We start from the raw sequence: 56253 nt of genomic DNA, 5'->3' as shown, positions 1-56253 counted from the left end.
GTCGTCCATCCCCCGATGGGCAAGTGGGTCATCGGCGTCGGCGAGAAGCTGATCGGCTTCGAGCCGTTCGGCTGGCGCTTCATGGTGGCGCTGCTCGGCACGCTGTCGGTCCTGATGCTGTGCCGGATCGGCCGCCGCCTCTTCCGTTCCACGTTCCTGGGCTGTCTGGCGGGTCTGCTGCTCGCCGTCGACGGACTGCACTTCGTGATGAGCCGCACGGCGCTCCTCGACCAGGTGCTGATGTTCTTCGTCCTGGCGTCCTTCGGCTGTCTCGTCCTGGACCGCGACCGGACCAGGAAGCGGCTCGCGGGCGCGCTCCCGGAGGACGAGGAGGGCGTGCTGCGGCCGGACGCGGAGATCGCGGAGACGCTGCGGCTGGGGTGGCGGCCGTGGCGGATCGCGGCCGGTGTGATGCTGGGCCTCGCGGCGGCGACCAAGTGGAACGGTCTGTACGTCATGGTGGGCTTCGGGCTGATGACGGTGCTGTGGGACGTCGGCGGGCGCCGGACGGCCGGCGCGGTCCGCCCGTACCTCGCGGTGATCAAGAAGGACCTGGTCCCGGCGTTCGTGTCGGTGGTGCCGGTCGCGATCGTCACCTACCTGGTGACGTGGACCGGCTGGATCGTCAGCGACAAGGGCTACTTCCGGAGCTGGGCCGCCGACCAGGACAAGCTGGACGGCGGCGGGTTCTGGGGCTGGCTTCCGCAGTGGCTGCGCAGCCTGTGGCACTACGAGTCCGAGGTGTACAGCTTCCACGTGGGCCTCACCTCGCCCCACACGTACGAGTCGAACCCGTGGTCCTGGATCGTCCTCGGCCGCCCGGTCTCCTACTTCTACGAGTCGCCCGCGCCCGGCACCGGCGGCTGCCCGGCCTCGGCGAAGGAGAAGTGCGCGGCGGAGGTCCTGGCCCTCGGCACCCCGCTCCTGTGGTGGGCCGCCTGCTTCGCGATCCTGTACATCCTGTGGCGCTGGGCCTTCCGCCGCGACTGGCGCGCGGGCGCGATCGCCTGCGGCATCGCGGCCGGCTGGGTCCCCTGGTTCCTCTACCAGGAACGCACCATCTTCCTTTTCTACGCGGTGGTCTTCGTCCCGTTCCTGTGTCTGGCGGTGGCGATGATGCTGGGCGCGATCATCGGGCCCGCAGGCTCCTCGGAAAGGCGCCGCACATTCGGCGCGGTGGCGGCCGGCTGCATCGTGCTTCTCATCGTGTGGAATTTCATCTATTTCTGGCCGATCTACACGGGTACGCCGATTCCCCTCGACCAATGGCGAAACCGGATGTGGCTCGACACCTGGGTGTGACGGCGGGTGCGACGCCCTCGTGACATGTGGTGTGACAGAGAAGCCATAAGTTGCTCGACACACGCATGTGACGGCTGCTTCACTCGTGGGTCCACCTGGGGAGGGGAACCGCAGTCATGCGCAGTGGGGCCAAGGTCGCGATAGTCGGAAGCGTGTTCGTCGTCGTGGCGGGCGGGGTCGGATACGGGGGCTACAACCTCTGGAACGGCGTGATGGGCGGCGAGAAGTCGCCGGAGTCCAGAACCGCCGCCGCGCCGAGAACCGGGCCCGTCACGGGCGACGAGATCACCACCACCGCTCGGGACTTCCTGGCCGCCTGGGCCGCCGGGGAGCCGGAGAAGGCCGGGCAGCTGACGAACGACCCGGTGACGGCCGGCCCGGCCGTGGCGGCCTACCGGGAGGGCGCGAGCGTCTCGAAGGCCGAGATCACACCGGGGACGCCCGTCGGGGCGACGGTCCCCTTCACCGTGAAGGCCACGATCACGTACGAGGGCGTGTCGAAGCCCTGGTCGTACGCCTCCGAACTCACCGTCGTCCGGGGGCAGACCACCGGTCGGCCGCTGGTGAAGTGGGCGCCGTCCGTGCTTCACCCGAAGCTGCGCACCGCCGAAGCCACCCTGCGCACGGGCGTCGCGAAGACGGCCTCCGTAAAGGCCGTCGACCGGAACGGCAAGGAGCTGACGGCGGAGAAGTACCCCTCCCTCGCGCCGGTCCTCGACGAGCTGCGCAAGCGGTACGGCTCCGAGGTCGGCGGCTCCACCGGCGTCGAGACCTGGATCGACTCGGGCAGCGAGGCGGTCGCCGACACCACCCTCCTCGTCCTGTCGAAGGGGAAGCCGGGGACGCTGAAGACCACGATCGACGCGGGCGTGCAGGCGGCCGCCGAGAAGGCGGTGAAGGCGTACGGCTCGGCTTCGGTGGTCGCGATCCAGCCGACGACGGGTGCCGTACGGGCGGTCGCCAACAGCCCGGCGGGCGGCTTCAACGCGGCGTTCGAGGGCCAGAAGATGCCCGGTTCCACGATGAAGATCGTCACGGCGGCCCTGCTCCTGGAGAAGGGCCTGGTCAAGGCGGACCAGGCCGCCGAGTGCCCGCAGAGTGCCATGTACTACGGCCGGACCATCAGGAACCTGAAGGACTTCTCGCTCAACGGCGCGACCTTCGGTGAGAGCTTCGCCCGCTCCTGCAACACCGCCTTCATCAAGAAGATCGACGACGTGGAGAAGACCGAGGGCGACGACTTCGGTCTGGCCCGGGAGGCCAAGGAGGTCTTCGGCATCGGCCTCGAATGGAAGACCGGCATCAGGTCGGTCGACGGCTCCGTCCCCGAGGCGACGGGCGCCGGGGCGGCCGAGCAGTACATCGGCCAGGGCACGATACAGATGAACCCGCTGAACATCGCCTCGATCACCGCGACGGCGAAGGACGGACGGTTCCGGCAGCCGTACCTGGTCGCGGCGGACCTGGACGACCGGCCCTTCGCCCAGGCCGAGCGGCAGCTGCCGGCGTCGGCGGCCCGGCAGCTGCGCGACATGATGCGCACCACGGCCACGGCGAGCTACGGCACGGCGGTCGGCCCGATGGCCTCGGTGCGCGGCGACAAGGGTGCCAAGACCGGTTCGGCGGAGGTCGACGGCCAGAAGACGTCGGACAGCTGGTTCACGGCGTTCGCGGACGACCTCGCGGCGGCGGCCCTCGTCGAGGAGGCCGGCCACGGCAGCGACGCGGCCGGCCCGATCGTGGCGCAGGTGCTGAACGCGGACTGAGGGTCCGTAACCGGGTCGCGTGGCCCGTACACCCACCGCTAGCGTGCGGGCCATGACGACTGACGAGACCGCCTCCCACGCCCACCCCCGATTCGCCGCCGCACTCGATGAATTGGGCCTCGACGTCGAGATCCGCCGCTTCCCGGACGAGACCCGCACGGCCCAGCAGGCCGCCGACGCCATCGGCTGCCAGGTGTCGGAGATCGCGAAGTCGCTGATCTTCGCCGCCGACGGGGTGCCGGTCCTCGTGCTGATGGACGGCGCCTCGCGGGTGGACGTCGAGCGGGTACGGGTGGAGCTGGGCGCCGAGAGGGTGACCCGGGCGGACGCGAAGGTGGTCCGGGAGACGACGGGGTACGCGATCGGCGGCGTCCCGCCGTTCGGCCACATCACGCCGACACGGGTCCTCGCCGACCGGGGCCTCCTCGACCACGCGCTGGTGTGGGCGGCGGCGGGCACCCCGCACACGGTGTTCGCGCTCGACCCGAAGTCGCTGGTGGCACACGCCGGCGGGACCCTGGTGGACGTCCGCGAGCCCTCGGCGTGACCCCGCTCGTCACCCTGGCCGTCCTGGTCGCCGCCGTCACGCACGCGAGCTGGAACGCGCTGGCGCACCACATCAGGGACCAGCTGCTCTCGTTCACGCTGATATCCGGCGGCGGCGCCCTCATCGGCCTGGTGATGGCCCTCTTCGTGCCGTTGCCTGCGGCGGGGGCGTGGCCGTACCTGGTGGCGTCGGCGCTGCTGCACGTGGGCTACATGGTGCTGCTCATGCGCTCGTTCTCGCTGGGCGACTTCGGGCAGATGTACCCGATCGCGCGCGGTACGGCCCCGCTGGCCGTGACGGCGCTCGCGGCGGTGTTCGTGGACGAGATACCGGACGGCCGGCAGCTGCTGGGGGTCGCGGTGGCGTGCGCGGGCCTGACGGGCCTGGCGCTGTGGGGCATCCGGGGCGAGGGGGCGCGCCCCCACTGGCCTGCGCTGCTCGCGGCGGGCGCGACGGGCCTGTCGATCGCCCTGTACACGGTGGTGGACGGTGTCGGCGTCCGCGCCTCGGGCACGCCGCTGGGCTACATCGCGTGGCTGATGGTCCTGGAGGGCCTGGCGATCCCGGCGTACGCCCTCTGGACCCGCCGGGCGGCCCTGCTCCCCCAGCTCCGCCCGTACGCGGGGCGGGGCCTGCTGGGCGCGGCGCTGTCGGTGACCGCGTACGGCCTGGTGCTCTGGGCCCAGACGAAGGCGCCGCTGGCACCGGTCGCGGCGCTGCGCGAGTCCTCGATCATCGTCGGCGCGGCCATCGGGGCCCTCTTCTTCAAGGAACGCTTCGGCGGCCCGAGGATCGCGGCGGCGGGCCTGATGGTGGCCGGGATCGGGCTGATGCTGCACGCCGGGTGAGACGGGGCGGGCGGGTTACGGGTGGGTGGGGGGCGACGGGCGGGGGCGGGCGACGGGCGGGGCGATGTCAGCCACCGACGCCGGCGCCCACGCCCGCACCCGCGCCGGGGGCCGGGCCGTCCCAGGACGCGCGGAAGAAGTCCGTACGGATGCGGCGGAAGCCGGTGTGGCCGGTGGCCTGGGCGTGGGAGAGACACCAGACGGCGGGCCCTCGTCCGTCGTCCGCCGCGCCGGAGCCGTCGAGGCAGGTGGTGCACTCGGCCTCGGTGATGGTCCCGCTGCCCGTCCGGTCGGGACGTAACGCCCAGAGCCTGGGCCGCCGCGCGGTCCGGTGGTACGCCCCCGCAGCGCTCACCTCGACCCACCGCCCACGGCGGGCAGGGCCGGTACGGCCGGCCGGGCCTGTGCGACCCGCAGAGCCGGTGCGGCCGGGCGGTGCCCCGGCGGGGGCGGTAACGGCCGGGGGACCGGGCCGGCAAGGCGGACGCCAGGGTTGCTCACGTCGACGCTCCTTCGAAGCGGTGGCCACGCCCCGGCCCGTTCGCGCGGTGGCGGGGGGCTTGCTGTTTCTCGTACGGACCAGCAAGATCAACTCACCGTTACGGTCGAGGTACGGCACGTGATCGCCGTCACAGCATGCCCACGCGCATCGGAGGAATGCAAGGCTTGCGAACTCCCCCTCGGCGTTCCGCGAGTTGAGCGCCGGCGCGGTGACCGCGCACACTCGCGGGTACCCGCCCGGCAGAGAAGGGACCGCATCATGCCGGCCAAGCGACCGCACCCGCCGACCGTCCAACTCCGGCGTCTCGCTGCGGAGTTGAGGAAGCTGCGCGCCGAGGCCGGGCTCACGCGCGAGGACGTCACGGAGCGGACCGGGATCAACGAGGCGACGCTCTACCGGATCGAGAGATCCCGGGCCCGACCCCAAAGGCGCACACTCGTCGGCCTGTTGGACACCTATCAGGCCGACGAGGCCCGGCGCACCGACCTGCTGGCCCTGCGGAGCGGGTCGAACGCTCAGGGCTGGCGGCAGCCGTACCACGCGGAACTGCCCGAGGAGTACACCGCGTACATCGGCTTCGAGGCCGAGGCACGGACGGTCCGCAACTACGAGTCGCTGTTCGTTCCCGGGCTCGCCCAGACGGAGCAGTACGCCACGGAGGTCGTCCGGGGTGTCCTCCCGGTGGCCAGCCGGAAGGAGGTCGCGCAGCGCGTCCAGGCGCGCATGGAGCGCCAGGCCGTCCTCACCGGGGAACACCCGCTGCACCTCCGGGCGATCGTGGACGAGGCGGCCCTGCGGCGGGCGGTCGGGGGTCGTGACGTCATGCGCGGCCAGGCACGGCATCTGCTCGAACTGATGGCGGAGCCGCATGTCACGTTCCAGGTGATCCCCTTCGAGCGGGGTGCGCACGCCGGTATGACCGGCAGCTTCGTCCACATGGACTTCCCCGACGCGGACGATCCCGAACTGGTCTATCTGGACACGCCGGCCGGCGATCTGTTCCTCGAGTCGGAGCCGGAGGTCCGGCGCTACAAGTCGTTGTTCGAGCACCTCCAGGCGGTGGCCCTCGGGCCGGACGACAGCGCCGGGCTGCTGGCCAGGGTTGCGGAAGAGTAGGACCGAGAGAGGGTGTTCGCAGTGCAGCACGACCAGCGCGACCAACACGACCAGCTAGACCAACCCGACCAGCACGACCCGGCCGAGCCGGTGTGGCGAAGCAGCAGCTACAGCAGCGGGAACGGCCAATGTGTGGAGGTCATGGACGACCCCCACGGCACTGTCCCCGTCCCCGTCCCCGTCCGCATCCGCATCCGCATCCGCATCCGCGACAGCAAGACGGCCCCCGCCGGCCCCCGCCTCGCCTTCGGGGACGGGGCCTGGACATCGTTCGTGGACGCGGTCAGAACCGAGCGGCTGTAGCGGGGTCCGCCCCCTCGGCCCCTCGCCCCCTCGCTCCCTCAGTCCCCCAGCACCTCCGCGAAGTGGGTGTTGACCGCCAGCAGGCCGCCGTCCACCCGCAGGACCGTGCCCGTGATCCAGGACGCGTCCGCCGAGGCCAGGAAGGCGACCGCCGCCGCCACGTCCTCCGGGGTGCCCACCCGCGACAGGGGGTAGACCCGGTCGGCCAGGGTCCTCAGCTCGCGGTCCTTGCCCGACCACGCCGTCGTCGCGATCGTTCCGGGGTTGATCTGGTTCACCCGCACCCCGCGCCCCGCCGCGTCGCCCGCGAGCGTGCGGGTCAGCGACGCCAGGCCCGCCTTCGCCGCGCTGTAGGCGTGGTTGCCGAAGTCCGTCTCGGCGTTGACCGATCCGATGTTCACGATCGCCCCGCGCCCGCCGGCCGCCGCCAGATGCGGCAGTGCCGCCCGGGAGCAGCGGACCGCGCCCATGAAGGTGACGTCGTGCTGGACGGTGAACACCGCGTCCGGCTCGTCCTCGAAGCGGTCCCGGTCGGGCGCCACCGGGCCGAGGGCGTTGTTGACCAGGACGTCCAGGCCGCCGAAGACCTCCACCGCGTACGCCGTCGCCTCGTCCACCGAGGTCTGGTCGCCCACGTCGCAGTGCCGGTACTCCGCTCCCGGAATCCCCGCCGCCGTCTTCCGCGCCGCCGCCTCGTCCACGTCCGTGACCAGGACCCTCGCCCCCTCCGCCGCGAGCCGTCGCGCCGTCGCCGCGCCGATGCCGCGCGCCGCGCCGGTGATCAGTACCGCGTATCCGTCGAAGCGTTCCGTGAGGTCCATACATCCGATCTCAGCACCCGGGGCCGGGCCGCGCCAGCCCTCCGTAACATGCCGTTCATCAATTCCCCCCGCCTGTATACGCGAAGAAAGCGCGGCTACGGCAATTCGGCCAGAGCCGAAAGACTTTGACACACCCCAGGCGCTAATACCACGATCTACTTCGCCGCCGACCAGGCTTTCGACCACGCTTTCATCAGGGGGAAAACCATGTCCACGTATCAGTCGGGTGTCGAAGAAATCGCCGAGTCCCTTTCCTCCCGGAGCTACGACCTGATATCCGGCGAGAAGGTGAAGAATCTTCTCCGCCGGCGGTCCGAGACCGCCGTCGACGACCTGGAGGCGTTCCGCGAGAGCTGGTCGCGGATGCCGCTCGACAGCTACATGGCGGACGGCGGACGCTACCGCCGCCGTCGGCACGCCACCCTGAGCGCGCCCCGCGCGAGCGCCGACTACCGCGTCGAGGCGCACCAGCCGCACTACCAGGGGCTCGACTACAACACCCTCAACGGCGGTGTGGCCCGGCACTACGAGCCGTTCGAGGAGCAGATCCTGCGCGGCCGCACCATGGACAGCCTGCTCACCCTCGGCTGCGACATATTCGGTCGCCTCGCCCCGTACTCGGGCTGGCACATCGAGGCCCACCAGTTCCGCATCGAGGTCAACGGCGAGGAGGTGGGCCTGCCCACGCCGGAGGGCGTGCACCGCGACGGTGTCACGTTCGTCCTGATGGCGATGGTCGGCCGCTCCAACGCCACCGGCGGCGAGAGCACCGTCTTCAACCTGGACAAGCAGCCGGTCGAGAAGTTCTCCCTGGCCGACCCGCTCGACGTGGCCCTCGTCAACGACGAGCGCGTCTACCACGGCGTCTCGCCGATCGAGCAGATCGACCCCGCCGCCCCGGCCTCGCGCGACGTGCTGGTCATCACCTACCGTCACAAGCCCTGATGTCAGGTGCGGGTGGGAGGGGACGGGGTCCGCGAGGACGCGAACCCTCCCACCCGCTCACCCCTTGAGTGAGTACGTGAGCGAGAAGGCGGGAAGTCGGGAACATGGGTCAGCTCATCGCCGTGGCGGTCATCACCATTCTGGCTGTGATCAGCCCCGGCGCGGATTTCGCGATGACCGTCCGCAACAGTTATCTGTACGGAAGGACCGCCGGCGTTCTCGCGGCCGTCGGAATTGCACTAGGCGTTCTCGTCCACGTCACGTACACGATGCTGGGCGTGGGACTTCTGGTCTCCCGGACCCCGATGCTTTTCACGGCGATGAAACTCGTCGGCGCCGCGTATCTGGTGTACATCGGCTACAAGACGTTCGTCACCAAGGCCCAGGTGGACATCGACCTTTCGGAGGACGGCGGCCTTTCGAAGGCCGGCGCGCTGCGCACCGGCTTTCTCACGAACGCGCTCAACCCCAAGACGATGCTGTTCGTGCTGAGCACGTACACCCAGGTCGTCAGCGCCGACACCCCCGTCTTCCAGCAGGTCGGCTACGGGCTCTTCATGTCCTTCGCCCACCTGGTCTGGTTCGCCCTCGCCGCGGTCCTCTTCTCCAACCAGGCCCTGCGGTCCCGGCTGTTGCAGCGGCAGACCGTGCTCAACAAGGTCATCGGGGCCGTCCTGGTCGGCCTGGGAATGCTGCTCGCGCTGACACCCTCCATGGCCTGACCCGCCCGGTCCCGCCCGGTCCCGCCCGGTGGTGGTCAGTCCGTCGAGACCCGCTCCACGCGCGGCTCCGCGATCGCCTTGTAGTCCTCCGACGACAGGGCGATCGAGCGGTCGAGCCGCGCGGCGTTGAAGTAGAACTCCTGGTGCGTCAGCAGGTCGGGGTCCACGAGCAGTTCGAGTCGCTCGTCGAAGGCGAACGGCAGGATCGTGCCGCTCGGCGACCCCGCGAGGTCCTCCGCGATCTCCGGGGACGCGAAGGAGACGTACGTGCCGCCGTACAGCGCCTTCACCGCGTTCAGGTCGATCCGCCGGTCACCGGGGACGACGACCAGCGCGAAGCGCTTCTCCTTCTTGCCGATCTTCACCATGGCGATGATGCACTTGGCCGCCTCGGCGACCGTGTGTCCCCGCAGTGCGCTGACCGCCTCGGTGGCTCCCTCGGGGGCGTGCTCGATCACCCGGTAGGCGGCACCACGCTCGTCCAGCAGGGCGAGCAGCTTCTCGTAGGTCTCGTTTCCGGCGTCGGCGGTCATGGGGTTCCTCCTTGTTGCGGGGTGTTTCAAGTGGTTTCGTACGACGGCGCGTTGACCCTACGCCTGTTGTCCAGGTGCCTGAGCAGCGCGACACCCGAGGCGTCCAGCTCGTACAGCACCCGTACGCCCGCCCGGCGCCGCCGCACCACGCCCGCGGCCACCAGGGAGGTGAGGTGTTCGGAGACGGTGCTCGGCGCGAGTCCGAGCGTCACCGCCAGGTCCGAGGTGGTGGTCGGGGCGACGAGACCGCGGACGACGCCGGCCCGGCTGCGGCCGAGCAGGATCTCCAGCCGGTCGCCGCGGGCGGGTTCGTCGGCCCCCTCGTCGGCCCGCCTGCCCGCCCGTCGTCCGGGCCGGATCTCGCAGGCCAGGACGGCGGCCCCCTCGGCCTGGTACGACACGGCCGTCACCCCGTTCGGGGCGAAGCCCAGGAGGGACGCCCCCCGGCCGAACACCAGGGGTACGAGGACGATGCGGGAGACGTCGGTCTTCGCCGCGATCCTGCCCGGCGGTCCGGCGTGCAGCCGCAGGACGTCGCCGCGCCGCGAGATGGCCCCGTTCAGGGTGCCGAGGAGGCGGTCCGGGCCCTGGGTGGCGAGCACGCGGGCGCGGAGCAGGATGTCGTCGTCCGTGACGGTCCGCAGGGACGCCTCGTACGGGGCGAGGGCGGCGCGTACGTAGCGCGGGAGGAAGGCGCACAGGTCGGCGATCCGCGCCGCGGGATCCGCGTACAGCGGGCGCACCTCGGCGGGGACGCCCTGCGGGAACCACCGCTCCAGCTCCTCGCGCACCCGGGCCGGGTCGACCTCGCGGAGTGACGCGATCTCGTCCGCCAGGTCCGGCTGCCGGGCCGAGGACGGGACGGGGAGGAGGAACGACGGCAGGGTGCCGCCGCCGGCCCGGAAGAGGTGGACGAGCCATCCCGGCAGGGTCACGTCGGCCCGTAACAGCGAACGGCGGGCCGCCCGGCCCCAGTTGGTGTACGGCCAGGGTACGAGCCCCCGGTAGGCCGACAGCAGCCCGATGCTGCCGAACGTCTCCCACAGCCGGCTGTCGGCGATGCGAAGGGATCCGGCGTGGGTCCCGTGTTCGGACGTCGTCAGCGAAATCTCGATCACATGCGCCCCCGTGCGCCTGGTCCACCGGACGGTGGAGCGGGCACACGCTAGCGCCCGGGCGATCGCCGATCCGCGCCCCGGAAGCGCAGAATGTCAGGTCGTGCGCGGAGGAATGTCAGGTCGGGGAGTCCGCCGGCCTCGCGGTCGCCGAAGGAGCGGTTCACACCGCCCCGTTCACCACCGCCCCGACCGCCCTCACCAGCGACTGCGCGCGCGGATCCGCCGTCACCGTCTTGCGCATGCCGTTCGTCACGTACCCGAAGGCGATGCCGGCGTCGGGGTCGGCGAAGCCGAGCGAGCCGCCGCGCCCCGGGTGGCCGTACGAGGACGGGCCGAGGAGCGGGGACGCCGGGCCGTGCAGCATGTGGCCGAGGCCGAAGCGGGTGCCGACGAGCAGCACCTTGTCCGCGCCCGCCGACTCCTCGGTCCGGGCGAGCGTGACGGTGTCGGGGGTGAAGAGGCGCCCGGCGCCGTCCACGGGGCCGAGGGTGGCCGCGTAGAAGCGGGAGAGGGCGCGGGCCGTCGCCACCCCGGCGGAGCCGGGCAGTTCGGCGGCCCGGTAGACCGGGTCGTTCTCGTCGGGCTTGGGGTCGATGACCCCGAAGGCGCGCCGGGTCAGCGAGTTCGGGTCCTGGTACGCCTCGGTGACGGAGCGCTTGGGGCGGAGCTTGAGGGCGCCGCTGCCGGGCGGTTCGATCTCCTCGACGGGGCCGAGGCGGCCGACCCGGTGGGCCTCCGCGTCGGGGAGCCCGATCCACAGGTCGAGTCCGAGGGGGTCGGTGATCTCCTCGGCGACCCAGCGGCCGATGGTGCGGCCGGTGACCCGGTGGACCAGGCCGGAGAGCAGCCAGCTGAAGGTGTGGGCGTGGTAGCCGTGGGCCGTGCCGGGCTCCCAGACGGGGGCCTGGGCGGATATCGCGGCGGTCGCCGTCGGGAGGTCGACGGCCTCGGCGAGGGTGAGCGGCCGGTCCAGGACGGGGACTCCGGCCCGGTGCGCGAGGAGCTGCCGTACGGTCACGCCGTCCTTGCCCGCCGCCTTGAACTCGGGCCAGTACGCGGCGACCGGGGCGTCCAGGTCGAGCAGCCCGCGCTGGTGCAGGAGCAGGGGCACGGCCGCGGCCACGCCCTTGGTGGCCGAGCGGACGACCTGCGCGGTGTCCTCCGTCCAGGGGTCCTGCCCGTCGACGTCCTTCGTCCCCGCCCACAGGTCGACGACCTTCTCGCCGTCGCGGTGGACGGCGACGGCCGCCCCGCGCTCGCCGCGCTGCTCGAAGTTGCGCAGGAACGCGTCCCTGACCGGCTCCCAGCCCGCCGCCACCGTGCCCTGGACGTCCACCTGTGCCACTCTCCCTTTCGTACGACCGGCTCCCATGGTGCAACGCGAGGGGAGAAGGCCGGATTCCGGGGTCGGGCCACCGAGCGCGACAGTCAGGCCACCGAGCTCGGCACGAAGCCGAACGGCAGCTCCAGGCGGTGCCGAGCCATCAGCTCCTCGTCGGCGAGGATGTCGCCGGTCCGCCCGTCGGCGGCGATGACGCCCTCGCTGAGGATCACCGCGCGCGGGCAGAGCTCCAGGGCGTACGGCAGGTCGTGGGTGACCATGAGGACGGTGACGTCGAGCGAGCGGAGGATGTCGGCGAGCTCACGGCGGGAGGCCGGGTCGAGGTTGGACGACGGCTCGTCGAGGACGAGGATCTCCGGCTCCATGGCGAGGACGGTCGCGACGGCGACCCGGCGGCGCTGCCCGAACGACAGATGGTGCGGCGGCCGGTCCGCGTACTCCGCCATCCCGACCTGGTCGAGGGCCTTCCGTACGACGGCCTCCAGCGCGGCGCCACGGAGGCCCGCCGCCGCCGGGCCGAAGGCCACGTCCTCCCGCACGGTCGGCATGAACAGCTGGTCGTCGGGGTCCTGGAAGACGATGCCGACCTTGCGCCGGATCTCGGCGAGGTGCTTCCTGCCGACGGGCAGCCCGGCGACGGTGACCGTGCCCGCGCCGCCCGTGAGGATGCCGTTGAGGTGGAGGACCAGGGTGGTCTTGCCGGCGCCGTTGGGGCCGAGGAGGGCGACCCGCTCGCCGCGCCCGACGGTCAGGTCGACGCCGAAGAGGGCCTGGTGGCCGTCGGGGTAGGCGTACGCGAGGCCGCGCACTTCCAGCGAAGGGTTCATAGCGTCCATCCGAGGAGGCAGATCAGGAGTGCGGTGAGCGGCAGCGCGGCGGCGTACGTCCACTGGGCGCGGGTCGCGGTCACCTCGTCGATGACCGGCATCGTGCCCGTGTAGCCACGGCTGACCATGGCGAGGTGGACCCGCTCCCCGCGCTCGTACGAGCGGATGAAGAGCGCGCCGGCCGATTTGGCGAGGACGCCCCAGTGGCGGACGCCCCGCGCCTCGAAGCCGCGCGAGCGGCGGGCGACGGACATCCGGCGCATCTCGTCGGTGATCACGTCGCCGTACCGGATCATGAACGAGGCGATCTGGACGAGCAGCGGGGGCAGCTTCAGCCGCTGGAGGCCGAGGAGAAGCTCGCGCAGTTCGGTGGTGGAGGCGAGGAGGACGGAGGTGGCGACGCCGAGGGTGCCCTTGGCGAGGACGTTCCAGGCGCCCCACAGGCCGGGGACGCTGAGCGACACCCCGAGGACGGTCGTCTGCTCGCCGGGGACGACGAAGGGCATGAGCAGCGCGAACGCGACGAAGGGCACCTCGATGAGCAGCCGCTTCAGCAGGAAGCCGGCCGGGACGCGGGCCGTCGCCGCCACGACCGCGAGGAGCACGGCGTAGAGGGCGAAGGCCCAGACGGCCTCGCGGGGCGTCGAGACGACGACCACGACGAAGCCGAGGACCGCGGCCAGCTTGGTGTGCGGGGGCAGCTCGTGGACCGGCGAGTGCGCGTGCCGGTAGAGCTTGTGTACGTGCCCCGCTCCCATGTCAGCCCTCCAGGGCGGCGGACCTGCGGCGGCGGACGACCCAGAAGGCTCCGGTGCCGACGGCGAGGGTCGCGCCCACGCCGATGGTGCCGGCCAGGCCGCCGGAGAGCCGGGCGGTCTCGATGCCCTTGACGCCGTAGTCGGCGAGCGGGGAGTCGGCGGCGGCGTGGTCCTCGACCTTGGCGTCGAAGCCCTTGTCGGCGGCGACCTTCTCCAGGCCGTCGGGGCTGGCGGAGGCGTAGAAGGAGACGAAGCCGGCGAGGACGAGGGCGGTGACGAGACCGCCGATCCACAGCTTCTTCGGCGACCCGGCGGGGGCGGCGGCGGGCGCGGCGGCGGGCGCCGCGTCGACCAGCTCGCCGCCGACGCGGAGCTTGAGCGGGGCGGTCAGGCCGCGGGCGCCGTAGACCAGGTCGGGGCGGACGGCGATGACCGCGCCGACGGTCAGCATGGTGATGACGGCCTCGCCGATGCCGATGAGGGTGTGCACGCCGACCATGGCCGTGAGGACCTTGCCCACCGGTACGGCGGTGGTGCCGCCGATCGCGTAGAGCAGGGTGAAGGCGGCGGCCGACGCCGGTACGGAGACGAGCGCGGCGACGAAGGAGGCCGCGGTCACCGAGGCGCGGGTGCGGGGCAGCAGCAGGACGAGGCCGCGGAAGAGCGCGTACGCGACGACGACCGTGACGACACCCATGACCGTGATGTTCACGCCGAGCGCGGTGATGCCGCCGTCGGCGAAGAGGATGCCCTGCATGAGCAGGACGACGGCTATGCACAGGACACCGGTCCACGGCCCGACGAGGATCGCCGCGAGCGCACCGCCGAGGAGATGTCCGCTGGTTCCGGCGGCGACCGGGAAGTTCAGCATCTGGACGGCGAAGATGAAGGCCGCGACCAGCCCGGCGAGCGGAGCGGTGCGCTCGTCCAGTTCCCGCCGCGCCCCGCGCAGGCTCACGGCGACGGCGCCGGCGGCGACGACACCGGCGGCGACCGATACGGGGGCGTTGATGAATCCGTCAGGTACATGCACGCCCTGAATGATGAGCGCTCCTGCAAAGCACTTGCAAGAGCGCACAGGTCACAGAACAGCGGCGCATGGTTCGTGCGTACGCCGGGAAGGAGTGGGACATTAGTCGATAAGAGGACAAAACTGTGAGGAGCCCCCGATGGCCGCCGCAGACGACCGCGAAGCCGACCACGAAGCCGCCCACACAACCGACCGGGGCGCGGACCGTGCGGTCGAGGATCACGCCAGGGGACGCATCATCAGCGACGCCCCGCTCTCCCGGCCCGTCCCCGTCGATCTCCGCTACGACCCCGGCTTCTCCCCCGCGACCGTCCGCTTCGTCTTCCCCGGCGACATCGAGTGGTCCTTCCCCCGCGTCCTCCTGGAGACGGGCCTGCGCGCCCCGACCCGCCGCGGCGACATCGGCGTCTGGCCCTGCGGCCGCGTCCAGACGGTCGTCGAGCTGCACAAGGACGACGGGGTGGTGACGGTCGTCCAGTTCGACACGACGGCGCTGACCCGGTTCCTGAAACACACGTACGCCGCCGGCGCGTCGATGACGACGAGCTGACGGCGTACGTACGGGGGCCCGGCGGGCCGGTCCGGTCAGACCTTGACGAGGTCCGGCTTCGAGCCGTCCGCCTCGTCCGCGGGCGCGTCCTTGGCGAGTCCCTCGCCCTCGACGTCCACGTTCGGGAGGATCCGGTCCAGCCACTTCGGCAGCCACCAGGCCTTGTGGCCCAGGAGCGCGAGCACAGCCGGGACGATCGCCATCCGGACCACGAAGGCGTCGAAGAGGACCGCGATGGCCAGGCCGAAGCCGATCATCTTGATCATCTGGTCCGTCATGCCGATGAAGCCCGCGAAGACGCCGATCATGATCACGGCGGCGGCGGTGACCACCCGGGCGCTGTGGCGGAAGCCGCTCACGATCGCCTCGCCGGGCCGCTCCCCGTGGACGTACGCCTCACGCATCCGGGTGACGAGGAAGACCTCGTAGTCCATCGCGAGACCGAAGACGACACCCACCATGAAGATCGGCATCATCGACATGATCGGGCCGGTCTGCTCGACCCCGAAGAGGCTGCCGAGCCAGCCCCACTGGAAGACCGCCACGACCGCGCCGAGGGCCGCGACCACCGAGAGCAGGAAGCCGAGGGCCGCCTTCAGGGGGACGAGGATCGAGCGGAAGACCACGGTCAGGAGCAGGAAGGCCAGACCGACGACGAGGGCCAGGTACGGCACCAGGGCGTCGTTCATCTTCTGCGAGAAGTCGATGTTCATCGCGGTGGCGCCGGTGACGAGCACGTCGTCGCCGGTGGCGTCCCGGATGTCGTGGACGAGGCTCTCGGTGGCCTCCGAGGACGGGCGGTCCTTCGGGACCACCGTGATCATCGCGGCGTCGCCGGCCTTGTTCGGGGTCGCCGGGGTGACGGCGGCCCAGCCTTCGAGGCCCTTGATCGTGGAGACCGCCTTGTCGGCGGTCGCCTTGTCGCCGTCGACGACGACGAGCAGCGGGCCGTTGAAGCCGGGGCCGAAGCCGTCCGACAGCGTGTCGTACGCCCGGCGCTCGGTGGTGGAGGTGGGCTTGACGCCGTCGTCCGGGAGGCCCATCTCGAGGGAGGCGGCGGGCAGCGCGATCGCGCCGAGGCCGAGGACGCCGATCAGCAGCACCATCACGGGGCGACGGAGGACGAAGCGGGCCCAGCGGGTACCACCGTTGGGCTTCTCGGCCTTCTTGTCACCCGTCGAGGCGGCGACGCCGGCCTTCGCGGCCTTGCGCTGCTTGCGGCCGAGGACCTTGTCGCCGGCGAAGCCGAGCATCGCCGGGATCAGGGTGAGCGCGATCAGTACGGCGACGACGACCGTGCCGGCGGCGGCGAAGCCCATCTTCGTCAGCATCGGGATGTTGACGACGGCCAGGCCGACCAGGGCGATGACGACGGTGAGTCCGGCGAAGACGACGGCGGAGCCCGCCGTGCCGACGGCGCGGCCCGCGGCGTCCTCCTTCTCGCGGCCCTCGGCCAGCTCCGCGCGGTAGCGGGAGACGATGAAGAGGGCGTAGTCGATGCCGACCGCGAGGCCGATCATCATCGCGAGGGTGGAGGTGGTGGAGCCGAGGTCCAGGACGTTCGCGAGCGCGGTGATCGACGAGACGCCGATGCCGACGCCGATGATCGCCGTGAGCAGCGGAAGCCCCGCGGCGACGAGTGAGCCGAAGGTCATGACGAGGACGATGCCGGCGATGACGATGCCGATGATCTCGCTCGCACCCTGCTCCGGCATGGTCTGGAGGGCGTCACCGCCGACCTCGACGGTCAGCCCCTTGCCCTGGGCGTTCTGCCCGGCCTGGGTCAGGGCCTCGCGCGTCTCGTCGGTCAGCTCCATCGCGTTGACCTTGTAGGCGACGGAGACGTAGGCGGTGGAGCCGTTCTGGGAGACGGCCTGCCCGGTGTACGGGTCGGTGACCGAGACGATCTGGTCCGAGCCGGACTTCAGGGCGGCGACGGTCTCCTCGACGACGGCCTTGTGCGCCGGGTCGGTCATCTTCTGGCCCTCGGGGGCCTTGAAGACGACGCGGGCGGTGGCTCCGTCGGCGCCGGCGCCCGGGAAGCGCTCTTCGAGCAGGTCGAAGGCGCGCTGGGCCTCGGTGCCGGGGATCGAGAAGGAGCTGGAGGTCGCGACGGGCGCGGTGGCGGCGCCGATCCCGGCGACCGCCAGGAGGGCCACCCACAGGAGGGCGACGAGCCGTCGGCGCCGGAAGGCGGAACGGCCCAACTTGTACAGGAACGTGGCCACGGGGGCGTACTCCCATTTCGTGGTGGGACAGGGCATGGGGAGCCGGCCCGACGGCGTGAGCGGTTCGACGTCAGGTGGAGAAAGGGCGGAGCGGGTACTGCTGGGGTCAGACGCCGAGTGAGGGGAGCACGACGGCGTCGACGTACGCGCTGAGGAACGCGCGGTCGACCGGCTGATCGTCGATCAGCGGCCGGGCGATGAACGCACCGATCAGCATGTGGGGGATGAGCTTCAGCGCCGGGTTCCCGGCGTCGACCTCGCCCCTGCGGACCGCTCTGCGCAGCACTTCGTCGAGGCCGTTCATCTCGGGTTCGATGAGCAGCTCGCGCAGCGCCCGGTGCAGTTCGGGGTTGGTGTGGACGGCATGGGCGAGGCCCCGCATCAGCGCGGAGTCCTTCTCCATCTGACAGTCGTCGGTCCGTGTCATGAGTTCGTGGAAGTCGCCGCGCAGCGAGCCGGTGTCGATCTCGGAGAGATCGGCCGGCTTGTTGGCGCGCAGCGCCCTGGCGACCAGCTCGGGCTTGCTCCCCCACTGGCGGTAGAGGGTGGCCTTGCTGGAGTGGGTGCGGGCGGCGACGGCGTCCATGGTGAGGGCGTCGTAGCCGACCTCGCGGAGCAGGTCGAGCACCGCTCCGTACAGCTCGGACTCCCGCTCCGGGGTGAGCCTGCTGCGGGCCATCTCCGACTCCTGACCGAACGAAACGGTTTCGTACAGTACGAAGATACCCCCACCCGCAGCGAAACGAAACCGTTTCGTACGTGTCCTGGGCCACACGGGAAGCCGCATGGGAAGCGGCATGGGAAGCCGCATGGAAACCACATGGGAGCCACACGGAAGCCACAGCCGTGAAGACGCCCGCAAGCACGTACGAGTTGCCTCACCCCCTCCGCGCGGAAAGCATGGGGAGGTGAGTGACGACGTCGCGTATCTCCGTTTTCCGCACCTCCACGACGACCTGCTGTGCTTCGCCGCCGAGGACGATCTCTGGATCGCCCCGCTCGTCCCCGAGGGCCACCGCCCCGGCCGGGCCTGGCGGCTCACCGTCGACCGGACGCGGGTCGGGCACCCGCGCTTCTCACCGGACGGCCGGCAGATCGCGTACACGAACTGGCGCAGCCTCGACCCAGAGATCCATCTCGTCCCCATCGAAGGCGGGTCCGCCCGGCGGCTCACCTACTGGGGATCGACCGACACCCGCGTCTGCGGCTGGACTCCCCCCGACAAGGACGGCCGCTCCGACATCCTCGCCGTCTCCTCGCACGGGCAGCCCTTCTCGTACTTCTCCTGGGCCTACAACGTCCCCACCGACGGCTCCCCCGGCCTCCGCCTGCCCTGGGGCCCGGTCTCCGACATCTCCGTCTTCGAGAACGGCGCTCACGGAAACGCCGGGAACGGCGCCGCCGGGGGGCACGAGGGCGAGCGCCGCACCCTCCTCCTCACCGGAAAGCCCCCGCACGAGCCGGCCGCCTGGAAGCGCTACCTCGGCGGCGCCACCGGCCGCCTCTGGCTGCACGGCGAGCGGCTGCTCCCCGACATCGGCGGCCACCTCGACTGCCCGATGGCCGTCGACGGCCGGATCGCGTTCCTCTCCGACCACGAGGGCATCGGCAACCTCTACTCCTGCCTGCCCGACGGCACCGACCTGCTCCGGCACACCGACCACGACGAGTTCTACGCCCGGCACGCCTCCAGCGACGGACACCGGGTCGTCTACCAGTGCGCCGGCGACCTGTGGATCGTCGACGCCCTCACCCCCGGCTCCCGCCCCCGGAAACTGGAGGTGCGGCTCGGCGGCCAGCGCGTCGGCCGGCGCCCCTACCAGGTGCCCGCCGCCCACCACGTCGACGCCGTCTCCGTCGACGAGACCGGCCGGGCCAGCGCCGTCTCCGTGCGCGGCAGCCTCTACTGGCTGACCCACCGCGACGGCCCGGCCCGCACCATCGTCGACACCCCGGGCGTCCGGGTCAGGCTGCCCGAGATGCTGGGCAGCGGCGGCCAGGTCGCGTACGTCACCGACGCCGAGGGCGAGGACGCCGTCGAGGTCGCCTATCTGCCGCGCGCCAGCGGCGACCGGCCACCCCGCCGCCTGGCCTCGGGCGATCTCGGCCGGGTCGAGGAACTCATCGCCGACTCGGACGGCGAGCGGCTCGCCATCGCCTCCCATGACGGCCGGCTGCTCCTCCTGGACGCCACCGAGGACTCCAACGGGGAGGTCACCGAACTCATCCGCTCCGTCAACGGCCCCGTCCGCGACCTGGCCTTCTCCCCCGACGGCGACTGGCTCACCTGGTCGCACCCGGGCATCGGCCGCTCCCTGCGCTCGATCAAGATGTGCCGGATCTCCGGCCCCGGCGCCCGGACCGTCGTCGACGTCACCAACGGCCGCTTCGAGGACGAGAACCCCGTCTTCACCCGCGACGGCCGCTACCTCGCCTTCCTGTCCTGGCGGGGCTTCGACCCGGTGTACGACGTGCACACCGGCGACCTGTCCTTCCCGCTCGGCTGCCGCCCCTACCTGGTCCCCCTCTCCTCCGCGACCCCGTCCCCCTTCGCGCTGCTCCCCGACGGGCGCCCGGCGGCCGGCGGTCTGGACCCGGCCGACGACGACACGGAGACGGCCGACGGCACCGTCACCGTCGAGATCGAGGGGCTGCCCGACCGGGTCACCCCCTTCCCCGTCGCCGCCTCCAAGTACTCCGCCCTCCACCCGGTCAGCGGCGGCGGCCTGGTCTGGCTGCGCTGGCCCATCTCGGGCGCGCTCGGCGAGACCTTCGCCAACCCGACCGACACCTCGGGCAAGCCCACCCTGGAGCACTTCTCCATCACCAAGGCCCGCAAGAGCGAACTCGCCAAGGACCTCGACTGGTTCGCGGTCAGCGGCGACGGCACCCGCCTCGTCGTCGCCGACGAGGGCGAGCTGCGGGCCGTGCCCGCCACCGAGTCCGGGGACGGCGACTCCACCGTCTACCTGGACCTGCGGCGCATCCTCCACGAGATCGAACCGGGCGCCGAGTGGCGGCAGGCCTTCGACGAGGCGGGCCGGATCGTCCGCGCCTACTTCTGGGAGCCCGACATGGGCGGGGTCGACTGGACGGCCGTCCTCGACCAGTACCGGCCGCTCGTCGAACGGGTCGCCTCCCCCGACGAGTTCGCCGACCTGCTCCGCGAGGTCCTCGGCGAACTGGGCACCTCCCACGCGTACGTCACCCCCGCCCGCCGCAACGAGGGCCCCCCGCACTACCAGCGGCCGATGGGCCTCCTCGGCGCCAACCTCGTGCCCCGCGAGGCCGGCTGGACGGTGAAGCGCATCCTGCCCGGCGAGTCCTCCGACTCCAAGGCCCGCTCCCCGCTCGCCGGTACGGGCATCCGCGAGGGCGCCGTCCTCACCCATGTCGACGGCCGGCCCGTGGACCCGGTCACCGGCCCGTACCCCCTGCTCTCCGGCACCGGCGGCACCACCGTCGAACTCACCTTCACCCCCGCCGAGGGCGAGGGCCGGGCCCGCCGCGTCGCCGTCGTCCCGCTGATCGACGAGCGCCCGCTGCGCTACCAGGACTGGGTGGCCAAACGCCGGGCGGTGGTGCGGGAGGTCAGCGGCGGCCGCTGCGGCTACCTGCACATCCCCGACATGGGCGGCTCGGGCTGGGCCCAGTTCAACCGCGACCTGCGCATGGAGGTCTCCCGGCCGGCCCTCATCGTCGACGTACGGGGCAACGCCGGCGGCAACATCAGCGAGCTCGTCATAGAGAAACTCACCCGCCGGATCCTCGGCTGGGACCTCACCCGCAACGCGCAGCCCGTCTCGTACGCCTCCAACGCCCCACGCGGCCCGGTGGTCGCCCTCGCCGACGAGGCCACCTCCTCCGACGGCGACATGATCACCGCCGCGTTCAAGCTCCTCGGCCTGGGGCCCGTCGTCGGCCAGCGCACCTGGGGCGGAGTCGTCGGCATGACCGGCCGCCACCGGCTCGGCGACGGCACCCAGATCACGGTCCCGATGAACGCGGCCTGGTTCCCCGAGTACGGCTGGTCCCTGGAGAACCACGGCGTCGAACCGGATCTCGCGGTCCTGCGCACCCCCCTCGACTGGGCGGAGGGCCGGCACGCCCAGCTCGACGACGCGGTCGAGGTGGCCCTCGCGCTCCTCGCGGAGACCCCGGCGGCGAGCCCGCCGGGCTATGCGGACCTCCCCGACCGCTCACGTCCGAAGCTGCCGCCGCGAGGAACGGCCGAGGAGTAACCCCGGCCAGGACGCGTCCGGCGGATCAGGGCCGCGCACCCGGCCATGGTCCGCCGACGGGCCTACGCGGCGCACCGCCCCACGCCAGGCCGCGCACCCGGCCATGATCCGCCGACAGGCCTACGCGGCGCACCGCCCCACGCCATCGGCCAGATCCAGCTCGTACGACGTCCCCGCCCGCCCGTCGAGCGTCACGCTCCCGACCGCACCGAAGCCGACGCGCCCCAGCACGACCCTCGACCCGTCGTTGTCGAGGGTCGTGACGGCGGTCAGCCGGCTGAGCCCGTACTCCTCACGCGCCAGCCGGCACACCTCCCGCACCCCGGCCTTCGCCACGCCCCGCCCGGTCGCCCGTTCGGCCACCCGGTACCCCAGCTCGGCGGCCCCGTCGGCGACGTCGACGAGGTTGAACCGCCCGAGGATCTCGCCGCCCTCCCCCACGAGCACATGGAAGTGGCTCCCCCCGGCCTCCTGCTCGTCGAGCAGGGCCCGGTGCCGCTCCTCGAAATCGGTGAAGTACGCGTCCCCCCGGTCGGGCACGGACGCGGCGAAGTACCCCCGGTTCTCCCGCTCGAAGACGAGCAGGGCGGGCGCGTGATCGGATCGCAGTCGCTCAAGTACGGCCATGGGCGCCACCGTACGAAGATCCGGCGCCCGGTGCGTACGACTTTTCGGCCCGTCGTGATCACGCACAGGGTCACAAGGTCACGGGGAACGCGCGGAGGCGCACCCGGTCAACCGGGTGCGCCTCCTCGACACAGCATGCGAAGGACGAACGCGTCAGGCGTCGTAGTCCTGGTCCATGCGGTCCTGGGCATCCTGCTGGGCCCTGCGCGTCTCGTCGTCGGTGCGGCCGCGGCCCTGGGACGCGCGCTCGGACGCCTCGTCCTTCGCCTTGCCCATGGCCTGCTTGGCCTGCTGCTTCAGCTGCTCCGACTTGTCCTTGAACTGTTCTGCCTTACCCATGAAGGTTCACTCCTAGAAGGGTGTGAGGGGGGCCGGGGCGGTGTGCCCCTTCGGCCTCGCTCAGCCTCGCACGAGCGAACATTCCGCGCATTTCGATCAGTTACGGATCGTTACGGACAGCGGCTGCGCGACGGGGTCCCCTCCCTCGGCGCGGCCCCCCGGCCCCGTCAGCGCGCCGCCGAACCGCCCGTCCGCGCCTCCTCGTCGGCGGCGCCGCCCGCGCCCACCAGCCCCTTCGAGACCGAGCCGAGACGCGGCTCGAAGCGCCTCATCTCGCGCTGCCCGACGGTCGCGATCATCCCCGGCAGATAGCCGCGGACCGACTGCATCCCGCGCAGCCACCACTGCGCGTAGACGTGCGGGGAGCGGCGCTCGATGCCCGCGACGATCCGGTCGACGGCCGGGCCGAGGGGGTACGTACGGTTCGCCGGCCACGGCAGCCGCTGGCGCAGCTCCCGCATCACGTCGTCCTCGTCGGCGCCCCGCACCATGTCCGTGTCGGTCCAGGAGAGGTACCCGACGCCGACCTTCACGCCCTTGTACGCGACCTCGGCGCGCAGGCTGTGCGCGAAGGCCTCGACGCCCGACTTGGAGGCGCAGTAGGCCGTCATCATCGGGGCGGGGGTCAGCGCGGCGAGGGAGGCGATCTGGAGGAAGTACCCCCGCGACTCCATGAGGACCGGCAGGAACGCCCGTCCCGTCACCGCGCCGCCGATCAGGTTGACCTCGATGACCCGCCGCCAGGCGCCCGGGTCGGACTCGGCGAACGGACCGCCCGCCGCGACACCGGCGTTGGCGACGACGATGTCGACCTTCCCGAACCGTTCCTTCACCTCGGCCGCCACCTTGGCCATCGCCTCGTGGTCGGTGACGTCGGCGTGCCACCAGTCGGCCTCGGTGTGCAGCCGCCCGGCGACCTCCTTGAGCTGCTCCGGCTCCAGGCCGACGAGCGCGATCCGCGCCCCGCGCGCGGACAGCTTGCGGGCGAGGAGCTCCCCGACGCCGCGGGCGCCTCCGGTGACGACCGCGACCTGTCCTTCCAGGCTCACCCGGCTCATGCCTTCTCCTTCGCTTCCAGGTACGTGTCGGTCAGTTCACGGATCCGCGCGGTGACGGCCTCGGGGGCCTCCACCGGTGTCATATGACCCATACCCTCCAGTTCGAGCAGCCCCACGCACTGCGGAAGCGCCTCGGCCATGGCGCGGGAGTGGACGGGCGGGGTGAGCCGGTCGGCGGTGCCGACGATGACAGCGACGGGCAGGTCGAGCGCCCGCAGGCCCGCCTCCAGGTCGAGTTCGGAGAGGACCCTGGACCAGCCGACGCGGGCCCCGCGCGGGCAGGCGTGCACGATCCGGGCGCAGACGTCCACCCGCTCGGGCGCCGAACCGGGGCCCATCGTCGCGTACTTGAGGACCTTCTTCGAGACGGCGTTGACGGGCCCGAGCGGCGCCTTCGCACCGAGGACACCCCGGGTCAGCCGGGTGCGTCGGCCGCTCGGCCGGCCCGGGACGACGGTGGCCTCGGCGGTGAGCCGCGAGGGCCCGGTGGAGCAGAGCAGCGCGGCCGCCGCGTGTTCCCGGAAGCCGGGCCGGTCGGCCGCCGCCATGAGGGTCATGCCGCCCATCGAGTGACCGGCGAGGACGGCCTTCTCGCCGGGGGCGAGGGTGCTCGCGAGGACCGCTTCGAGGTCGTCGGCGAGCGCCCGGGTGGCGTATCCGGCGGGCCCCGCGGGGGCCGGGGACCGGCCGTGGCCGCGCTGGTCGTAGGCGATGACCTGGTGGTCGGCGGCGAGGGCCCGTATCTGCTCGGCCCAGAAGGCGATCGAGCAGGTCCACCCATGGGCGAGGACGACGACGGGCGCGCCCTCGGGGCCGTACACCTCGACGTGGATCCGGGCGCCGTCGGCGGAGACGGCGGTGAGCTCGCGGGACGAGGTCAGCGAGGTCAGGTGCCGGCTCACTTGGCGGCCTCCTTCTTGCGGGAGGCGGTACGGGACTTCGCGGCGGCGGTCTCCACGGCGGCGGTCTCCACGGCCTTCACGGCCTTCACGGGCTTGGGCGCGCGGATGACCTCGTACTCGGAGAGGTCGACCTGCCGGGTCTCGCGCCGGAACTCGCCGGTGGTACCCGGCCACAGCGTGGTGTTGCGCCCGTTGGCGTCGAGGTACCAGCTCTCGCAGCCGCCCGCCTTCCAGACCGTGCGCTCCATCCGGGCCTGCACCTTGCGGTTCCAGGCGCCGACGGCGGAGGGCCGGACCGCGAGGGCGGCGCGCCCTCCCAGCACGTCGAGCTGGCGGAGGTAGTCGGCCATGTAGTTCAGCTGGGACTCGATCATCAGGATCATCGAGGAGTTCCCGAGGCCCGTGTTGGGGCCGATGACCGTCATGAAGTTGGGGAATCCGGCGGCGGTGGCGCCGCGCAGCGCCTCCATGCCGCCCTTCCAGGACTCGGCGAGCGTCTTGCCCTCGGCGCCGACGACCCGCTCGGCGATCGGCATGTCGGTGACGTGGAAGCCGGTGCCGAAGATGATCGCGTCGACCTCGGTCTCGGTGCCGTCGGCGGCGACCACGGTCGAGCCGCGGACCTCGCGCAGGCCGGAGGCGACGACGTCGACGTTGGGCTGCGCGATCGCCGGGTAGTACGTGCTGGAGAGCAGGATGCGCTTGCAGCCGATGCGGTACGAGGGCGTCAGCTTGGCCCGCAGGACCGGGTCCTTCACGGCCTTGGCGATATTGGCCTTGGCGAGCTTCTCGATGAGCCCGAGCTCGTTCGGGTGCTTGGTGAAGGCGCCGACCTGGAGTTCGCGGATGCCCCAGAGGAGGCCACGGCGCAGGGTGCCGGTGACGGGCAGGGCGCGGTGGAGCCAGCGCTCGGGGCCGCTGATGGCCCGGTCCATGCGGCGCATGACCCACGGGGGCGTCCGCTGGAAGAGGGTCAGCTTCCCGACCCGCGGCTGGATCGCGGGCACGATCTGGATGGCGGAGGCGCCGGTGCCGATCATGGCGACGCGCTTGCCGGTGAGGTCGTAGTCGTGGTCCCAGCGGGCCGAGTGGAAGACCTTGCCGGGGAAGTCGGCGATCCCGGGGATGTCCGGGATCTTGGGGTCGGAGAGCGGCCCGGTCGCGGAGACGACGACCTCGGCGCTGAACGAACCCTCGCTGGTCTCGATCTCCCAGCGGAGCGCCTCGGCGTCCCACTCCATCCGCACGACCTCGTGGTTCAGTCGCAGGTGGGGGCGGATCCCGAACGTGTCCGTGACATGCTCCAGGTACGCGCGGATGTGACGCTGTCCGGAGAAGGTCCGCGGCCAGTCGGGGTTTGGCGCGAAGGAGAAGGAGTAGAGGTGGGAGGGGACGTCGCAGGCGCAGCCGGGGTAGCTGTTGTCCCGCCACGTGCCGCCCACGGAGTCGGCCCGCTCCAGGACCACGAAGTCGGTGATCCCCTCGCGGCGCAGCCGGACGGCGGCGCCGAGGCCACCGAATCCCGATCCGATCACCGCCACACGTACGTGCTCGTGCTTCGCCATGCCGCCTCCCGCGTGCCCGGCCAATCACGCCAGCAATCACTGGCACAGTCGGGACTGTAGAGCAGCTCCATACCGAGCGGTAGGGGTCGGGCAAGGGAAAGTTACCGGCGGTACAACATAGGCTGGCGTGCGTGGCTGAAGGATCAGGCGAAGGATCGGGACCCGGTACGGGCGCGGGCACGAGCGCGCACGAAGACGTCCGTACGCCCGAAGACGTCCGCACACCCGATGACGTCCGCACACCCGAGGGCGTACGCGAGTACCGCATGGAAGAGCTGGCGTCCGCAGCCGGCATCACCGTGCGCACCCTGCGCTTCTACCGCGAGCGCGGCCTGATCCCCCCGCCCCGCCGCGAGGGCCGGATCGCCTGGTACGACGAACACCACCTGGCCCGGCTGCGCACCATCGCCGCCCTCCTGGAGCGCGGCCACACCCTCAACGGCATCGCCGACCTCACCACCGCCTTCGAGAGCGGCCGCAACGTCCGCGAGGTCCTCGCCCTCGGCGCCCCCAGCGAGGAGGAGCCGATCCGCCTCACCCCCGAGGAACTCGCCGACCACTTCGCGGGCGAGGTCACCCCCGAGAACCTCGCGGCCGCGCTCGACCTCGGCTACCTCGTCACCGACGGCGAGGAGATCATCCACATCAGCCGCCGCCTGCTCGACGTCTCCGCCGCGTTCGTCCGCGAGGGCGTCCCGCTCGCCGAGGTCCTCAAGGCCGGCGCCCGCGTCCGCGAGCACGCCGACGCCCTCGCCGAACTCTTCACCGACCTGCTGCGCACCCACGCGGCCGAGGACGACCTGTGGCGGCTGCGCCCGCTCGCGAAGAGCGTGGTGGAGGCGGAACTGTCGATGGCACTGGACCGCCGCCTGAGTTCCCCACCCCCACCGACTCCCTAGAGGTCGTAGACGGCGGTCACGGGCGCGTGGTCGCTCCACCGCTCGGCATGGGTGGCGGCCCGCTCGACGTACCCCTTGACGGCCTTGGCGGCGAGCCCGGGGGTGGCGATCTGGTAGTCGATCCGCCAGCCGGTGTCGTTGTCGAAGGCGCGGCCGCGGTAGGACCACCAGGAGTAGGGCCCCTCCTGCTCGGGGTGGAGCGCGCGCACGACGTCGACGTACCCGCCGTCCCCCTCGTCGAGCACCCGCCCGAGCCACTCCCGCTCCTCGGGGAGGAAGCCGGCGTTCTTCTTGTTGGCCTTCCAGTTCTTGAGGTCGGCCTCCTGGTGGGCGATGTTCCAGTCGCCGCAGACGACGACCTCGCGCCCGTCGGCGGCGGCCCGGGTCCTGAGCTCCTTCAGGTACGGCAGGAACTCCCCCATGAACCGGTACTTCTCGTCCTGGCGCTCGGTGCCGACCTCGCCGGAGGGCAGGTAGAGGCTGGCGACGGTGACGCCGGGCAGGTCGGCCTCCACGTACCGGCCGCTGCCGTCGAACTCGCTCGACCCGAACCCGACGCGCACCCGGTCGGGCTCACGGCGCGTGTAGAGCGAGACCCCGGCGCGCCCCTTGGCGGCGGCGGGCGCATGGACGGTGAACCACCCCTCGGGCGCCCGCACCTCCACCGGCAGCTGCGCCTCCTCGGCGCGCACCTCCTGGAGACAGACGGCATCGGCGGAGGTCCCACCGAGCCACTCGACGAACCCCTTCTTCGCGGCGGCACGGAGACCATTGACATTCACGGACGTCACTGTGTACAAAACATGCCCTTTCGGGGCGGGAGAGCATCAGGTCCAAGGGTCAGGCTCCCATACCGGGTGCACCGTGCCACGGTCCCGCCCTCCGACCCCCACGTGAGCGGACTCGGCACGGGACCTGCCGCAGGAGGCCCTTGCCCTCACCGTCGCTTTGTCGGTTCCAGGTCAGTCGAGCGGGAGTGCCTGATGCGCGGCAACGATGGCGTCGATTCGGCGGGCGAGGTCAAAATCCGCCTCGGTCAGCCGGTAGTCGGCGTCGTGCGTGGTGATGGTCGCCCGCAGGTGATCCATGCGCAGGTCGAGGTCCGCGTGGTGTTGCACCCGGCGGGATCGGTCCGCGATCGTCACGATCGCCGCTACCGCCGCGTGGTACCGAATGGGGTACGTGCGGGTGATCTCGTCGCCCTGGCGCTCCCACCCCGGCAGCCCAGCCAGTCGCTCCGCGATCTCCTCGTCGGACAGCGGTACCGGAACACCCATGTCAGCTCCCCTCGGTCACGGGCGCCAGGGCCTCGGCAAGGTCCCGGCCCACCGGCGCATCCTGCCACGGCTGCATCGCCCGCTCCAGGGCCGTCAGTTCACGCCGCATACGCGCCGAGCCCGTCTCCACCGCGATCACAGCGACGTCGCGGGCGATCTCGACCGCCTGCTCCGGCTCCCGTGCGGTCGCCGCCGCCGTTGCATGCCGGGCCATGTACACGCCGCGGTCCCGCCGCGCGGTGGCCGGTACGACTTCAAGCACCTGCGACCACAGTCCGCTCGCCTCAGCGCCGAGCCCGAGGCGCCCGTAGCAGGTGGCGCGCTGCACCTCCAGGTAGCCGGGCGTCCTCCGGCAGGCGTTACCCCAAGGCAGATCGTCGTCGACCCGGGGCAGGATTCGCCCGGCCTCGTCGATGAGCCGGTCGACCGTGTCCCGGTCGCGAAGGAGGCTGGCGCCGTGGGCCTGCTGCTGCATCGCCATGACCCGGATCTTCGGCACGATCTGGTCGTCGTCGAGGGCGGCCTCGCAGAGGTCGACGACGCCGGCCCCGTCGCCGAGGTCGGTGCGGACCTGCGCCGAGTTGACCATGGCGTAGCCGATGAGGTGCGGGTCGCGGGCGCGGAGCGCTGTCTCCTGGGTGACGCCCCTCCAGAATGCGGCCGCGGAGAGGTCGCCGGCGTCCTGATAGAGCCAACCGACCAGCGCGGCGTACGCGGCCCCGACCCGGAGGAGGCCGCGGCGGGTCTCGCCGGTCGCGGACCGCGTGAGCTTGTCGATGAGCTGATACTGCGGGCCCAACGTTCCGATGAGGTCGTGCGGGCCGAGGAGCATGTCGGCTCGGTAGTGTCCCTCCAGCTGGGACTGGAAGTAGTCGACGAGGGCGGGGTCCACTGTCTGCTGCGCGAGCGGCCCGGGGACAAGGGCCGCAGCGGTGATGTCGAGGAACTGCGCGTTCTGCATCGTGGTCTCTTCGCGGTGCTCAGGCCGGACCCAACCCGGCGGAACGGTGAATCCGAGATCCTCCGGCCAGCGCCCGAGCGCGTCGTGAAGGACGAGCGCAGTTTCCTCCGGTGGCCAGCCTGGTTCAGGGCCCTCCCACCGGCGCCAAGTCCTCGGCGACACAGTGAAGTGGCTGTCATCGAGCAGGCTCTGTCCGTGGGCTTGGAGCGCTTCGGCGGCGGCGTTGGCTGACCTCCAACCGCGCTTCAGCCGCGCGGCGCGGAGAGCCTCGTTACGGCTCATGCCGTCAGTGTGGGGTGTCAACGCGGTCCCCTGGGGCCGTGGCCGCGACGTGGCCATGCGTGGCCACTCGATGGCCTATCTGCTCGGTGCGGTGCTCCCACATCATCAGCTGTAGGTGACCCGGGCGTACCGCGAACTGCGGCATTGCCCACGGACGGACGGAGCAGCCGATGCGGGAACGGGCCGAACAGAACGGTGCACTGGGGGAGTGCACCGTAGATCTGGGAACCGCGCTCCTCCAGATCGTCACGCCGATTGAGGAGCACGCCGAGGACGCCGCCCTCGCCGCCATCCGCCGGGCCCTCACGATGCAACAGAACCCCGCTCCTCTGGAACTCGCCCGACTGACGGACGCGCTCCTGGCGCACTGCGCGAACCTCGCCGAGGGCATCGAGGCAATCCCCGCGGAACGGCGCCCGGTGCGCGGGGAGGGCGCCCTGCGGGACTGGGCCACGCTCCAGGCCGACGGGCCCGGCGACGGCCCCCTCGGCCCGTGGTCGTACGCCCGGCAGCTCGCCATGGTCGCCCGCAGCATGATCACGGCGCTGCGCGATCACCGCGCGGCGACAGAGGCACGCGCGCCCTACGTCGGCCGCCCGGACCTGCCCCCGCTCACGCCGACCGCCCCGTGAGGGAGTGGCAGCGGCAGGCGATCTACTGCCTGATCGCCCTCGGCATGCTCGCCGCCCTCGCCCTCGGCATCACCCACTGACTCCCGCCCCACACGGGGCGGGTCCACGCACCATCGGCAATCCACCAACCCGGAGGAAACCCATGGCCTGCACAAACGGCAACCCGACGCCCTGCTCGTCCAGCCTCGAGCCGCCCGGCAACCCGCCCGGCGCCCGATCCTTGCTGGGCGAGGCGTACTTCGCCGGCGCGACGCAAACGGTCCTCGACGACCACCCCGGCATGGACTCCACGATGGCCGAGCGTGTCGTCATCGAGGCCGCGAAGTTCGTGCACGCCGCGTCGCTCTTCCCGACGGCACGCATCTCCCCCACCGGCGAGGTGGACGCGGGCTGGCACGCCCTCATCCTCCACACGCACCCGTACGCGGCCCTGTGCAACCTCCTCGGCCGCTTCGTCCACCACTACCCCGAGCGCCCCGACGCGGCCCGCCACGACCCGGACGTCATCACCCGCACCATTGCCCTCATCGAACAGGCCGGCTACACCCCCGACGCTGAACTCTGGACCGGCCGCGTCGGGGAGCTGGTCGGGGTGATCAGGCACACCCCGCCCGGCGGCTGCGGCCCGATCAACCCCGGCAACTGCGCGACCCACGGTGGCGGCGGAGACGAATAGGCTCGACGCCCCACCGACGCAAGGAGAGCGCCATGGACGCCAGCGCCGTCTCGTCACTGCACGACTCGATGCGGAAGTACGGAATCCCCGGGGACCTCCAGCCGGAGGACCCGAAGAATCCGGCTGGCCCCTGGCGGGTGGTCGACCCAGCCGGCCGGGACATCACCGACGCGACGCTCGCCGCCGTGGCTGCTGCCGAGCGCAGGCGGCCCGAGCGCGGGTTCATCATCACGGGCTAGCCATCCAAAGATCGCCCCGGGCCTGCACCCGCCTCTTCGTGCGGTGCGCTGACGGCCCCGCCCCTCACTCAGAGGGTCGCGGCCGTCAGGTTCCCCTGATCATGGGCGGAACGTTTTGCACACGTTGTTCGATGTCACAGTGAGCATCCCGGGAGAATACCGACACCACAGCAGTGCATACATGTACGATATTCCGCATGAACATCCAGCCCACGCCTTACGACCACCCCCACGCCGTCACACTCAACGACGCGGTCCAGGCGGAGTACGCCGTCCGCTACGGCGACGAGGGCGATGCCACACCGCTGGACGCCGGGATGTTCGTCCCTCCCCAGGGCCTCTACCTGCTCGCCTACGACCCCGCCGGCAAGCCGGTCGCCACCGGCGGCTGGCGCACCCAGGACAAGAACGACGAGGGCTACGAGAACGGCGACGCCGAACTCAAGCGCATGTACGTGATTCCCGAGGCCCGCGGCCTGGGCCTGGCGCGTCGCATCCTGTCCGCCCTGGAGTCCGACGCCCGCGAGGCCGGCCGCACCCGCATGGTCCTGGAGACGGGCACGGCCCAGCCGGAGGCGATAGCCCTCTACACGTCGAGCGGCTACGAACCGTGCTCCAAGTTCGGCATGTACCGCGACCACGACAACAGCCGCTGCTTCGCCAAGCCGCTGACCTGAGGACTCCGGGAGGCACCCCCAAGGGGGCGCCTCTCCATGGCACTTCCGGAAACGCAGGAATCCCGCCCGATCTTTCGATCGGACGGGATTCCCGTTGTCTGTGGACCTGTGGGGATTTGAACCCCAGACCCCCTCGATGCGAACGAGGTGCGCTACCAGACTGCGCCACAGGCCCTTGCGACGTGTGAAACATTAGCATCCCGACCGGCCCAGGCAAAAATCCATTCCCTCGCAGGTCAGCCGGGGGCCGTCGCGGGCCCCCGGGGAGGTCATTCGTTGGCCGCCCGGGGGCGGTCGTCGTCCGCGTACTGGTCGAAGAGCGGGGTGCGGCCGTGATCGCGGTTGCGGCGGGGCGGGGTGGTGCGCTGGCGGGGGGCCGGGGACGGGGTGGGGGCCGGGTCGGCCGCCGTGGAGGAGCGCGCCGCGCTCCAGGTCTCCGGATCCGTGATGTCGATGCCGCTCGTGGCGCGCGGGGCGACCGGGGCGGTGACGTAGGTGGGGAGCGGGACCGGGACCGGGTCCCAGCTGTCGCCGCGGGCCGGGCCGCGCTCGCGCTGCTGGTCGACCCACTCCGCGTGGTCGGTCTGCTCGACCAGGGCGCGCCGGTCCGCCTCCTGCGGGGAGGGGCCCGGAGCGGACTCGGGCGACGGCTCGGGCGTGGGCGCCGGACGGCGGCTCTCGCGCAGCCGCGCCGCCGCCGCTTCCGCGCGCCGCCGGTCCATCACGTACACGAAGCGGCGGCGTTCCTGGACCCGCAGGTGCACGATGTACGCGCTGAGGAGCAGCGCGGGCACGGCCGGCACCCACAGGAAGGCGACCCCGCCGACGGCGGCGACGACCGCGCCGAGGGTGAAGCCGGCGAAGAGCAGCGTCGTGGTGCGGCGGCGGCGGGCGAGGACCTTGCCGCGGCGGGCGCGCTCGGCCGCCGCGCCCGTGGCGGGGCGGGCCGGCGCCGGGGCGGGGCTCGGCGCGGGGTTCGCGGCGGGTTGCGGCGCCGGTTCCCGTTCGGGGAGTTCCAGGCGCGCTTCCGTTCTGGCCGCGGGCGCGGAAAACGCCCGGACGTCGACCGAGCTCAAATGCTCGGTTTCCACGTCCGGGTCCACGTCGGGCGTCGGACCCTCCGCCGTACGGTCCCGCTCCTTGAGCTCCTTGGCATATCGGCGCTCCATGCCCGCCCGTCCGGAAAGCAGCCGGATGGCGGTGCTGAAGCGTTCCGTCGGACGGGCTTCGTTCAGCTCGTCCTGCCTGCGGAGCCACATCGGTACCAAGTAGGCGGCCCAGGCCCCGACGATGACTGCGTAGATGAGGCCGCTGCTGCTCACGCCTCACACGGTAGAGGGGTTCGCGCGACGGCATCGGCCAATTGGCCCGGTGTGTCGCACGATCTGGCTGATATCACTGAACTTTTTTGTGATTGTTCAGATCGATTGACTGCCGACTACCGATTGAATTCGAACACTTATTTTATTCTCGCCCGATGCCAGCGGCGCAGCAGCCCCTCCGGCACCTCCTCCGCCGTCAGCGCGAAGACCAGATGGTCCCGCCACGCGCCGTCGATGTGGAGGTAGCGGGGCCGCAGCCCCTCCTCGCGGAACCCGAGTTTCTCGACGACCCGGCGCGAAGGTCCGTTCTCCGGACGGATGCACACCTCCATCCGGTGCAGACCCACCACACGGAAGCAGTGGTCGACCGCCAGCGCGACCGCCGTCGGCATGACACCGCGGCCGGCCACCTCGCTGTCCACCCAGTAGCCCACGTGCCCGGAGCACATCGAGCCCCAGGTGATGCCCGCGACCGTCAACTGCCCGACCAGCCGCCCCCGGTACTCGATCACGAACGGCAGCATCCGCCCGGCGTTCGCCTCCGACCGCAGATGGCGGACCATCTGACGGTACGTCGGCCGCTGCGCCACCGGCCCGCCGGGAGAGGGCGGCGGAACCGTCGCCTCCCAGGGCCGCAGCCACTCCCGGTTGCGCCGGTTCACCTCGCGCCAGGCCGCGTGGTCACGCATCTTTATCGGACGGAGCAGCACCTCTCCGTCCACGAGGACGACCGGCCAGGTCGGGATCACGACGGTCTCGGGTGGTCGCCACCGCGGATCTGGTCGACGGCGTGGCGCAGGATCGGCTCCAGGACGGTCAGCCCGTCCCGTACGCCGCCGGACGACCCGGGCAGGTTCACGATCAGCGTGCTGCCCGCGACCCCCGCGAGGCCCCGCGAGAGCGCCGCCGTCGGCACCTTCTCCCGGCCGTACGCCCGGATCGCCTCCGGGATGCCCGGGATCTCCCGCTCCAGGACCCGGCGGGTCACCTCGGGCGTCTCGTCGGTGGGCGAGATGCCCGTACCGCCGGTCGTGACGATCAGGTCGTACCCGGCGGCGATCCCGGCACGCAGGGCGGCCTCGACCGGCGCCCCGTCCGGGACGACCTGGGGGCCTTCCACGGCGAAGCGCATCCGGGTCAGCCCCTCGGCGATCATCGGGCCGCCCTTGTCCTCGTACACCCCGGCCGACGCCCGGTTCGAGGCCGTCACGACGAGGGCGCGGTAGGCCGCCGCCGGAACCTCCTCGGTACCGCCGGACGGCTCCTCGTGCTCGTGCTCGTGCTCGTGCTCGTGGACGCCCGACACCCGGCCCCCGCGCGTCACGACTCGCCCCGTGTCCAGTGGCCCGACTTTCCGCCCGTCTTCTCCTCCACCCGTACGTCGGAGATGACCGCGCCCTTGTCGACCGCCTTCACCATGTCGACCACTGTCAGGGCCGCCACCGAGACCGCCGTCAGGGCCTCCATCTCCACGCCCGTGCGGTCCGTGGTCTTCACCGTCGCCAGGATCTCGACCGCGTCGTCGGTGACCGCCAGGTCCAGGGTCACGCCAGAGACGGCCAGCGGGTGGCAGAGCGGGATGAGGTCCGGGGTCTTCTTGGCGCCCATGATCCCGGCGATCCGGGCCGTGGCGAGCGCGTCGCCCTTCGGGACGCCCTCGCCGCGCAGCAGCTCGATCACGCGCGGCGAGACGAGGACCCGCCCGCTGGCCCGCGCCGTGCGGGACGTGACGTCCTTCGCGGAGACGTCGACCATGCGGGCCGCGCCCGCCTCGTCGATGTGGGTGAGACCTTGCTGCGTGCTCATCGCCGTGACACTCCCGGTCGCTGTGTGGGACGACACCGTACCCCCACCCTCGCCCCCTCAGCCGAGGAGGACCACTTCCAGCTCGGCGCCCGGCTCCACGCTCTCCGTCTCCTCCGGGACCACAAGCAGGCAGTCCGCGTGCGCGAGGGCCGCGATCAGATGGGAGCCCGCGCCGCCCACCGGAGTGACGGTGCCCGCCTCCGGGTCGTACGTCCCCCGGAGGAACTGCCTCCGCCCGGCGGGCGAGGACAGCGCCCTGTCGGCGGCCAGCTCGGCCCGCACCCGGGGCCGATGCAGATCCTCGACGCCCATCAGGGCCCGGATCGCCGGCCGGACGAACAGCTCGAAGGAGACGTACGAGGAGACCGGGTTGCCCGGCAGGGCGAGCAGCGGGATCTGCTCGGCGCCGATCGCGCCGAAGCCCTGCGGCTTGCCCGGCTGCATCGCCAGCTTGCGGAAGTCGACCTGCCCGTCGGCGGTCAGCGCCTCCTTCACCACGTCGTACGCGCCGACGCTCACCCCGCCCGTGGTCACGATCAGATCGGCCCGGATGAGCTGGTCCTCGATGGTGGCGCGCAGCGACTCGGCGTCGTCGGCGACGGCCCCCACCCGGTACGCGAGCGCGCCCGCGTCCCTGGCGGCCGCGGCGAGCGCGAAGCTGTTGGAGTCGTGGATCTGGCCCTCGCCCAGCGGCTCGCCGGGCTGGACCAGCTCACTGCCGGTGGACATGACGACCACGCGCGGGCGGGGCCGGACCCGGACGGTGCCGCGGCCGATCGCGGCGAGCAGCCCGATCTGCGGCGGCCCGAGCACCGTGCCGGCCGACAGGGCCAGCTCCCCGGCCCGCACGTCGCTCCCCCGCTCGCGGACATGGGCGCCGGCCTCCGCGGCACGGTGCACCCGGACCTCGCCGGACGCGCCCTCGGGGGCGGCGCTCGCGGCGGTCATGCCGGTGGCCGCGCCCCCGCCCGTACCGCCGTCGGTCCACTCGACCGGGACGACGGCCTCGGCGCCGGGCGGCAGCGGGGCGCCGGTCATGATCCGGGCGGCCTGGCCGGGGCCGACCTCGGGCAGGCCGTCGGCGCCCGCCGCGACGTCGCCGACGACGGTGAGGACGGCGGGGAACTCCTCGGTGGCACCGGCGACATCGGCGACCCGGACCGCGTACCCGTCCATGGAGCTGTTGTCGAAGGGCGGCAGCGCGACAGGCACCGTCACATCCTCGACGAGGACACAGCCCTGCGCGTCGAGGAGTTGCAGCTCGATGGGTTCGAGCGGGCCGACCGTCGCGAGGATGTCGGCCAGGTGCTCGTCCACCGACCACAGCCCGCGCGCGGGCCCCGCGCAGGGGTCGACCACCTTCTCCTCGTCGCCCTGGCCGTGATCGCCGTGGTCGCCGTGGTCATGGTCGTCGTGGGACGGCGACGGTGCCGCGCTGCTGCTCAAGGTGCTACATCTCCTCGCTGACGTATCTCCGGAGCCAGGCCCGGAAGTTCGGTCCCAGATCTTCACGTTCGCACGCGAGTCTGACAATGGCACGCAGATAGTCACCGCGGTCACCGGTGTCATAACGGCGCCCCTTGAAGACGACACCGTGCACCGGGCCGCCGATCTTCTCGTCCGAGGCGAGCTTCTGCAGGGCGTCCGTCAGCTGGATCTCCCCGCCGCGGCCCGGCTCGGTCTCCCGCAGCGTCTCGAAGACGGCCGGATCCAGCACATAGCGGCCGATGATCGCGTAGTTGCTGGGCGCCTCGTCCGCGTCCGGCTTCTCGACCAGGTCCGTCACCTTCACGACGTCCGCGTCGACGGTCGCCTCGACCGCCGCGCAGCCGTACAGATGGATCTGCGAGGGGTCGACCTCCATGAGGGCGATCACACTGCCGCCCTCCCGCTCCTGGACCTCCACCATCCGCGCGAGCAGCGGGTCGCGCGGGTCGATCAGGTCGTCGCCGAGGAGCACCGCGAAGGGCTGGTCACCGACGTGCGGGGCGGCGCAGAGCACGGCGTGGCCGAGGCCGCGCGGGGCGCCCTGGCGCACGTAGTGCATGGTGGCGAGGTCGCTGGACTCCTGGACCTTGGAGAGGCGTTCGGCGTCGCCCTTCCGGGACAGGGCCTCCTCCAGCTCGTAGTTCCGGTCGAAGTGGTCCTCCAGGGGACGCTTGTTCCGGCCGGTGATCATCAGGACGTCGGAGAGGCCGGCCGCGACGGCCTCCTCGACGACGTACTGGATGGCCGGCTTGTCGACGACCGGCAGCATCTCCTTGGGCGTCGCCTTGGTCGCCGGGAGGAAGCGGGTGCCGAGGCCGGCGGCCGGGATGACAGCCTTGCTGATCCGGCCGAGCCTGGGGAGCGAGTGATTCATGCGGTGCACTTTAGTCGTTCGGAATGAGAGAAAGATGTGGATCCGATCAACTTCCTCCGGATAAAGACAGTTACGAGAGTTTAGTGAATTCGCATGGGGCCGAGATGACACCTGAGATGTCCGAAAAGACCGTGCTGCGCAGTCGACTTCTGGGCTTCCGCGCCGCGCTGAGCACCGATTCCCTGGCCCGTGCGGCCGAATCCCTCGCCCGGTGGGGACTGGAACTCGCCGAACTGGCGGAGGCGTCCACCGTCGCCGCCTATGTGTCCGTGGGCCGCGAGCCGGGCACGCGCGCGTTGCTCGACGCGCTCCACGCGCGCGGGGTGCGGGTCCTGCTCCCGGTGCTGCTCCCCGACAACGACCTGGACTGGGCGGCGTACGAGGGTCCGGAGCGGCTGGTGAAGGCCGGTCGGGGTCTGCTCGAACCGATGGGGCCCCGGCTCGGCCCCGAGGCCGTGTGCGCCGCCGACGCCGTCCTGCTGCCGGGCCTCGCGGTCGACGGGCGCGGGATGCGGCTCGGCCGGGGCGGTGGCTCGTACGACCGGGTGCTCGCCCGGCTCACGCGCGCGGGTGCCGATCCGGCGCTCGTGGTGCTCCTCTACGCGGACGAGGTGGTCGCGCGGGTCCCGGAGGAACCGCACGACCACCCCGTGCACGCGGTGGTGACCCCGGAGGGAGTCACCCGTTTCCGGTCCTGATCAGGGCTTCGGATCCGGCCCTGATCAGGGTCTCGGCTCGGGTCCTGATCAGGGCTTCAGCTTCAGCGTGTCCTTCGTCGCCGCGTCGACGGCCGCCTTGCCGTAGGCCCAGTCGTACAGGTCGCCCTTCGCCCACGCGTCCGTCTGGTCGGTGTAGTGGGAGTTGAAGGCGTGACCGGAGGCGCCGGTGAGGTTGATCCACCGGGACTTGTCCCAGTCGCCGACGTTCACGACCATGCGCATCGACGGCACCCAGATGACCTCGTAGCCGCCGGCCGCGTTCCAGCCGGTGGCGTCGACGGCCGCCTCGCCGCCGCCCAGGTTCCAGGGGCCGCGGTTGAGGAGCTGCTGCACGACGCCGGGTCCCGCGGTGCCGAGGGTCTGGTTCTTCAGGGTCAGCTGGTGCAGCCGGCCCCAGCTCCAGGTGGTGACGTCCTTGCCGAGCTTCGCGGTCAGCTCCCAGCGCGCGTCCTTCATGGCGCGGGCGAGCAGCTGGTCACGGGTCTCGGTGGCCTGGTCGGTGCGGTTGCCCGGGGTGACCCACCACTCGCTCTTCTCCTGCTTGAGGAGCGGGCGCACCACCTCGTACCAGCGGTCGCCGCCGTCCGGCTGCGCGGAGTCGGGGTCGCGCTGGCCGCATTCGCGGACGAGCTTGTTCTGCTCGTCGACCGGGCCGGTGGCGTCGGCCGGGCGCACGTTGATGCAGTCGCCCTCGGCACGGAGCTCCTTGGGCAGCTTGTTGCCGAAGGAGAGCTTGAGGACGTTGCGCCAGACCGCGTTGAAGTACGCGGCGGCGGCCGAGTCGGGCTCCTGGGTGTAGTCCCAGCCTTCGAGCAGCTTCTGTGCCTCGCGGACGTACGGGTCCGAGATGTCGATCTTCAGCAGGAGCGGGTTGAGCAGGGTCGCGATCTCGCTGCGGTTGTCCGTCTGCATGGTCCGCATGTCGTCCGGCGAGATCTTTCCGCCGTCCTTGGTCTTCGACTCGATGAGGTCGTTGATCCGCTGGCTGCGCGAGCCGTAGCCCCAGTCCTTGGTGAGCAGGTCGGGGTAGTTCTTGGCGTCGATCACGGCCTGGTTCGCGGTGACGATGTAGCCGCGCTTCGGGTTGTACTCGTAGGGCAGCTGCTCGAAGGGGATGTAGCCCTTCCACTTGTACGAGGAGTCCCAGCCCGGCGCCGGCAGGGCGCCGTCACCCTTGCTGCGCTGCGGGATCTTGCCCGGGGACTGGTAGCCGATGTTGCCCTCGGTGTCGGCGTAGATCAGGTTCTGGGACGGGACCTCGAAGTTCTTGGCCGCCGCCCGGAAGGTGCTGAAGTCCTTGGCGCGGTCGAGGGCGAAGATCGCGTCCATCGACTTGCCCGGCTGGAGGGCGGTCCACTGGAGCGAGACGCCGTAGCCGGTGCCGCGGTCGGGGGCGGCGTTGCCGACGGGGGCCTTCTGGCCGACCTTCTCAAGGTCGGAGGAGCGGTCGGAGACGAGCGGGCCGCGGTCGGTGGAGCGGACGGTGATCGTCCGGTCGCCGCCGCCGGCGACCTTGATGGTCTCCTCGCGGACCGTGAACGGCTTGACCTTGCCGTCGACGAGGTAGCCGTCGGGGCCGATCTTCTCCAGGTAGAGGTCGGTGACGTCGGCGCCGAGGTTGGTGAGACCCCAGGCGATCTTGTCGTTGTGTCCGATGATCACACCGGGCATGCCGGAGAAGGTGTAGCCGGAGACGTCGTAACGGCAGGTCGCCGAGACCGAGCGGCAGTGCAGACCCATCTGGTACCAGAGGGACGGCAGCTGGGGCGCCAGGTGCGGGTCGTTGGCGAGCAGCGGCTTGCCGGAGGTCGTGTACTGCCCCGAGACGACCCAGGAGTTCGAGCCGATTCCGTTGCCGTTGGGGCCGAGGAGGGCGGGGACGCCGTCCAGGAGCTCGGAGAGCGCGCTCAGCTGGGACTCGATGCCCTGCGAGGAACCGGAGGAGTCGGAGGAACCGGAGGAGCCGGAGCCGCTGCCGGGAACGCTGCCCGGGGTCTCGCCGGTGGTCAGGTCGCCGTCACCGTCGCCGTCGCCCGCCTTGCCCTTCGGGTCGAACTTCCCGGTGGACTCGTCCACCGCACCCTGGTCGACGATCGGCTGGTGCAGCGCGTACGGGTAGTCCGGGTACAGCTGCTTGATCTGGCTCGCGCTCAGCCGGCTCGTCATCAGCGAGCGGTCGATCTCGTCCTGCATGTTGCCGCGCAGGTCCCAGGCCATCGCCTTGAGCCAGGCCACCGAGTCGACCGGGGTCCACGGCTCGATCACGTAGTCGTTGGTGAAGGCCAGGGCGGCGTACTCGACGGAGACGTCGGCCGGGTCCCGGTCCTTCAGATAGGCGTTGACGCCCTCCGCGTACGCCTGGAGGTACTTCTTCGTCTCCGGCGTCAGGACCTTGTCGTACTCCTGCTGCGCGACCCGGCGCCAGCCGAGCGTGCGCAGGAAGGAGTCCGTCTCGACCTGGCTCTCGCCGAACATCTCGGAGAGCCGGCCCGCGGTCACGTGCCGCCGGACGTCCATCTCGTAGAAGCGGTCCTGTGCCTGGACGTAGCCCTGGGCGCGGAAGAGGTCCGTCTCGTTGTCCGCGTAGATCTGCGGGACGCCGTTGGCGTCCCGCTTGACCTCGACCTCTCCGGAGAGGCTGTCGAGCCGGATCTCGCCCGTGGTCTGCGGGAACGAGGCCCGGACGGTGCTCACACCCCAGAACCCGCCGTATCCGACGCCCGCGACCAGAGCGAGGACCAGGACGAGGAGGATCAGGCGGGCGCGCCGCCCTTTCTTCTTGGCGGGAGGCGCGGTCGTGTTGGAGGGCATCGCTGTCCTTCGAGGGGCAGGGTGGTCCTGGAGTACGGGAGCAACCTTAGGCGCAGCGTCCGGACGGCCTGGACGCGGTGTCAGGAAGACAACCGTGAGGAGAACCGTACTGGTGAGCGAGGTGCGCAAAGAGGGCGTCAAGAAAACGTTAAAGATTAGGTAAGGTAACGAAGTGTCGGCCGCTGGAGGAACGATCCAGCCGCACGCGACAGCCGCTGGAAGAACGATCCAGCCGCATGTGAGGGGAAGGAACGGCCACTGACTGTCCACGAGCTCAACGAACTCCTGCTCATCAGCTCCCTCGTGCTGCTGATCGCGGTCGCGGCCGTACGGATCTCGTCCCGGAGCGGGCTCCCCAGCCTGCTGCTCTACCTCGGCATCGGCATCGCCATCGGCCAGGACGGCATCGGCAACGTCGCCTTCGACAACGCTGAACTGACGCAGGTCATCGGCTACGCCGCCCTCGTCGTGATCCTCGCCGAGGGTGGCCTCGGTACGAAGTGGAAGGAGATCAAGCCGGCCCTGCCCGCCGCGGTCGTCCTCTCCACCGTCGGCGTCGCGGTGAGCGTGGGCATCACGGCCGCGGCCGCCCACTACCTCGTGGGCCTCGACTGGCGGCAGGCCCTGATCATCGGCGCCGTCGTCTCCTCGACCGACGCCGCCGCGGTCTTCTCCGTCCTGCGCAAGGTGCCCCTGCCGTCACGGGTCACCGGTGTCCTGGAGGCCGAGTCCGGCTTCAACGACGCCCCCGTCGTCATCCTCGTCGTCGCCTTCTCCACGGCGGGACCGGTCGACCACTGGTACGTCCTGGTCGGCACGATCGCCCTCGAACTCGCCATCGGCGTCGCCGTGGGTCTCGCCGTCGGCTTCCTCGGCGCCTACGGGCTGCGGCACGTCGCCCTGCCCGCCTCCGGCCTCTACCCGATCGCCGTCATGGCCATCGCCGTCGTCGCGTACGCCGCCGGCGCCATGGCCCACGGCTCCGGCTTCCTCGCCGTCTATCTGGCCTCGATGGTCCTCGGCAACGCCAAGCTGCCGCACGCGCCCGCGAACCGCGGCTTCGCCGAGGGACTCGGCTGGATCGCCCAGATCGGCATGTTCGTCCTGCTCGGTCTGCTCGTCACCCCGCACGAGCTCGTCCACGACTTCTGGCCCGCCGTCGTCATCGGCCTGGTCCTGACGGTGGTCGCCCGGCCGATGGAGGTCCTGGTCAGCCTGCTGCCCTTCCGCATCCCCTGGCAGGAACAGGCGCTGATGTCCTGGGCCGGCCTGCGCGGAGCCGTCCCCATCATCCTGGCCACCATCCCGATGGTGTCGGACATCGAGGGCAGCGAGCGGATCTTCAACATCGTCTTCGTGCTCGTCGTCGTCTACACCCTCGTCCAGGGACCGACCCTGCCCTGGCTGGCGAAGGCCCTCAAGCTGGCCGACTCCGGGGAGGCCGCCGACCTCGGCGTCGAGTCCGCGCCCCTGGAGCGACTGCGCGGCCATCTGCTCTCCGTCGCCATCCCGGAGCACTCCCGGATGCACGGCGTCGAGGTCGCCGAACTGCGGCTGCCGTCCGGAGCGGCCGTCACCCTCGTCGTACGGGAGGAGACGAGCTTCGTCCCGGGGCCGGCGACCGTCCTGCGGCGCGGCGACGAACTCCTCGTCGTCGCCACCGACCCGGTACGGGACGCCACGGAACGGCGGCTGCGCGCGGTCGGCCAGGGCGGCAAGCTCGCCGGCTGGCTGGGCACGGGGGGCGCCACCGCGGTCAGCAAGCCGCACGGCACCGAGATGCGCTTCCACCGCCACGGCCACGGCCCCGGCCACCGCCCCGGGTCCGGGTCCGGCTCCGGCTCCGGCTCCGGGTCCGGGTCCGGGTCCGGGTCCGGGTCCGGGTCCGGGTCCGGGTCCGGGTCCGGGTCCGGGTCCGGGTCCGGGTCCGGGTCCGGCCGCAAGCGAACATCCGGTTAATCCGAGGCATTAATTCAGGGGCAGGAGCGTTTTCCCAGGCGGGAAGACGCTCCTCCCTGTACCATGAAGGCACACCTGATCGAACCAACTCTGCCTGACGCAGAGCTGGCGCGACCGTATGGCGGCCGTGGCGCCCCTCCGCAGTGGGGCCGGCCCGGTATCTACCGCAGTAACGCGCATGAGGACAGCTCTCGGCGACACCCGCACCACCGTGCCGGGACGCGCTACCAGGCGGCAGAAAGGCCAGGACCGTGGCGTCCACGGTCATCTCGGACAAGCGGCCCGGCTACGGGCAGCTGCTGCGCACACCCGGTGCGCTGTCCTTCCTGCTCCCCGGCTTCGCCGCCCGGCAGCCCTTCGCGATGCTGACCATCGGCATCGTCCTGCTCGTCCAGCACACCACCGGCTCCTTCGGCAGCGCCGGCGCGGTCGCCGCCGTCACCGGCGTCTCGATGGCGCTGTTCGCGCCGCAGAGCGGCAAGCTCGCCGACCGCTTCGGCCAGCGCGCCGTCCTGATCCCCGGCGTCCTGATCCACACCGCGTCCGTCTCCCTGCTCGTGGCGCTCGCCCTGGGCGGCGCCCCGCTGTGGGCCCTGTTCCTGGCCGCCGTCCCCGCCGGTGCCTCCGTGCCGCAGGTCGGGCCGATGGTCCGGGCCCGCTGGGCCGCCAAGCTGGACGGCACCCCGCTGATGCCGACGGCCGCCGCCTTCGAGTCCGTCACGGACGAGTTCACCTTCGTCGTCGGCCCCGTCCTCGCGACCGCCCTGTGCACCGGCGTCCACCCGGCCGCCGGTCTGATCGCCGAGGCCGCGCTCACCCTGTTCGGCGGGCTCTTCTTCGCCGCCCAGCGCGCCACCCAGCCCGCGTTCGGCATCTCCGCGGCCGACTCCTCCGAGCCGCGCCGCTCGGCGCTCTCCATCCCGGGCGTCCGCGTCCTCGTCGTCGCCTTCCTCGGCATCGGCTCCGTCTTCGGCGGCATGCAGGTCTCCCTCACCGCCTTCACCGAGGAGATCGGCAACCCCGGCGCCAACGGCCTGCTGTACGGGGTCTTCGCCGCCGGCAACATGCTCGCGGGCATCGCCATGGGCGCCGTCGCCTGGAAGACCGGCCCCCGCCGCCGCCTGATCCTCGGCTACGCCGGCCTCACCGTGGCCGCGTCGCTGCTGTGGACCACGCACTCGGTGCTGCTCCTCGGCGCCCTCGGCCTGGTCGTGGGCCTGTGCATCGCCCCGGCCCTGATCACCGGCTACACCATCGTCGAGACCCTGATCCCGGCGTCCGCCCGTACCGAGGCCTTCACCTGGCTCACCGGCGCCGTCGCGCTCGGCCAGGCCGCGGCCGTCACGGTCGCCGGCCGCCTCGCCGACGCCCACGGCGCGAGCACCGGATTCCTGGTGCCGATGGTGGGCACGGCGCTCGCCCTGGCCACGCTCCTCGCCCTGCGGTCGCGCCTCAAGCCGCGCGAGACGAGCCGCGTCGCGGCGCGTGGTATCGGTCACCGCGTGCCGGTGGCGGTGGACTGAACCCGCGGAATACGTCAGTATGGATTGTCGTTAGCACTCGATGAGTGTGAGTGCCAGGAGGAAGACAAGTGCCGACCTACCAGTACCAGTGCACCGAGTGCGGCGAAGGCCTCGAGGCGGTGCAGAAGTTCACCGATGACGCGCTGACCGAGTGCCCCCAGTGCAAGGGCCGCCTGAAGAAGGTGTTCTCGGCCGTCGGCATCGTCTTCAAGGGATCCGGCTTCTACCGGAACGACAGCCGCGGCTCGTCGTCCAGCAGCTCGCCGGCCGCGTCGAAGTCCTCGACCCCGTCGACTTCTTCGTCCACGTCGTCCTCGACGTCGGACGCGAAGCCCGCCGCATCGACCTCTTCGTCGTCCGCCTCCGCCTCCTCGACGTCCTCGTCGAGCACCGGAAGCTCGGCCGCCTGACCCTGCGCCGAACCTGATTCCAGGACCCTGCGCCGAACCTGATTCCAGGACGGCCAACCTGATTTCAGGACGCAGTCCGTACGTTCTTCGCCGAGGGCCCCGTCGTTCGCGACGGGGCCCTCGGCGTTCTCCCCCACCCCGCATAGGGTGACCGCCATGGCGAACCAAGGCGCGTACGCGGACATCGGTGTGATCGGCGGCTCCGGCTTCTACTCCTTCCTGGAGGACGTCACGGAGGTGTCCGTCGACACCCCGTACGGCAGGCCCAGCGACTCCCTCTTCCTCGGCGAGATCGCCGGCCGGCAGGTCGCCTTCCTGCCCCGCCACGGCCGGAGCCACAGCGTCCCGCCGCACCGCATCAACTACCGCGCCAACCTCTGGGCCCTGCGCTCCGTGGGCGTCCGGCAGATCCTCGGGCCCTGCGCGGTCGGCGGGCTCCGCGAGGAGTACGGGCCGGGCACGCTCGTCGTACCCGACCAGCTCGTCGACCGTACGAAGGCCCGCGCGCAGACCTATTTCGACGGGGAGCGGCGGGCCGACGGGGCCGTGCCGCGCGTCGTCCATGTGACCTTCGCCGACCCGTACTGCCCGGACGGGCGGCGGGTCGCGGTCAAGGCCGCCCGGGGGCGGGGCTGGGATCCGGTCGACGGCGGCACGATGGTCGTGATCGAGGGGCCCCGCTTCTCCACCCGGGCCGAGTCCCGGTGGCACGCGGCGGCCGGCTGGTCGGTCGTCGGCATGACCGGCCACCCCGAGGCCGTCCTCGCCCGTGAGCTGGGCCTCTGCTACACCTCGCTCGCGCTCGTCACCGACCTCGACGCGGGCGCCGAGACCGGCGAGGGCGTCTCCCACACCGAGGTGCTGCGGGTGTTCGGCGAGAACGTGGGACGGCTGCGGGAGGTGCTGTTCGACGCGGTCGGCGCGCTGCCCGCGACGCTGGACCGGGACTGCCTGTGCACGCACGCGCACGACGGCTGGGACCTGGGGATCGAGCTGCCGTGATCGCCGTCCGAGGTGCGGCAAACCCCCTGGGAGGGTGAGGGAGTTGTCCACAGGCGGCGGGTGATCCCCAGGCGGGAGCAGGGATTCGGCGCGGGCCGGAGAGTAGGAGGCGATCCCTTCCGATCCCATTCCCGACCAGGACGGCGGCGCCCACGATGACGCACCCCTTCCCTTCTCCTGCTCCGGCCTCTTCTCCGGTTGCGGCCCCTTCCCCTGTTCCGGCGCCGTGCGTGGTGCCGCCCTTCGAGCCCCTGCGGGTGCGGGGCACCCGGCTCCGGCTGCGCAGGGCGCTGCGGCGGGGGCGGTGGGCCCCCGCGGTGCTCCTGGCCCTCGTGGCGGCGGCCCTCGCCGTGGCGAGCGGCGGCCCGCCGCCGGGCGCCGCGGCGGCGCCCCCACCGGGCGACCGGCTCGCCTCCACCGCCGCTCGCGCACGGCCGTCCGTCGCCGTCCGGCTGGTGTCCGCCCCGGTGCGGATCGCCGACGCCGCGACCGTACGGCTGCTGCGCCCCGGTGACCGGGTCGATGTGATCGCCGCGCCCAACTCGCCGCTCGGCGGGGAGGGTGGGGCCCGGGTCGTCGCCACGGGCGCCCGAGTGGCCGAAGTCCCGCACCCGGGTGAGACTCGTTCGGACGGAGGGGCGCTCGTCGTCCTGTCCGTGCCGCGGTCGACGGCCGCCGCGCTGGCAGGCGCCGGTGTCACGTCCCAACTGGCGGTGACGCTGTGCTGATTCGTACTGACTGCCTGTCAAGTAACCGGTTCGTGTGTACGGATTGGACGTCTCTACGGCGTTCGCGGCCTAATGGCACCGCACACAGCAGCACAAGCGACGAAAGGCACCTTGGTGGCCGAGAACAAGGAAAGTTTGCTGGCGGGCTTCAAGGCCTTCCTGATGCGTGGCAACGTGATCGACCTGGCAGTGGCGGTCGTCATCGGTGCCGCGTTCACCAACATCGTGAACTCGGTGGTCAAGGGCATCATCAACCCGGTCGTCGGCGCCTTCGGCACGAAGAACCTGGAGAGCTACTCGTCCTGCATCAAGGACTCGTGCGAGGTCGTCAACGGGGAGGTGCAGGGCATCCAGCTCCAGTGGGGCCTGGTCCTCAGCGCGGTCCTGAGCTTCCTGATCACCGCGGCCGTCGTCTACTTCCTGATGGTCCTGCCGATGGCGAAGATCCTCGCGAAGCGCGCGGCGCACGACAAGGCGAAGGAGGGCGTCACGGAGACCATGGAGATCAGCGAGCTGGAGGTCCTCAAGGAGATCCGCGACCACCTGGTCTCCCAGCGCGGCCCCTCCACGGGCACGGGCGCAAAGACGGGCACGGGTACGGGTACGGGCACGGGTTCCGGCGGCGGTTCGGGGACGCACCCCACCTCCTGACCGGCACCGCGTGCCGGTGTCAGAGGTGGTGCGGCGGCTTCTCGTCGAGGAAGCGCGCGAGGTCGGTGGCGCTGTCGCCGCCGGCCGGAGGCCGCTCGCCCCATCCACGGTCCGTGTCGTCCGCGGACTGCTGGTCCAGCGGATCGTCGAAGACGAGTGCCGGCTTCGGACTGTTCTCGGGGCTGGGATGTACGCCGGGCCGCTTCGCGTCTCGCGGTCCGTGGGCGGGGGCGGTGCTCATACCTCAAGGGTACGCCCGCTGCCCCGCCCCGAACCCCTCTGATCTGCGGTCTTCCGGAGCCGTACGAAGTCGGCGTCTCTCCGCTCAGCGGTCCTTCGGGTCGATCAGCCAGAGGCCGAGCACCACGAGGAACGACAGACAGAGGAAGCCCGCGCCCCACCAGGCGGTGCCGGTGTCCCCGGCCATCCACTCGTCGACGACGATCGTCAGCCCCCAGAGCTGGCCGATGACGACCGTGAGCGCCAGTGTGAGGCGGGCCGTCAGCTTCGAGGAGCGCTCGGGCTCCTGCTCCGTACCGGCTCCCGGCCCCGGGCCGGTGCGGGTGATCCGGGGATCGCCGTATCCGCTGGTGGGGCGGATCTGCGGATACCGCTCGTGCACGGGACGGTTCAGCCGCGGCTGCGCACTGCCCGGGGTGTACGCCGGGGGCCGGGGGGCCGCGGGTGCCGCGGGTGCCGGCGATACCCAGGTGCCGGCGATGACCCGGGGACAGAGGGTGCCCCGGGGGCCGAGGGTGCCCCGGGGGCCGACGATGGCCATGGGGCGCCCGGGGCGGCAGCGGGCTTCGTCGGCTGCGGGGCTTCCGGGTCTCGGGGGAAGGCGTCCTCGGTCATGTGCGCTCACTCCTCTCCGGCGCCGCGCCCCGCGCAGAGGCGCCGGGGCAGCCCAGGCGGTCGGCGAGTTCGGGGCGGTCGTCGCCGAGCTGGCGGCAGAGACCCTCGCGGGCGCTCTCGCCCGAGCGGGCCGTGCCGATCGCCCAGACGCTGCCGTCGGCCTCCTCCACGAGCAGCACCTTGGGCAGTCCCCGGGGCGGCGGACCGGCCGTGACCTCTCCCGTGCGGGCGTCGAAGATGCCTTCGTGGCAGGGGCAGTACAGCTCGCCCTCGCTGCCCCGTTCCTTGCGCCAGAGCACGGCGCAGGCGAGGTGGGTGCAGACGGCGGAGTAGCCGGCGAGGGTGCCGTCCTCCAGGCGGACGGCGACCGCGCGGTCCTCGGAGCCGGGGTAGCGGAAGGCGAGGGACTCCCCGGGCAGGATCACGTCCGCGATCTTCTTCGCCTCGGGTGCCCCGTCGCCGTCCCCGTGCCGGTGCAGGATGCCGGAGGCGACGGCGACACCGCCGACGGCGAGGCCGCCGGAGACGGTGGCGACGATCCGCAGGTAGTCGCGGCGGGTGGTGAGCGAGTCGGCGGCGATCCGGTCGTGGAGCGCTTCCTGGGCCGCGTCGGACCGGGGGTCCGACGCCGGCGGCTGGGGGTCGGTGACGCTCAACGGACATCCCTTCCATTGATCTCGACGACGGGAAGCCCGCCCGGGACCGGCCACTGGACCTTGTCGGCGGGGACGACCATCGCCACGCCGGTGGAGACGGTGGTGGAGCCGAAGGTGAAGGAGTCGGCGACCTGGACGCCGGGGCGTTCGGCCTGGAGCTCTTCGAGGGTTCCGTAGAAGAGGGCGCCGGTGGGGCAGACGGTGGCGCACATCGGGGCGAGGCCGTAGGCGGTGCGGTCGTAGCAGAGGTTGCACTTCATCTGGAGCTTCGCCTGGAGGTCGATCTTGGGGACGCCGAAGGGGCAGGCGTTGACGCAGTTGGCGCAGCCGATGCAGCGGGTGGTGTCGGCCTGCTGCACGACGCCGTCGGCGGTGACGAGGATCGCGTCGGCGGGGCAGACCTCGGCGCAGGGGGCGACAGGGTCCTCACAGTGCATGCAGACGGTGGGAAGGGAGGCGACGGAGTGGCCCTCGTCGGGGTAGTCGAGGTGGATCATCGACTTGCCCCGGTGGGAGTCGCATTCGCGGCAGGCGGAGACGCAGGCCTGGCAGCCGATGCAGCGGCCCGGGTCGATGAAGATCGTGCGGCCCATCATGTGCGGGTCAGCTCCTCTCCGCGGTGCCGCGGCCCTGGGGGAGGTGGGGGGCAGCGGGTCGGTGCGGGAGACCTGGGTCTCCGGGTAGGCCTGGTGGCCCGGTGCGGTGGGTGGGCGGGGACCTCGTCGATCCGCTCGGCGGCCTCGATGCGGGCGGCGCAGACCTTGTACTCCGGGATCTTGGAGCGGGGGTCGAGGGCGTCGATGGTGAGGGCGTTGGCCGCGGTGGGGACCGGCCAGTGGTACGGGACGAAGACGGTGTCGGGGCGGATGGCCTCGGTGACGAGGGCGGGGAAGACCTCGCTGCCGCGGCGGGTGACGACCCGTACGGGGTCGCCGTTGCGGAATCCGTGGGAGGGGTGGACCTCGACCCAGGGGCGCGGGGTCTGTTCGACCAGGGCGCCCAGGCGGCGGGTCTGGTTGCCGGAGAGGAAGTGGGCGACGGTGCGGCCGGTGGTCAGCGAGAGGGGGAACTCCTCGCTGTACGGGTCCATGGGCGGGTGCCATTCGACGACCTGCATGTGGATCGTGCCGTCGGGGTGGTAGGTGCGGCCGTTCTCGAAGAGGCGGGGGTGCCGGGGTGGTCGGTGCTGGGGCACGGCCAGGCGATGCCGCCGGTCTCCTCCAGGCGTTCGTAGGTGATGCCGTAGTAGTCGTTGACGGTTCCGGCGGAGGCGAGGCGGAGTTCCTCGAAGACGGAGCGGGAGTCGGGGAACGCGAACTTGTCGCCGGCGCCGAGCCGTCGGGCGAGTTCGCAGATGACCCAGGTGTCGGTGCGGACGCCGGCCGGGGGTTCCTGGGCCTTGTTGTGCTTGACGACCCGGGCCTCGGCGTTGGCCATGACGCCGTCGTCCTCGGCCCAGACGGTGACGGGGAAGACCACGTGGGCGTTGGCCGCGGTCTCGGACAGGAAGAAGTCGAACTGGGCGTGGAATTCGAGGGTGTCGTAGCCGTCCTTGACGGTGGCGTAGTTGGGCAGCGAGACGAAGGGGTTGTTGCAGATGCCGACGAGTCCGCGGATCTCCTTGCGCTGCATCTGCCAGACCATCTCCATCATGGAGGTGCCGGCGGGCGGGAGTTCGGCCTCGTCGATGCCCCAGATCTCGCAGATCTGGCGGCGGTGCTCGGGGTTGGTGATGGAGCGGCCGCCGGGGAGGAGGTCGGACTTCTGGCCGTGTTCGCGGCCGCCCTGACCGTTGCCCTGGCCGGTGATGGTGCCGTAGCCGGCGCCGGGCCTGCCGATGTGTCCGGCGGCGACGCACAGGTTGATGATGCTGAGGCAGTTCTCGACGCCCTGGGAGTGGTGCTCGACGCCGCGGGCGTGCCAGGCCATGGCCTTGTCCGCGCCGGCGAACATGCGGGCGACCTGGACGATCTGCTCCTCGGGGACGCCGCAGATCTCGGCCGACCGGGCCGGCGGGTAGTCGGCGACGGTCGCCTTGACCTCCTCCCAGCCGGTGGCGTGGGCGGCGAGGTAGGCCTCGTCGGTGAGGCCCTCGGCGACGACGACATGGAGGACCGCGTTGAAGAAGGCGGAGTCGGTGCCGGGCTTGAGGGCGACGTGGACGTCGGCGGTGCGGGCGATCGCGGTCTCGCGGGGGTCGACGACGATGAGGGTGGCGCCCCGGTCGCGGGCTCCCCACAGGTACTGGGTCATGACGGGGAAGCACTCGCCGACGTTGGAGCCGGCGATGAGCAGGCAGTCGGTGAGGAGGATGTCGGAGAAGGGGTTGCCTGCGCGGTCGATACCGAAGGCGAGCTTGTTGGCTCCGGCGGCGGAGACCATGCAGAGGCGTCCGTTGTAGTCGACGTGCCGGGACTTCAGCGCGACCCGGGCGAACTTGCCGACGAGGTAGGTCTTCTCGGAGAAGAGACTGGCCCCGCCGAGGAGGCCGAAGGCGTCGTTGCCGTACTCGCCCTGGATGCGGCGGATCTCGGCGACGGTGTGGTCGAGGGCCTCGTCCCAGCTGACCTCGCGGAACTCCTCGTCGCGATTGCGGCGCATGAGGGGCGCGGTGAGCCGGTCGGGGTGGTTGACCTGCTGGTAGGCGTTGATGCCCTTGGGGCAGAGCCGCATCCGGTTGATGTCGTGGTTGCGGGGTTCGACGCCGAAGACCTTGCCGCCGCGGTCGACGCGGAGGTACATGCCGCACTGGACGCCACAGAAGCAGCAGTGGGTGGGGACGAGGGTCTCGCCGTTCTGGTCGGCGCGCCAGCGGTCGGCGGGGATGCCGCCGGCGTCGCGGAAGTTGCGGGTGCCGGGCGGGGCGAGGGAGGGGTCGAGCGGCAGCGGCTGCCCGGGAGTGGTCGCGGGGTCGGTCGCCGTCATCTGAAGCCCTTCTTCACATGGTCGAGGTAGGCGCTGCCGCGGAGGACGCGCTTGCAGCGGGGGCAGTACTCGGTCCACTCGTCGAAGCCGAGGTCGAGGTCGCGCATGGTGCCCTTGAGGTTCTCGACGTACGGGGCGGTGTCGATGGGCTCGTGGCAGCGGCGGCAGGTGAGCACCTCCTCGTCCTTGCGGCGGGAGGTGTACTTGAAGAGCTGCATGCCGACGGCGGCGGGCCGTTGCACGATGTGGAAGAACTTCCCGAAGGGGATGTAGATGAGGGTGAAGACGACCGACACCATGTGGAGGATCGCGAGGAACTCGTAGCCTCCGCCGTGCAGGAAGATCGACGAGAAGGTGAGCAGCAGCCCGGTCACGGAGATGACGACGAGGGCGATCAGCGGCACCAGGTCGTAGGCGAAGCGCTGGCCGGTGACGGCCCCGCGGTCCTTCATGCGGCGCCAGAGGAAGTAGGCGGCGCCGGCGATGACGAGGACGGCGGCGATGTCGAGGCCGTGGAACATCAGCCAGCCGAGGACGCTGAGGGCGTCGAAGCCGATGATCTTGAAGCCCCAGATCCGCATCTCGTAGCCGGGGCCCGAGCCGGTGGAGGAGGTGAAGGTGAACCAGCCCCAGGTGAGGGGGAAGGTGATCGCGGCGGCCAGCAGACAGCCCCAGAAGATGAGCTGGTGGGCGGCCCAGCGGGCGTGCGAGCGGGCGCCGAGGAACTTCTGGAAGCCGAGGTAGGTGGCGATCATCTTCGGCAGCGCGGTGGGCGCCCTGCGGAAGTTCGCGACGGAGAGGAAGGAGCCCCAGCCCTTGTGGAAGAGGCGGCGGGCGCCGGGGGCGGAGATCCAGACGGTGTAGCGGTAGGCGACGCCGAAGGCGAGGAAGACCGTGGCGACGGCGTACGGGAGGAGCGCCGAGTCGAAGTCGCGGAGGAGGCGGCTGCCGAGGACGATCGCGACGATCAGCAGCGCGGAGACGACGGCGCCCGCGAGGGTGGCGCGGCGGCGCACCGCGGCCGGGGTCTGCGGCGGGCGGCCGGCGGCGGCCGGATCTCCCGGGGCGGGGCTGCCGGGTGCGGGGGCGGCCTGGGCGGAGGCGCCTCGTGTGGGATCGCCCGGTGTGGGATCGCCCGGCGGAGGTGTCGGCTCGACTGTCTGCGGTGGCTCGGTCACGCGGCCACGGTAAGGCCGTACGGGCGGTTTTGCCCTGTTTTGCGGGGCCTGGGAGTGAGGGCGTCGCCCGGACGGGGTTCGGGGCGTCGCTCCGGTCCCTCAGACCGCGTTCAGGCCGTGGGCGCGGAAGACCTCGCGCGCCTCGGCGACCTGCTCGGGCGTCGGGGACGGCGTGTCGTGCAGGGTGAACGGCATGGCGAGTGCCTGCCACTTCGCTTCGCCGAGCTTGTGGAAGGGAAGGATGTCCACGCGGGAGACGTTGCCGAGACCCCCGGCGAAGGCGGCGACTCCCTCCACGTCGGCCGGGTCGTCGGTGAGGCCCGGGACGAGGACGAAGCGGACGTGGACCTCCTGGCCGAGGTCGGCGAGACGCCTTGCGAAGTCGAGGGTCGGCGCGAGCGGCCGGCCGGTGACCTTCCTGTACGTGGCGGGGTCCCAGGACTTGATGTCGAGCAGGACCAGGTCGGTGTCGCGCAGCAGGGCGTCGGTGGCGCGGACGCCCAGGAAGCCCGAGGTGTCGAGGGCCGTGTGCAGGCCGAGCTCATGCTTCATCCGGTGCAGCAGCTCGCCGGTGAAGACGGGCTGGAGGAGGGGTTCGCCGCCGGAGACGGTGGCGCCACCCCCGGAGGCGGAGATGAAGCGGACGTACTTGGACGCTTCGGCGATCACGTCGTCGGCCGAGGTGCGCGTGCCGTTGCGCATCCTCCAGGTGTCGGGGTTGTGGCAGTAGAGACAGGTGAGGGGGCAGCCGGAGAGGAAGGTGACGAAGCGGGTGCCGGGGCCGTCGACGCCGGTGGACAGGTCCCAGGAATGGACCGATCCCTCGGAGGGACGCCGGGTCGCGGCGGCGGCCGGGGTGGCGGGCCCGAGGGTGAGGCTTGTCATGGCGGGGCCTCCTTCGTTGTGTGGGGGGCGACCCGGGGCCGGGGTGAGGGCCACCGGCCCCGGGTGCGGGGAGGGGCTGCTTACAGCGAGCCGTGGAAGGTGCGGTTCAGGACGTCGAGCTGCTGCTCGCGGGTGAGCCGGACGAAGTTGACCGCGTATCCGGAGACCCGGATGGTCAGCTGCGGGTAGTTCTCCGGGTGCTCCATGGCGTCCATGAGCGTGTCGCGGTTGAGGACGTTCACGTTCATGTGGAAGCCGTCGCCGGCCATGTAGCCGTCGAGGACGCCCGCAAGGTTCCTGATCCGCTCCTCGGGGGTGCGGCCCAGGCCGTCGGGGGTGACGGTGTTGGTCAGCGAGATGCCGTCCTCGGCGTCCTCGTACGGGAGCTTGGCGACCGACAGGGCCGAGGCCACGTAGCCGTGGGTGTCGCGGCCGTTCATCGGGTTGGCACCCGGGGCGAAGGGCTCGCCGGCGCGGCGCCCGTCGGGGGTGTTGCCGGTCTTCCTGCCGTAGACGACGTTGGAGGTGATGGTCAGGACGGACTGGGTGTGTTCGGCGTTCCGGTAGGTGGGGTGCTTGCGCACCTTCTTCATGAACTCCTCGACCAGCCAGACCGCGATCTCGTCCGCCCGGTCGTCGTTGTTGCCGTAGGCCGGGAAGTCGCCCTCGACCGTGTAGTCGACGGCCAGACCGGCTTCGTCGCGGTGCACGGTGACCTTGGCGTACTTGATGGCGGCCAGCGAGTCGACGGCGACCGAGAGGCCGGCGATGCCGAAGGCCATGGTGCGGCGCACATCGCGGTCGTGGAGCGCCATCTCGATGCGCTCGTAGGCGTACTTGTCGTGCATGAAGTGGATGACGTTCAGCGAGTGGACGTAGACGTTCGCGAGCCACTCCATCTGCTCGTCGAACTTCGCCATGACCTCGTCGTGGTCGAGGACGTCCGCCGTGATGGCGCCGGTCTCGGGGCCGACCTGGACGCCGGACTTCTCGTCGCGGCCGCCGTTGATCGCGTACAGGAGGGTCTTGGCGAGGTTCACGCGGGCGCCGAAGAACTGCATCTGCTTGCCGACGGGCATCGCGGAGACGCAGCAGGCGATGGCGGTGTCGTCGCCGAAGCGGGGGCGCATCAGCTCGTCCGACTCGTACTGGACGGAGGAGGTGTCGATGGAGACCTTCGCGCAGAACTCCTTGAAGCCCTGCGGGAGGCGCGGCGACCAGAAGACGGTCATGTTCGGCTCGGGGGCCGGGCCGAGGTTGTAGAGGGTCTGGAGGTAGCGGAAGGAGGTCCGGGTGACCAGCGGACGGCCGTCCTCGCCCATGCCGGCGAGGGACTCGGTGACCCAGGTCGGGTCGCCGGAGAAGCCCTGGTCGTACTCCGGGGTGCGCAGGAAGCGGACGATGCGGAGCTTGATGATGAAGTCGTCGACGAGCTCCTGGGCCCGCTCCTCGGTGAGGACGCCGGCCTCGATGTCGCGCTGGAGGTAGACGTCGAGGAAGGTGGAGGTGCGGCCGAGGGACATCGCGGCGCCGTTCTGCTCCTTCACGGCGGCGAGGTAGGCGAAGTAGAGCCACTGGATGGCGTCGCGGCCGGTGACGGCGGGGCCCGAGATGTCGTGGCCGTAGGAGGCGGCCATCGCCTTGAGTTCGCCCAGGGCTCGGATCTGCTCGGCGAGTTCCTCGCGCAGCCGGATCGTCTCTTCGAGGGAACGGTTGCCCGCGGGGAGGGAGTTGAGCTCCTCCTTCTCCTCCTCCTTCACCTCGACGAGGCGGTCGGCGCCATAGAGGGCGACGCGGCGGTAGTCGCCGATGATGCGGCCTCGGCCGTAGGCGTCGGGGAGTCCGGTGACGACGCCGGCCTTGCGGGCGGCGCGGATCTCGGGGGTGTACGCGTCGAAGACACCGGCGTTGTGGGTCTTGCGGTACTCGGTGAAGACCTTCTCGAGGTCCGGGGAGACCGGGTAGCCGTACGTCTCCAGGGCGCCGGCGACCATGCGCCAGCCGCCGTACGGCATGATCGCCCGCTTCAGCGGGGCGTCGGTCTGCAGGCCGACGATCAGGTCCTTGTCGCGGTCGATGTAGCCGGGGGCGTGGGCGGTGATGGTGGACGGAACGTCGTACGAGACGTCGTGGACGCCCTTGGCGCGCTCCTCGGGGAACCTGTCCGTGATGGCCTTCCACACGGCGGTGGTCCGCTCGGTGGGTCCGGCCAGGAAGGAGTCGTCGCCCTCGTACGGCGTGTAGTTCTGCTGGATGAAGTCCCGGACGTCGACGGCGTCGCGCCAGTCCGCCCTTGAATCCCTTCCAGGCCCGCTCGTTCACCGTTGCTTCAGCAGAGGTCGCAGTCACGGCCCGCACCGCCTTCTTCGATTCATTCGATCGCGTCGTTGCCTGCTTCCATTGCACCCCTTTTGATCGATCATTTCGGTCGGCAATGGTCACCGGTCGACGGGCTTTGGTCCCGTTCCGGGTACGCAGAAAGACCCCGCCGCGCGGGGTCTTTCTGCGGATTCGCTCAGCTGGGGGTCGCTCAGCCGGGGGGGCGCTCAGCTGGGGGCGCTCAGCTGGGGGCCTCGGCGCTCCTGCGGGCGTAGAACCACCAGGTCACGACCATGCAGCTGACGTAGAAGGCGACGAATCCCCACATCGCGCTGGTCACGGCCACCGAGCCGAACAGGGCCGGGATGAAGAAGAAGCCGAAGGCCGCGATGGCCGAGGTGAATCCGGTGACCGCGCCGGACTCCATTTCCGCCTGCTTCAGCGCCTCGGCGTATTCCGGGGTGCCTTCCGTGAGCCCCTTGAGGTGGGTGCCGCGGAAGATGACCGGG

The 56253-nt window shown here is 71.4% G+C and carries 54 protein-coding genes, 1 tRNA gene and 2 pseudogenes (2 of these 57 cut by a window edge); 22 read left to right on the top strand and 35 right to left on the bottom strand.

What is annotated here, in order from left to right; translation table 11 throughout:
* The 4 genes from N5875_RS23000 to N5875_RS22985 form a co-directional block, all read left to right on the top strand.
* Positions 1-1302: the 3' portion of a phospholipid carrier-dependent glycosyltransferase gene (locus tag N5875_RS23000; protein ID WP_318210870.1), read on the top strand. The gene continues 453 nt to the left of window position 1, outside the view; the window shows 1302 of its 1755 coding nt (coding positions 454-1755); its start codon lies off the left edge, out of view; it ends in the stop codon at positions 1300-1302.
* A 116-nt stretch (positions 1303-1418) separates the two neighbouring features.
* On the top strand, positions 1419-3068 hold the full coding sequence (locus tag N5875_RS22995) for a penicillin-binding transpeptidase domain-containing protein (RefSeq protein ID WP_318210869.1): 1650 nt from the start codon (positions 1419-1421) through the stop codon (positions 3066-3068).
* Between the two features lie 52 nt (positions 3069-3120).
* Entirely contained in the window at positions 3121-3615 is a 495-nt protein-coding gene (locus tag N5875_RS22990) for a YbaK/EbsC family protein (RefSeq protein ID WP_338495645.1), read from the top strand.
* Complete coding sequence (locus N5875_RS22985; protein WP_318210867.1) at positions 3612-4463, top strand: DMT family transporter; 852 nt, start codon at positions 3612-3614, stop codon at positions 4461-4463. Before N5875_RS22990 ends, N5875_RS22985 begins: the two co-directional genes overlap by 4 nt.
* A 67-nt stretch (positions 4464-4530) precedes the next feature.
* On the opposite strand, the gene N5875_RS22980 is transcribed toward N5875_RS22985, so the two are convergent.
* Complete coding sequence (locus N5875_RS22980; RefSeq protein WP_318210866.1) at positions 4531-4818, bottom strand: hypothetical protein; 288 nt, start codon at positions 4816-4818, stop codon at positions 4531-4533.
* 405 nt (positions 4819-5223) lie between these two features.
* On the opposite strand from N5875_RS22980, the gene N5875_RS22975 reads away from it, so the two are divergent.
* Positions 5224-6081 carry a helix-turn-helix transcriptional regulator gene (locus N5875_RS22975; protein WP_338495643.1) on the top strand — a complete coding sequence of 286 codons (858 nt, stop codon included), beginning with the start codon at positions 5224-5226 and terminating at the stop codon, positions 6079-6081.
* Positions 6082-6093: 12 nt separating this feature from the next.
* The gene (locus tag N5875_RS22970; protein WP_338495642.1) at positions 6094-6384 is read left to right on the top strand and encodes a DUF397 domain-containing protein; all 291 of its coding nucleotides are present in this window, start codon (positions 6094-6096) and stop codon (positions 6382-6384) included.
* A gap of 38 nt (positions 6385-6422) precedes the next feature.
* Here N5875_RS22970 and N5875_RS22965 read toward each other — a convergent pair whose 3' ends face one another.
* Positions 6423-7205 carry an SDR family oxidoreductase gene (locus tag N5875_RS22965; RefSeq protein ID WP_338495641.1) on the bottom strand — a complete coding sequence of 261 codons (783 nt, stop codon included), beginning with the start codon at positions 7203-7205 and terminating at the stop codon, positions 6423-6425.
* A 207-nt stretch (positions 7206-7412) separates the two neighbouring features.
* Between N5875_RS22965 and N5875_RS22960 the strand changes: the two genes are divergently transcribed.
* Together N5875_RS22960 and N5875_RS22955 are read left to right on the top strand one after the other, a co-directional pair.
* The gene (locus N5875_RS22960; RefSeq protein ID WP_338495639.1) at positions 7413-8150 is read left to right on the top strand and encodes a 2OG-Fe dioxygenase family protein; all 738 of its coding nucleotides are present in this window, start codon (positions 7413-7415) and stop codon (positions 8148-8150) included.
* Between the two features lie 104 nt (positions 8151-8254).
* Positions 8255-8872: a LysE family transporter gene (locus tag N5875_RS22955; protein WP_318210861.1), complete on the top strand. Its 618-nt coding sequence runs from the start codon at positions 8255-8257 to the stop codon at positions 8870-8872.
* A 35-nt stretch (positions 8873-8907) separates the two neighbouring features.
* Here the strand turns inward: N5875_RS22955 and N5875_RS22950 are convergent, their stop codons facing one another.
* From N5875_RS22950 to N5875_RS22925, 6 genes are all read right to left on the bottom strand, one after another.
* Positions 8908-9405 carry a YbaK/EbsC family protein gene (locus N5875_RS22950; RefSeq protein WP_338495637.1) on the bottom strand — a complete coding sequence of 166 codons (498 nt, stop codon included), beginning with the start codon at positions 9403-9405 and terminating at the stop codon, positions 8908-8910.
* A gap of 26 nt (positions 9406-9431) precedes the next feature.
* Positions 9432-10523, bottom strand: a complete 1092-nt coding sequence (locus N5875_RS22945; RefSeq protein ID WP_318210859.1) for an ArsR family transcriptional regulator — start codon at positions 10521-10523, stop codon at positions 9432-9434.
* A gap of 160 nt (positions 10524-10683) precedes the next feature.
* Entirely contained in the window at positions 10684-11895 is a 1212-nt protein-coding gene (locus tag N5875_RS22940) for a serine hydrolase domain-containing protein (protein WP_338495636.1), read from the bottom strand.
* A gap of 56 nt (positions 11896-11951) precedes the next feature.
* Positions 11952-12701 (bottom strand): ABC transporter ATP-binding protein, encoded by a 750-nt coding sequence (locus tag N5875_RS22935; RefSeq protein ID WP_318210857.1) that lies wholly within the window; start codon positions 12699-12701, stop codon positions 11952-11954.
* On the bottom strand, positions 12689-13450 hold the full coding sequence (gene cbiQ, locus N5875_RS22930; RefSeq protein WP_338495634.1) for a cobalt ECF transporter T component CbiQ: 762 nt from the start codon (positions 13448-13450) through the stop codon (positions 12689-12691). Before cbiQ ends, N5875_RS22935 begins: the two co-directional genes overlap by 13 nt.
* Before the next feature lies 1 nt (position 13451).
* On the bottom strand, positions 13452-14483 hold the full coding sequence (locus N5875_RS22925; protein ID WP_338495632.1) for an energy-coupling factor ABC transporter permease: 1032 nt from the start codon (positions 14481-14483) through the stop codon (positions 13452-13454).
* 136 nt (positions 14484-14619) lie between these two features.
* Between N5875_RS22925 and N5875_RS22920 the strand changes: the two genes are divergently transcribed.
* On the top strand, positions 14620-15030 hold the full coding sequence (locus tag N5875_RS22920) for an SsgA family sporulation/cell division regulator (RefSeq protein WP_318210855.1): 411 nt from the start codon (positions 14620-14622) through the stop codon (positions 15028-15030).
* Between the two features lie 35 nt (positions 15031-15065).
* Here the strand turns inward: N5875_RS22920 and N5875_RS22915 are convergent, their stop codons facing one another.
* Positions 15066-17258 (bottom strand): MMPL family transporter, encoded by a 2193-nt coding sequence (locus tag N5875_RS22915; protein WP_318210854.1) that lies wholly within the window; start codon positions 17256-17258, stop codon positions 15066-15068.
* A gap of 106 nt (positions 17259-17364) precedes the next feature.
* A complete protein-coding gene (locus N5875_RS22910; RefSeq protein ID WP_318210853.1) occupies positions 17365-17937 on the bottom strand; it encodes a TetR/AcrR family transcriptional regulator in 573 nt (190 codons plus the stop codon).
* Positions 17938-18166: 229 nt separating this feature from the next.
* On the opposite strand from N5875_RS22910, the gene N5875_RS22905 reads away from it, so the two are divergent.
* The gene (locus tag N5875_RS22905) at positions 18167-21499 is read left to right on the top strand and encodes a S41 family peptidase (RefSeq protein WP_318210852.1); all 3333 of its coding nucleotides are present in this window, start codon (positions 18167-18169) and stop codon (positions 21497-21499) included.
* A 120-nt stretch (positions 21500-21619) separates the two neighbouring features.
* On the opposite strand, the gene N5875_RS22900 is transcribed toward N5875_RS22905, so the two are convergent.
* The 5 genes from N5875_RS22900 to N5875_RS22880 all read right to left on the bottom strand — a co-directional run bounded on the left by N5875_RS22900 (position 21620) and on the right by N5875_RS22880 (position 25990).
* Positions 21620-22126: a GNAT family N-acetyltransferase gene (locus N5875_RS22900; protein WP_318210851.1), complete on the bottom strand. Its 507-nt coding sequence runs from the start codon at positions 22124-22126 to the stop codon at positions 21620-21622.
* Between the two features lie 153 nt (positions 22127-22279).
* On the bottom strand, positions 22280-22465 hold the full coding sequence (locus N5875_RS22895) for a hypothetical protein (protein WP_318210850.1): 186 nt from the start codon (positions 22463-22465) through the stop codon (positions 22280-22282).
* 167 nt (positions 22466-22632) lie between these two features.
* Entirely contained in the window at positions 22633-23523 is an 891-nt protein-coding gene (locus tag N5875_RS22890) for an SDR family oxidoreductase (RefSeq protein ID WP_338495630.1), read from the bottom strand.
* Positions 23520-24425 (bottom strand): alpha/beta hydrolase, encoded by a 906-nt coding sequence (locus tag N5875_RS22885; protein WP_338495629.1) that lies wholly within the window; start codon positions 24423-24425, stop codon positions 23520-23522. Before N5875_RS22885 ends, N5875_RS22890 begins: the two co-directional genes overlap by 4 nt.
* Complete coding sequence (locus N5875_RS22880) at positions 24422-25990, bottom strand: NAD(P)/FAD-dependent oxidoreductase (protein WP_338495628.1); 1569 nt, start codon at positions 25988-25990, stop codon at positions 24422-24424. Before N5875_RS22880 ends, N5875_RS22885 begins: the two co-directional genes overlap by 4 nt.
* A 266-nt stretch (positions 25991-26256) precedes the next feature.
* Between N5875_RS22880 and N5875_RS22875 the strand changes: the two genes are divergently transcribed.
* Positions 26257-26889, top strand: a complete 633-nt coding sequence (locus tag N5875_RS22875; protein WP_318210953.1) for a MerR family transcriptional regulator — start codon at positions 26257-26259, stop codon at positions 26887-26889.
* Here N5875_RS22875 and N5875_RS22870 read toward each other — a convergent pair.
* The 3 genes from N5875_RS22870 to N5875_RS22860 all read right to left on the bottom strand — a co-directional run bounded on the left by N5875_RS22870 (position 26886) and on the right by N5875_RS22860 (position 29127).
* Entirely contained in the window at positions 26886-27689 is an 804-nt protein-coding gene (locus N5875_RS22870; protein WP_338495626.1) for an exodeoxyribonuclease III, read from the bottom strand. The genes N5875_RS22875 and N5875_RS22870 overlap by 4 nt on opposite strands.
* A 162-nt stretch (positions 27690-27851) precedes the next feature.
* Positions 27852-28166, bottom strand: a complete 315-nt coding sequence (locus N5875_RS22865) for a 4a-hydroxytetrahydrobiopterin dehydratase (protein ID WP_318210845.1) — start codon at positions 28164-28166, stop codon at positions 27852-27854.
* 1 nt (position 28167) lies between these two features.
* Positions 28168-29127 (bottom strand): Twin-arginine translocation pathway signal, encoded by a 960-nt coding sequence (locus tag N5875_RS22860; protein ID WP_338495624.1) that lies wholly within the window; start codon positions 29125-29127, stop codon positions 28168-28170.
* A 452-nt stretch (positions 29128-29579) separates the two neighbouring features.
* On the opposite strand from N5875_RS22860, the gene N5875_RS22855 reads away from it, so the two are divergent.
* The 4 genes from N5875_RS22855 to N5875_RS22840 all read left to right on the top strand — a co-directional run bounded on the left by N5875_RS22855 (position 29580) and on the right by N5875_RS22840 (position 31633).
* On the top strand, positions 29580-30041 hold the full coding sequence (locus tag N5875_RS22855; protein ID WP_318210843.1) for a DUF6415 family natural product biosynthesis protein: 462 nt from the start codon (positions 29580-29582) through the stop codon (positions 30039-30041).
* A 142-nt stretch (positions 30042-30183) separates the two neighbouring features.
* A complete protein-coding gene (locus tag N5875_RS22850; RefSeq protein ID WP_338495621.1) occupies positions 30184-30717 on the top strand; it encodes a hypothetical protein in 534 nt (177 codons plus the stop codon).
* 32 nt (positions 30718-30749) lie between these two features.
* On the top strand, positions 30750-30956 hold the full coding sequence (locus tag N5875_RS22845; protein ID WP_318210841.1) for a hypothetical protein: 207 nt from the start codon (positions 30750-30752) through the stop codon (positions 30954-30956).
* Between the two features lie 197 nt (positions 30957-31153).
* Positions 31154-31633, top strand: coding sequence for a GNAT family N-acetyltransferase (locus N5875_RS22840; RefSeq protein ID WP_318210840.1), 480 nt, complete (start codon positions 31154-31156; stop codon positions 31631-31633).
* A gap of 101 nt (positions 31634-31734) precedes the next feature.
* On the opposite strand, the gene N5875_RS22835 is transcribed toward N5875_RS22840, so the two are convergent.
* The 7 genes from N5875_RS22835 to galU all read right to left on the bottom strand — a co-directional run bounded on the left by N5875_RS22835 (position 31735) and on the right by galU (position 37123).
* A tRNA-Ala gene (locus N5875_RS22835) sits at positions 31735-31808 on the bottom strand.
* A 94-nt stretch (positions 31809-31902) separates the two neighbouring features.
* Positions 31903-32955, bottom strand: coding sequence for a gephyrin-like molybdotransferase receptor GlpR (gene glpR, locus N5875_RS22830; RefSeq protein WP_338495619.1), 1053 nt, complete (start codon positions 32953-32955; stop codon positions 31903-31905).
* A gap of 137 nt (positions 32956-33092) precedes the next feature.
* On the bottom strand, positions 33093-33704 hold the full coding sequence (locus N5875_RS22825) for a GNAT family protein (protein ID WP_338495617.1): 612 nt from the start codon (positions 33702-33704) through the stop codon (positions 33093-33095).
* On the bottom strand, positions 33701-34279 hold the full coding sequence (locus N5875_RS22820; protein ID WP_338495615.1) for a MogA/MoaB family molybdenum cofactor biosynthesis protein: 579 nt from the start codon (positions 34277-34279) through the stop codon (positions 33701-33703). The genes N5875_RS22825 and N5875_RS22820 overlap by 4 nt, the downstream gene beginning before the upstream one ends.
* Entirely contained in the window at positions 34276-34761 is a 486-nt protein-coding gene (gene moaC / locus N5875_RS22815; RefSeq protein WP_030315498.1) for a cyclic pyranopterin monophosphate synthase MoaC, read from the bottom strand. The genes N5875_RS22820 and moaC overlap by 4 nt, the downstream gene beginning before the upstream one ends.
* A gap of 57 nt (positions 34762-34818) precedes the next feature.
* A complete protein-coding gene (gene glp, locus N5875_RS22810; RefSeq protein WP_318210951.1) occupies positions 34819-36120 on the bottom strand; it encodes a gephyrin-like molybdotransferase Glp in 1302 nt (433 codons plus the stop codon).
* A gap of 91 nt (positions 36121-36211) precedes the next feature.
* Complete coding sequence (gene galU / locus N5875_RS22805; protein WP_338495613.1) at positions 36212-37123, bottom strand: UTP--glucose-1-phosphate uridylyltransferase GalU; 912 nt, start codon at positions 37121-37123, stop codon at positions 36212-36214.
* Positions 37124-37227: 104 nt separating this feature from the next.
* Here galU and N5875_RS22800 point away from each other — a divergent pair, with 104 nt between their 5' ends.
* Positions 37228-37821: a 5-formyltetrahydrofolate cyclo-ligase gene (locus N5875_RS22800; protein WP_318210836.1), complete on the top strand. Its 594-nt coding sequence runs from the start codon at positions 37228-37230 to the stop codon at positions 37819-37821.
* Positions 37822-37869: 48 nt separating this feature from the next.
* On the opposite strand, the gene N5875_RS22795 is transcribed toward N5875_RS22800, so the two are convergent.
* Positions 37870-40653 carry a penicillin acylase family protein gene (locus tag N5875_RS22795; RefSeq protein ID WP_338495611.1) on the bottom strand — a complete coding sequence of 928 codons (2784 nt, stop codon included), beginning with the start codon at positions 40651-40653 and terminating at the stop codon, positions 37870-37872.
* Between the two features lie 303 nt (positions 40654-40956).
* On the opposite strand from N5875_RS22795, the gene N5875_RS22790 reads away from it, so the two are divergent.
* The 6 genes from N5875_RS22790 (at position 40957) to mscL (ending at position 46926) form a co-directional block, all read left to right on the top strand.
* Positions 40957-42612, top strand: coding sequence for a potassium/proton antiporter (locus N5875_RS22790; protein WP_338495610.1), 1656 nt, complete (start codon positions 40957-40959; stop codon positions 42610-42612).
* A 251-nt stretch (positions 42613-42863) separates the two neighbouring features.
* Positions 42864-44135, top strand: a complete 1272-nt coding sequence (locus tag N5875_RS22785) for an MFS transporter (protein WP_318210833.1) — start codon at positions 42864-42866, stop codon at positions 44133-44135.
* Between the two features lie 68 nt (positions 44136-44203).
* Positions 44204-44545 (top strand): FmdB family zinc ribbon protein, encoded by a 342-nt coding sequence (locus N5875_RS22780; protein ID WP_318210832.1) that lies wholly within the window; start codon positions 44204-44206, stop codon positions 44543-44545.
* A gap of 156 nt (positions 44546-44701) precedes the next feature.
* Positions 44702-45547 (top strand): S-methyl-5'-thioadenosine phosphorylase, encoded by an 846-nt coding sequence (locus N5875_RS22775; protein ID WP_338495609.1) that lies wholly within the window; start codon positions 44702-44704, stop codon positions 45545-45547.
* A gap of 230 nt (positions 45548-45777) precedes the next feature.
* Positions 45778-46275 (top strand): hypothetical protein, encoded by a 498-nt coding sequence (locus N5875_RS22770; protein ID WP_338495608.1) that lies wholly within the window; start codon positions 45778-45780, stop codon positions 46273-46275.
* A 114-nt stretch (positions 46276-46389) separates the two neighbouring features.
* The gene (gene mscL / locus N5875_RS22765; RefSeq protein ID WP_338495606.1) at positions 46390-46926 is read left to right on the top strand and encodes a large conductance mechanosensitive channel protein MscL; all 537 of its coding nucleotides are present in this window, start codon (positions 46390-46392) and stop codon (positions 46924-46926) included.
* A 19-nt stretch (positions 46927-46945) separates the two neighbouring features.
* On the opposite strand, the gene N5875_RS22760 is transcribed toward mscL, so the two are convergent.
* From N5875_RS22760 to N5875_RS22720, 9 genes and pseudogenes are all read right to left on the bottom strand, one after another.
* On the bottom strand, positions 46946-47167 hold the full coding sequence (locus N5875_RS22760; protein WP_318210828.1) for a hypothetical protein: 222 nt from the start codon (positions 47165-47167) through the stop codon (positions 46946-46948).
* Between the two features lie 84 nt (positions 47168-47251).
* On the bottom strand, positions 47252-47707 hold the full coding sequence (locus N5875_RS22755) for a hypothetical protein (RefSeq protein ID WP_338495605.1): 456 nt from the start codon (positions 47705-47707) through the stop codon (positions 47252-47254).
* 70 nt (positions 47708-47777) lie between these two features.
* Positions 47778-48437 (bottom strand): Rieske (2Fe-2S) protein, encoded by a 660-nt coding sequence (locus N5875_RS22750; protein WP_318210826.1) that lies wholly within the window; start codon positions 48435-48437, stop codon positions 47778-47780.
* Positions 48434-49033: a 4Fe-4S dicluster domain-containing protein gene (locus N5875_RS22745; protein WP_030315529.1), complete on the bottom strand. Its 600-nt coding sequence runs from the start codon at positions 49031-49033 to the stop codon at positions 48434-48436. Before N5875_RS22745 ends, N5875_RS22750 begins: the two co-directional genes overlap by 4 nt.
* Before the next feature lie 7 nt (positions 49034-49040).
* Positions 49041-51362 (bottom strand): annotated as a pseudogene (locus tag N5875_RS22740) (molybdopterin oxidoreductase family protein).
* Positions 51359-52378: an MFS transporter gene (locus tag N5875_RS22735; protein ID WP_338499239.1), complete on the bottom strand. Its 1020-nt coding sequence runs from the start codon at positions 52376-52378 to the stop codon at positions 51359-51361. Before N5875_RS22735 ends, N5875_RS22740 begins: the two are co-directional and overlap by 4 nt.
* A 261-nt stretch (positions 52379-52639) precedes the next feature.
* Complete coding sequence (gene pflA, locus N5875_RS22730; protein ID WP_338495602.1) at positions 52640-53425, bottom strand: pyruvate formate-lyase-activating protein; 786 nt, start codon at positions 53423-53425, stop codon at positions 52640-52642.
* A gap of 80 nt (positions 53426-53505) precedes the next feature.
* Positions 53506-55783 (bottom strand): annotated as a pseudogene (gene pflB / locus N5875_RS22725) (formate C-acetyltransferase).
* A gap of 202 nt (positions 55784-55985) precedes the next feature.
* Positions 55986-56253, bottom strand: partial view of an MFS transporter gene (locus N5875_RS22720; RefSeq protein ID WP_318210822.1) — the 3' portion only. The gene runs 1154 nt beyond the window's last position; the window shows 268 of its 1422 coding nt (coding positions 1155-1422); the start codon falls outside the window, past its right edge — the gene reads right to left on this strand; the stop codon is at positions 55986-55988.

Origin of the sequence: Streptomyces sp. SJL17-4, from assembly GCF_036826855.1 — a bacterium.
GTDB lineage: Bacteria > Actinomycetota > Actinomycetes > Streptomycetales > Streptomycetaceae > Streptomyces.
The sequence above is the reverse complement of the archived record's forward strand: the minus strand, read 5'-3'. Positions and strand labels throughout refer to the sequence as shown.

Bases quoted from the DNA above. Each gene is read 5' to 3' on its own strand.
- N5875_RS22995 (WP_318210869.1), top strand. From the start codon at position 1,419: ATGCGCAGTGGGGCCAAGGTCGCGATAGTCGGAAGCGTGTTCGTCGTC.
- N5875_RS22990 (WP_338495645.1), top strand. From the start codon at position 3,121: ATGACGACTGACGAGACCGCCTCCCACGCCCACCCCCGATTCGCCGCC.
- N5875_RS22975 (WP_338495643.1), top strand. From the start codon at position 5,224: ATGCCGGCCAAGCGACCGCACCCGCCGACCGTCCAACTCCGGCGTCTC.
- N5875_RS22965 (WP_338495641.1), bottom strand. From the start codon at position 7,205: ATGGACCTCACGGAACGCTTCGACGGATACGCGGTACTGATCACCGGC.
- N5875_RS22960 (WP_338495639.1), top strand. From the start codon at position 7,413: ATGTCCACGTATCAGTCGGGTGTCGAAGAAATCGCCGAGTCCCTTTCC.
- N5875_RS22955 (WP_318210861.1), top strand. From the start codon at position 8,255: ATGGGTCAGCTCATCGCCGTGGCGGTCATCACCATTCTGGCTGTGATC.
- N5875_RS22950 (WP_338495637.1), bottom strand. From the start codon at position 9,405: ATGACCGCCGACGCCGGAAACGAGACCTACGAGAAGCTGCTCGCCCTG.
- N5875_RS22940 (WP_338495636.1), bottom strand. From the start codon at position 11,895: ATGGGAGCCGGTCGTACGAAAGGGAGAGTGGCACAGGTGGACGTCCAG.
- N5875_RS22935 (WP_318210857.1), bottom strand. From the start codon at position 12,701: ATGGACGCTATGAACCCTTCGCTGGAAGTGCGCGGCCTCGCGTACGCC.
- cbiQ (WP_338495634.1), bottom strand. From the start codon at position 13,450: ATGGGAGCGGGGCACGTACACAAGCTCTACCGGCACGCGCACTCGCCG.
- N5875_RS22920 (WP_318210855.1), top strand. From the start codon at position 14,620: ATGGCCGCCGCAGACGACCGCGAAGCCGACCACGAAGCCGCCCACACA.
- N5875_RS22910 (WP_318210853.1), bottom strand. From the start codon at position 17,937: ATGGCCCGCAGCAGGCTCACCCCGGAGCGGGAGTCCGAGCTGTACGGA.
- N5875_RS22900 (WP_318210851.1), bottom strand. From the start codon at position 22,126: ATGGCCGTACTTGAGCGACTGCGATCCGATCACGCGCCCGCCCTGCTC.
- N5875_RS22895 (WP_318210850.1), bottom strand. From the start codon at position 22,465: ATGGGTAAGGCAGAACAGTTCAAGGACAAGTCGGAGCAGCTGAAGCAG.
- N5875_RS22890 (WP_338495630.1), bottom strand. From the start codon at position 23,523: ATGAGCCGGGTGAGCCTGGAAGGACAGGTCGCGGTCGTCACCGGAGGC.
- N5875_RS22880 (WP_338495628.1), bottom strand. From the start codon at position 25,990: ATGGCGAAGCACGAGCACGTACGTGTGGCGGTGATCGGATCGGGATTC.
- N5875_RS22875 (WP_318210953.1), top strand. From the start codon at position 26,257: ATGGAAGAGCTGGCGTCCGCAGCCGGCATCACCGTGCGCACCCTGCGC.
- N5875_RS22865 (WP_318210845.1), bottom strand. From the start codon at position 28,166: ATGGGTGTTCCGGTACCGCTGTCCGACGAGGAGATCGCGGAGCGACTG.
- N5875_RS22860 (WP_338495624.1), bottom strand. From the start codon at position 29,127: ATGCAGAACGCGCAGTTCCTCGACATCACCGCTGCGGCCCTTGTCCCC.
- N5875_RS22855 (WP_318210843.1), top strand. From the start codon at position 29,580: ATGCGGGAACGGGCCGAACAGAACGGTGCACTGGGGGAGTGCACCGTA.
- N5875_RS22850 (WP_338495621.1), top strand. From the start codon at position 30,184: ATGGCCTGCACAAACGGCAACCCGACGCCCTGCTCGTCCAGCCTCGAG.
- N5875_RS22845 (WP_318210841.1), top strand. From the start codon at position 30,750: ATGGACGCCAGCGCCGTCTCGTCACTGCACGACTCGATGCGGAAGTAC.
- N5875_RS22840 (WP_318210840.1), top strand. From the start codon at position 31,154: ATGAACATCCAGCCCACGCCTTACGACCACCCCCACGCCGTCACACTC.
- moaC (WP_030315498.1), bottom strand. From the start codon at position 34,761: ATGAGCACGCAGCAAGGTCTCACCCACATCGACGAGGCGGGCGCGGCC.
- galU (WP_338495613.1), bottom strand. From the start codon at position 37,123: ATGAATCACTCGCTCCCCAGGCTCGGCCGGATCAGCAAGGCTGTCATC.
- N5875_RS22800 (WP_318210836.1), top strand. From the start codon at position 37,228: ATGACACCTGAGATGTCCGAAAAGACCGTGCTGCGCAGTCGACTTCTG.
- N5875_RS22795 (WP_338495611.1), bottom strand. From the start codon at position 40,653: ATGCCCTCCAACACGACCGCGCCTCCCGCCAAGAAGAAAGGGCGGCGC.
- N5875_RS22775 (WP_338495609.1), top strand. From the start codon at position 44,702: ATGGCGAACCAAGGCGCGTACGCGGACATCGGTGTGATCGGCGGCTCC.
- N5875_RS22760 (WP_318210828.1), bottom strand. From the start codon at position 47,167: ATGAGCACCGCCCCCGCCCACGGACCGCGAGACGCGAAGCGGCCCGGC.
- N5875_RS22755 (WP_338495605.1), bottom strand. From the start codon at position 47,707: ATGGCCATCGTCGGCCCCCGGGGCACCCTCGGCCCCCGGGGCACCCTC.
- N5875_RS22745 (WP_030315529.1), bottom strand. From the start codon at position 49,033: ATGATGGGCCGCACGATCTTCATCGACCCGGGCCGCTGCATCGGCTGC.
- pflA (WP_338495602.1), bottom strand. From the start codon at position 53,425: ATGACAAGCCTCACCCTCGGGCCCGCCACCCCGGCCGCCGCCGCGACC.